This is a genomic window from Micromonospora sp. NPDC002411, assembly GCF_053592955.1.
Genome location: NZ_JBSFBM010000003.1, coordinates 1 through 56,211 on the forward strand (window position 1 = coordinate 1; position 56,211 = coordinate 56,211).

Below are 56,211 nucleotides of genomic sequence, written 5' to 3' on the forward strand. Positions count from 1 at the left end.
GCCGATGACGGCGATCCGTTCGCCGGCCCGGATGGTCAGTGTGACGTCGCGTAGCGCGGTGGTCCGCTCGTACGCCACTGTCACCCCCTCGAACCGGATCTCCCGCCGGGCGTCCGGAACTGCGGCGCCCTCGGCGGCCCGCGGCGCGACGGGCGCGGCCGAGACGGTCAGCGCCTCGTCCAGCGCGGCGAGGCCCTCCATGCTGGCGTGGAAGCGGCTGCCGGCGGCGCGCAGCGGCAGGTACGCCTCCGGGGTGAGCAGGAGCACCAGCAGCGCGGTCTGCAGGGCCAGCCCGCCGCCGAGCAGCCGGATGCCGACCGGCACCGCGACCAGTGCCACCGAGAGGGTGGCGACCAGTTCCAGCACCAACGCGGAGAGGAACGCGATCCGCAGCGTCTTCATGGTGGCGACCCGATGGCCGTCGGCCATCCGGCGTACCACGTCGGTCTGAGCCCGGGCCCGCCCGAACGCCCGCAGCGTGGGCAGCCCGGCGACCATGTCCAGGAAGTGCCCGCCGAGCAACGAGAGCCGCCGCCACTGCCGTTCGGTGGCGGCCTGTGCCTGCCAGCCCAGCAGCGCGCCGAAGACCGGGATCAGCGGCAGGGTCAGCGCGATGATCACCGCCGAGCTCCAGTCGGCGAAGACGACCCGGGCCAGCACGGCCACCGGCACCGTCACGCTGAGCACCAGCTGTGGCAGATATCCCGTGAAGTACGCGTCCAACGCGTCCAGACCGCGCCCGGCCAGGGTGGCGACCTGACCGGCCCGCTGCCCGGCCACCCAGCCGGGCCCGTGTCGGCCGACAGCGCCGAGCAGGTCGGCCCGCAGCGTGGCCTTGACCGTGGCGGCGACCCGCGCCGAGACCGTGCCCTGAGCCCAGACCAGCGCGGAGCGGGCGGCGACAGCGATCACGAAGGCGCTCAACGCCGGCCGGTCGAGTCGACCGTCGAAGGCGGTGGCCAGCACCGCCGCGAGGGCGGTGGCCTGCACCACGATCAACCCGGCGGCGAGCACACCCAGGAGCGCGAGCACGGCAAGGTCGCGCCGGGCCGCAGGGACCCGGCGCAGCAGACGCGGGTCGAACGGACGGCGCTTCACCAGTACACCGGTGCCCTACCGTCGGTCCGTCCTCGGAAAACCCACCAGCACATCGCCTGGAAGCCTAGTAGGGCCGGAAGGAGCGGCAGCGCCACCCAGCCGAGCAGCCGTAGCGTCGGTGCGCTCGCGGCCGCGTCGGCGACGGTCAGTGAGGCGCCAGGGTCGGTCGTGGACACCAGCACGTAGGGCCAGAGAGCAGCGCCGACCAGCACCACCGGCAGCGCCAGGGCCGCGCCGGTGGCGGCAAGAGCCCACCCCGGCCGTCGCCGCGCCAGCGCCGCGCGGGCCGCCAGCAGCGCCGCCACGAGCAGCACCGGCAGGAGTACGGCCACCGCCGGCCGCTGGACCGCGTCGCGTACCCGGGCGGAGAGCAGGCCCACGACGGTGGCCAGGGCGACCGCGGTGAGCGCCACCGGCACCAGTCGGCGGGCTGTGCGGCCGACCACGGCGGCGGCCTCGGCCGGCAGGCGTAGGGCGAGGAACGTCGCGCCGTGCACCGCGACCAGCGCGACGATGGTCAGCCCGACGGCTGCGGCGAACGGGGTGGCCAGGTGCGACACCCCGGCGACGTGCCCGTCGGCCTGCCGGGGGACGCCCTGCAACAGCGCGGCGAGCACCACACCCCAGCCCAGTGCGGCGAGCGCGCTGCCGACCAGCACGACGCGGTCCCAGCGCGCGCGGATCCGTTCGTCGTCGGGTCGGCTGCGCAGCTGCACACCGACGGTGACCAGGATGACGCCGACCAGGGCGCCGACGACGGCCGGATAGCAGCCGGAGAGCAACTCGCCCTCCAGCATCGGGAACGCGCCGAAGAGGATGCCCACGGCGGCCACCAGCCAGACCTCGTTGCCGAGGAAGAACGGGCCGAGAGCGGTGAGCGCCTCCCGCCGCCGCGCCGCGCCGCCGCCGCGGGCGAGCAACAGCCCGACGCCGTAGTCGTAACCGGCGAGCACCAGGTAGCCGGCGAAGAAGAGGCCGAGCAGGGCGTACCAGGCGAGGTCCACGATGTCTCCTCAGTTGCTCAGACGAGGGCGGGTTCGGGGTGGGCCGACTCGTTCGGGGGCGAGGGTGGGCGGCCGAGCGCCGGGTCGGCCGCGCCCCGGGCCGCGTGCCGGGCGAGCAGCACCCAGTTGGTGACGGCGAGGGTGCCGAGCAGCAGGCTGAACCCGATCAGCGAGGTGAGCATCACCGGCGCGCCGACCGGTGAGACTGCCTGCTCGGTGGGGAGCAGCCCGTACGCCACCCAGGGCTGGCGGCCCACCTCCCGGGCGATCCAGCCGAGGATCACCGCGACGAACGGCAGCGGCAGGGCGAGCAGGATCAGCCAGAGCGGGAAGCGCAGCCGGATGATCCAGTCGCGGAAGAGCAGGGGGAGCAGGAACCACACGCAGCCGAGGGTGAAGCCGATCAGGATCATGAAGCCCAGCCCGACGTTGGCCAGCACCGGCGGCGTGTAGTCGCCAGGGCCGAAGCGGGTGGTCCACTCGGCGATCAACGCCTGGCCCTCCGGGCCCTGGCCGAACTTCGTGGGCTGCACCGCACCGACCGGGCCGAACTGGGCGAAGCCGAAGCCCTGCACCATGGTGATCGCGAACGCCGAGGTGACCACGCCGATGCGCAGCGAGGTGCGGAATAGCGCGAAGTCGGGAGTGGGCCGGATCAGGTGCCAGGCGCTGACCGCCGCCATCAGCATCCCGCCCACCAGCAACGCGGCCGAGACCACGTGCCCGAACGCCATGCCGAGGCTGGGGTTGGTGAGCAGCGCGCCGAAGTCGGTGAGGTGGGCGATGCCGTCGCGTACCTCGTAGCCGACCGGGTTCTGCAGCCACGAGTTGGCCACCATGATCCAGAAAGCCGAGGCGTACGCGGTGATCGCCACGCCCCAGAGCAGCGCGAGGTGGACGCCTTTGCCGAGCCGGCGCCAGCCGAAGATCCACATCCCGAGGAACGTGGATTCGAGGAAGAACGCCACAAGTGTCTCGATGGCCAGTGGCGCCCCGAAGACGTTGCCGACGTAGCGCGACAGACCACTCCAGTTCAACCCGAACTGGAACTCCATCACGATGCCGGTGGCGATGCCGAGCACGTAGTTGATCACGTAGAGCTGACCCCAGTAGCGGGTCAGCCGCTCCCACTTCGGGTTGCCGGTGAGCACCCAGGCGGTCTGCATCGCGACCAGCAGGGTGACCAGCCCGAGCGTGACGACCACGAAGAGGAAGTGGATCGAGGTGGTGGTGGCGAACTGCAGGCGGGCGAGGAGCAGGGTGTCCATGGCCGGCTCTCCGTAGTGTTGGCTCCCTTGTCGTAGCCACCCTACACGTAGCTTCGCTACATGTCTGTCTACTACGGCGTGTCGTAGATAAGTCTACGACACGCCGTAGTAGTTGTGGGGCGGGAAGATCGCGCTCGATCCGAGCGAGCGCGATCTTGAGATCAGCAGGCGGGCGCGAGGTCGCGGCGTTGCTGCGCGGGGGGCAGCGCGCCGGGCTGGGGCCAGGCGACCCCGCGTGGGGGCACTCGGGTCAGTTCAGGACAGGAACAGGGTGATCGGGAGGGCGACCAGCGTGCTGGCCACCGCCAGGGCGGTGGCGCCGAGCACCCGGGGCGGGCGGTCGCTGACCAGCAGGCGCTGCACCCGTACGTCGAGATCCCGGTCGCCCACACCCAGCGCCCCGGCCGGGGTGACCCGGTGACCGGCCGCGGCGAACCGGCGTAGCGCTCCCGCCAGCGGCGCATCCGCATGCAGCTCACGGGCCTTGTCGTCGGCGCGCATCTCGACCAGCAGGGCGACCCGCTCGTGGGCGTCGCGGACCCAGCCGAACCAGGGCAACGCCCGGCACAGCGCGGTGAACGGCAACAGCACCAGATCGTGCCGCTCGTGGGCGTGTGCGCGCTCGTGGCTCAGCACAGCAGCCAGCTCGGCGCGGTCCAGCAGACTCAGGGTGCCGGCGCTGACGACGACCTGCGGCCGTACGCCGGGCAGGCAGTACGCGGCAGCGCTCGGATGGTCCAGCACGAGCGCGCCGGGCGCGGCCGGGTCGTCCCGGGCCACCAGCGAGAGCAGGTCCCGATGGCGGCGCTGGGCGCGTACGGTGCCGTGGATGCTGCGCACGGTCGTGGTGACCAGGACCGCGCCGATGCCGAAACCGACCCCGACGCCAGCGAGGTGGAAGGTGCCCAGCCCGACCGGCAGCGTGCCGTGGGCGAGGTCGTCGGCCAGGGCGAGCAGTGCGCTCCCGGTCGGCCGGCCGTACCCGCTCAGCCCGAGCGCCATGGGCAGGCCCATCGCCGAGAGCCCCAGCGCCAACCCGACGGCCTGCCAGCAAATGATCGCCACCCGGGGGCTGCGCCACGTCCAGGTGGAGCGGGCCAGCACCTGGGCCGTCAGATAGCAGGCCAGCATGGTCGCGGCGAAGTGCACGGCGTAGGCCACGGCGTGCGCCCTACCGCTCCGCTGCCTCGCCGGCGGGCCGTCGGCCCGTCGGCCCGTCCACGCGGTCGGTCAACTCGGTGCCGTCGTCGGGGGAACCCGACCCGGTCAGGCCGGCCTCGCTCCCGAGCGCCGCCCGCAGGACCTCGGCCTCGGTGCCGGTCACCGAGCGGGCGAACCGCACCAGCGCGGCGTCCCGGCTGCCCCCCAGGTCGAGGGCGTCGAGCATGAGCTGGGCGATGTGCGCCTCACGGCTGGCCGCCGGCCGGTACCGCCAGGCCCGGCCCTCGCGCTCCCGCTGCACCATGCCCTTGCCGGCGAGTCGGTCGAGCACTGTCATCACCGTCGTGTACGCCAACTCGCGGCCGTCGAGCGCGTCGGCCACCTCGCGCACGGTCACACCATCCGACGTGCCGGGGACCACGTCCCACAACACGTCCATCACCGCACGCTCAAGATCGCCCAGCCGAGTCACGCACCAATCCTACCCTCGGTAGTAGATCCGTGAGCTGACCCCTCCCGACGGGCCCGGCCCACGTCAGGTTTTCCGGGAGGAGCTCGCCCACGCAGGGATCAAGCCTGACCGCCCGGAGTGGGCGGGCTCCCCCCGGAAAACCAAAGAGGCCGAGGACAGACGATCACACCCCCTTGGGGTGCCACACCGTCTTGGTCTCCAGGAGCGCGGTCATCGGAGCCAGGCCTGGGTCGGCGGACCAGTCATGGTCGGCCGGGGCCGGCCGGAGCACCCGCTTGAGGTTCTCCGCCGCCTTGACCTCCAACTCGGTGGCGAGCGAACCGTCGGTCACCCCGGTCAGGTCGAGCGCGTTGACGTCCATGTGCGCGGCCAACGCCGGCGCGGTCTCGGTGATCGCGCCGGTGAGGATGTTGACCACCCCGCCGGGCAGGTCGGAGGTGGCCAGCACCTCGGCCAGCGTCACCGCGGCCAACGGTTCGGTCGGGGAGGCGGCCACGACCACCGTGTTGCCGGTGACGATCGCCGGGGCGATCACGCTGACCAGGCCGAGCAGCGCCGGGCGTTCCGGGGCGACCACCGCTACCACGCCGGTCGGCTCGGGCGCGGAAATGTTGAAGTAGGGGCCGGCGACCGGATTGGCGCCGCCGTACACCTGGGCGAGCTTGTCGGCCCAGCCGGCGTACCAGACCCAGCGGTCGACCGCCGCGTCCACCTCGTCGCCGGGGATGCCCAGGGCGACGAACTGCTCGCGGCGGCCCTCCAGCATCTCGGCGACGCGGTAGAGGATCTGACCCCGGTTGTACGCGGTCGCGCCGGCCCAGCCCTTCACGGCGGCGCGGGCGGCGACCACCGCGTCCCGGGCGTCCTTGCGGGAGGCCAGTGACACATTCGAGGACTGCACGAGATACGACCGTCCCGACTCGCTGCGCGGGAACTTCCCGCCGATGAAGAGCTTGTACGTCTTGCGTACCGCGACCCGCTCAGACATTGAGGTAGCCCTCCAGCCCGTGCCGGCCGCCCTCGCGACCGTAACCCGACTCCTTGTAGCCACCGAACGGCGAGGTGGGGTCGAACTTGTTGAACGTGTTGGCCCAGACGACGCCGGCGCGCAGCCGGTCGGCCATCCACAGGATCCGGGAGCCCTTGTCGGTCCAGATTCCCGCCGACAGCCCGTACGGCGTGTTGTTGGCCTTCTCGACGGCCTCGGCCGGGGTGCGGAACGTGAGCACCGACAACACCGGACCGAAGATCTCCTCGCGGGCGATCCGGTGGGCCTGGGTGACGCCGGTGAAGATGGTGGGCGCGAACCAGAAGCCGCGGTCGGGCAGCTCGCACGGCGGTGACCAGCGCTCGGCGCCCTCGGCGGAGCCGGCGTCGGACAGCTCGCGGATCCGCTCCAACTGGGCAGCGGAGTTGATCGCGCCGACGTCGGTGTTCTTGTCCAGCGGGTCGCCGACGCGCAGTTGGGCCATCCGCCGCTTCAGCGACTCCAGCACCCGGTCGGCCACGTTCTCCTGGACCAGCAGGCGGGAGCCCGCGCAGCAGACGTGCCCCTGGTTGAAGAAGATGCCGTTGACGATGCCCTCGACGGCCTGGTCGATGGGCGCGTCGTCGAAGACGATGTTGGCGGCCTTGCCGCCCAACTCCAGGGTGAGCTTCTTGCGGGTGCCGGCGACGGATCGGGCGATGGCCCGACCGACGTCGGTGGAGCCGGTGAAGGCCACCTTGTCGACACCGGGGTGCTCGACCAGGGCGCGGCCGGTGTCACCGGCGCCGGTGAGGATGTTGACCACGCCGGCCGGCAGGTCGGCCTGCTGGCAGATCTCGGCGAAGAGCAGCGCTGTCAGCGGGGTGGTCTCGGCGGGCTTCAACACCACGGTGTTGCCCGCGGCGAGCGCCGGGGCGATCTTCCACGCGAGCATGAGCAGCGGGAAGTTCCACGGGATGACCTGCGCGGCAACGCCGATCGGCTGCGGGTTCGGGCCGAAACCGGCGTGGCCCAGCTTGTCGGCCCACCCGGCGTAGTAGAAGAAGTGCGCGGCGACCAGCGGCAGGTCGACGTCCCGGGACTCCCGGATCGGCTTGCCGTTGTCCAGGGACTCCAGGACGGCCAGCTCGCGGGAGCGCTCCTGGATGAGGCGGGCGATCCGGTACAGGTACTTCGCCCGGTCCCGGCCCGGCATCGGACCCCACACCTTGTCGTACGCCTTACGGGCGGCACGCACCGCGCGCTCCACGTCCGGCGCGCCGGCCTCGGCTACCTCGGCCAGCACCTCCTCGGAGGCAGGGTTGATCGACTTGAAGCTGCCGCCGTCGGTCGGGTCGACGAACGTGCCGTCGATGAACAGCCCGTACGAGGGTTTGAGGTCCACCACCGAGCGGGACTCGGGGGCGGGGGCGTATTCGAACATCGGCTATCAGTCCAGGGTGAAGTAGTCGGGACCGGAGTAGGTGCCGGTCGTCAGCTTGGTGCGCTGCATCAGCAGGTCGTTGAGCAGGCTGGACGCGCCGAAGCGGAACCAGTCCGGGTCGAGCCAGTCCGGGCCGACGGTCTCGTTGACCATCACCAGGTACTTGATGGCGTCCTTGGTGGTCTTGATGCCACCGGCGGGCTTCACGCCCACCTGCCGCCCGGTCGCCGCCCGGAAGTCGCGGACCGCTTCCAGCATGACCAGGGTCACCGGCAGGGTCGCCGCGACCGGGACCTTGCCGGTGGAGGTCTTGATGAAGTCGCCGCCGGCCAGCATGGCCAACCAGGAGGCCCGCCGGACGTTGTCGTACGTGGCCAGTTCGCCGGTCTCCAGGATGACCTTGAGGTGGGCGTCCCCGCAGGCTTCCTTGGTGGCCACGATCTCGTCGTAGACCTCCTTGTACCGCCCGGCCAGGAAGGCACCCCGGTTGATCACCATGTCGATCTCGTCGGCGCCGGCCGCGACTGCGGCCCGGGTGTCGGCGAGCTTGATCTCCAACGGTGCCTGGCCCGACGGGAAGGCGGTGGCGACGCTGGCCAGGTGCACGTTGCTGCCGCGCAGCACCTCGGCGACGTACGGGACCATCGCCGGGTAGACGCAGACCGCCCCGACGTGCGGGCAGGACGGGTCGGCCGGGTCGGGGCGCAGCGCCTTCGCGGCCAGCGCGCGCACCTTGCCCGGGGTGTCCGCCCCTTCCAGGGTGGTCAGGTCGACCATCCGGATCGCCAGGTCGATCGCCTGGGCCTTGGCGGTGGTCTTGATGGATCGGGTGCCGAGCTGTGCCGCCCGCTGCTCCGCGCCGACCTGGTCCACGCCGGGCAGGCCGTGGAGGAAGGTCCGCAGAGCGGTCTCGGATCGTCCCAGCTCGGAGAGCTCCGACCGGGCCGACGTCGTTGTCGCCGTCATGCCCCGAAGTCTACGCACCGGGACGGCGAGTGATCTTGCTCACGATCGGCCGGCGGGCCCGTCTGACGTGAGCGGCGTCGCTGGTCCTACCGCACCCGCACCACCGCGCGCTGGGGAGCGGTAGGTTGAGCGATCGTGGATGTACACGTCATTGACCACCCGCTGGCCCAGTCCAGGTTGACTGCCATGCGGGACGCGCGCACCGATTCCTCGACGTTCCGGGCCGCGCTGCACGAACTGACCACCATGCTGGTGTACGAGGCGGCGCGCTCCTTCCCCGTCGAGCGGTACCCGGTGCAGACGCCGGTCACCGGCACCGAGGGCACCCGGCTGGCCAACCCGCCGCTGCTGGTCCCGGTGCTGCGGGCCGGCCTCGGCATGGCGGACGCCGCACTCGGCCTGCTCCCCGAGTCGTCGATGGGCTTCGTCGGTCTGGCCCGCGACGAGGAGACCTACGAACCGCGCGCGTACATGGAGTCGTTGCCCCGGGACCTGGCCGGGCTGCCGGTGCTGGTGCTCGATCCGATGCTGGCGACCGGTGGCTCGCTGGAGCACTCCTGCCGGCTGCTGGCCGACCGCGGCTGCACCGACATCACAGTGCTCTGCGTGCTCGCCGCCCCGGTCGGCATCGAGCGGCTGGAACGCTCCGGTCTGCCGATCCGCCTGGTCACGGCCTCGATCGACGAGGGGCTCAACGACAGCATGTTCATCGTCCCCGGGCTCGGGGACGCCGGGGACCGGCAGTTCGGCGGCATGCCCCGGTTCTGAGGGCTCCACCCGGTCGGTGCCGGGTCCGGCGGGTCCGCACGCGGTGGTGCGCGGACCCGCTACCGTCTGCGGCCATGACTGGTGTTGCGCTCGCCGAGGAGTTGCTGCTCCTCGCCTACGACGACTCGACCGGCAAGGCGACCATGCCGCGGATCAGCCTGGACCTCGGCATGGCCGCCGCGGTGCTGGTGGAGCTGGCCATCGCCGGCCGGATCGCGTACGCCGACGGGTCGTTGACCGTGGTCGACCCGACACCCACCGGCGAGCCGGTCGCCGACGAGGTGCTGGGCCGGATCGCGGCCGACACCCCGCACACCCCGGCCTCGTGGGTGCAGCGCCTGCGCCACGGGCTGCGCGACAAGATCCTCGGTGATCTGTGCGCCCAGGGTGTCGTCCGCGACGTCGACGAGACCGAGCTGGGCTTCATCCACGTGCACCGCTATCCGGTGGTGGACGCCTCCGTCGAGGCGGAGACCCGCCAGCGGCTGACCGAGGCCCTGACCGGCGCGGCGGCCCCGGACGAGCGGACCGCCGCGCTGGCCACCCTGGTCGTGGTGCTCCGGATGGAGACCGCGCTGGGCGTGAGTGGCGAGGAGGTCGCCACCGCTCGCCGACGGCTGGAGGAGATCGCCACCGGCGCGGGCTTCTCCGGTCAGGTGAGCAGCGACGACTCGGTGGTCCGCCCGTCGGTCGGCCTGGTCGTCGCCGCCTTGGCCGGAGCTGTCGACGCGGCGCTGGGCAAGCGCGCCTGACCGTCGGACCCGTCGCCGCCCGGGCCGGAACGGTCGGCGCGGCCCGAGCAGACGTGTCTGACCGTCGGCCTGCCCGCACCCCCTGGCCGTCCTTTGCTCTGCACCCGTGGATGCACCACCAGGCGGGCCGCCGCATGGCGCATCCACGGGTGCAGAGCAGGCTTGGCGCATCCGCGGGTGCAGAGCAAAGGGGGCGTGGCGGGTGGGTGGGGGTCCGCGGGGTCAGATGCCGAGAGCGGCACCGACCTCGGCGCGCAGCCGCGTGATCGCCGCGCCGGCTCGGCTCCGGGCGGCGGCGACGTCTCCGTCGGCAACCGGTTCCACCACCTCGAGGTACGCCTTGAGCTTCGGCTCGGTCCCGGACGGGCGGATCACCACCCGGGCCGACGCGGTGCGCAGGATCACCACGTCCGACTCGGGCAGCAGGTCCCGGACGCTGTCCACCGGCTGCCCGAGCAGGGAGGTCGGCGTGGCCGCGCGGATCCGGGCCATCGCGTCGGTGATCACCCGCAGGTCGTCCACCCGGACGGAGAGCTGGTCGGTGTGGTGCACGCCGAACTCGGCGGCCAATTCGTCGAGCCGGTCGGTCAGGGTGCGGCCCTGTGCCTTGAGGCCGGCGGCCAGCTCGGCCACTGTCAGTGCGGCCGTGATGCCGTCCTTGTCCCGCACGTGCCCCGGTGCGACGCAGTAGCCGAGCGCCTCCTCGTAGCCGAAGACCAGAGGCGCGCTCCCGCCGCCGGCCCGCACGATCCACTTGAAGCCGGTAAGCGTCTCGTCGTAGGGCAGACCCCGGGCCGCGCACATCGCCCGCAGCAGCGACGACGACACGATGGTGGTCGCGTAGAGCCCGGTCACCCCCCGGCGCATCAGGTGGTCGGCGAGCAGCACGCCCACCTCGTCGCCGCGCAGCATCCGCCAGCCGTCGCGCTCTTCGCGGACCACCACCGCGCACCTGTCCGCGTCCGGGTCGTTGGCGATGGCGAGGTCGGCGCCGGTGGCGTCGGCCAGCGCGACGAGCCGGTCCACCGCGCCCGGCTCCTCCGGGTTGGGGAACGACACGGTGGGGAACGCCGGATCCGGTTCGGCCTGGTCGGGGACCACGCCGGGCACCGGGAAACCGGCGCGGGCGAAGGCGGCGGTGAGCACCGCCGCACCCACCCCGTGCAGAGGGGTGTACGCCACCGACAGGTCCCGTGGCCCGTCCGGGTCGATCACCGCGGTGGCCCGCTCGACGTACGAGGCGACCAGGTCGTCACCGAGCACCTGCCCGGGTTGACCCAGTGGCACCTGGGTCAGCGGGCCGACCGAACGGATGGCCGCCTCGATGCCGGCGTCGGCGGGCGGCACGATCTGTGCGCCGGCGCCCAGTTCACCGCCCAGCTCCGCGCCGAGGTAGACCTTGTAGCCGTTGTCCTGGGGCGGGTTGTGGCTGGCCGTGACCATGACACCGGCGACTCCGCCGAGCTGGCGCACCGCGTACGCCAGCACCGGGGTGGGCAGCGGGCGGGGAAGCAGCAGCGCCGGCCGGCCAGCACCAGTGGCCACCTGGGCGGTGCGCTCGGCGAACTGCTTGGAGCCGTGCCGAGCGTCGTACCCGATCACCAGGGGCCCGGTGCCGCCCTGGGCGGCGAGCCAACCGACCAGGCCGGCTGCGGCCTGGGTGACCACGGCGAGGTTCATGCCGTTCGGGCCGGCCCGTAGCGGGCCACGGAGGCCCGCGGTGCCGAAGGTCAGCGGGCCAGCGAACCGGTCGGCCAGCTCCGGTGCGCTCGCCGGCAGGCCGTCGAGCACCGCCGTCAGCTCGTCCCGGCTGGCCGGGTCGGGGTCGTCAGCCAGCCAGCGCCGGGCTTGCTCGCGAATGTCGTCGATGTCAGTGGTGTCCGCCGCCATGCCCCTTGATAGCACGGCGGCGGATCACCGCTGCGGGTTCCCTCCGGCTCAGCCGTCCCCGGTGAGCTGGAACGTCCGCACCATCTCGTCGAAGATCGGCTTGCTCTCCGCGAACTTGGCGTCCGTGGCGGTGAGGTAGAAGGAGTACGCCTTACCGCCCTCCGCCACACCACGCCAGACACCGTGCCGCATGGCGTCGCCCTCGCCGCACGTGTACTCGAATTCGGCGGCCGCCTTGCTGGCCAGCTCGGTCTCGGTGGCGCTGATCTGCTGGTACGGCTTGACGCAGGTGGTCGACTTGGACTTGAGGCCGTTCTCGGCCGTCTCCGCCCACCGGGTGGAGCTGCTGGACCACTTCTCGGTGATGATGCGCACCTTGCGGCCGCTGTCCTCCGGGTCGATGTAGTCGGTGTAGGAACCGCCGGTGGCCTTCTTCCAGCCCTTCGGCACCATGACCTGGATGCCCCGGGCGGCGTGTTCCTGCATCTCGACAGTGGGAGCCGCCGGCGCGGACGGGGTGGGCTGCGCCGCCGGGGTGTTCGGCGGGGCGTCGTCGCCACCGGAGAGCGCCACAGCTGTGATCAGCAGCACCACGACCAGGCCGCCGGCAGCGGCGAGCTGCACCTTGCGCGGCCAGCCCTTGACCGTGCTGACGAGCTGACCACCCGCGGCGCGGACCTTGTCCAGAGCGCCGCCGCCCGAAGCGCTGCCGTCCGAGGCGGGTGCGGCGGCCCAGGGCTGGCCGGTGCCCGGCACCGACCACTGGTTGCCGCCGCCGTAGGTGCCCCCGATGCGTTGGGTGGCCTCCGGCGCGCCGCCGTAGCCGACCTGCTGGGTGGCGTCGGCCGGAGTGCCGTAGGTGACCCGCTGGGTGGCGTCCGGGTGCGCGCCGGCGTCCACGCGCTGGGTGGCGTCCGCGTTGCCGCCGTAGGCGCGTCCGGCGGTCGACCGGCCGGGTGGGGGCATCGCCCCGGTGGGTGTGTGCAGCGGACCGGCCAGCGCGTCGGCGCTGGTCTCGTCGAGCCCGGTGGCGTCGGCCGCGCCGGCGGGCGCTGGGCGTTCGCCCCGGTTCAGCGCCGCCAGCCGGTCGGTCAACGACTCACCGGGGGCCAGCATGGCGGGGCCACCGATCTGGTTGTCCGGCTTCGGCTCCGCCGGAGGCGGCGGCAGGACGGGCACGGGGCGCTGCTGGACCGGCACCACGGCGTACGGGTCGGTGACGGAGTGCACGGCGGTCGCGGTGCTGCCCAGTGGGCCGGCGAGCAGCTCGCGCAGCATGGCCCGGGAGGTGTGCACGTCCAGTCGCCGGGCCGGGTCCTTCTCCAGCAGACCCATCAGCACGCGGGTCAGCGCCCCACTGCGCTGCGGCGGCGCGGGCGGGTCCTCGACCACGGCGTGCATGGTCTCGATCGGGTCGCCCTTGTCGAACGGGGGCCGACCCTCGACTGCGGTGTAGAGCGTCACACCCAGCGAGAAGAGATCGCTCGGTGGGCCGAACTCCTGGCCCATGGCGCGCTCGGGCGAGATGAAGTGCGGTGAGCCGAGCACCATGCCGGGGGTGGTGAGCTGCACGTCGGTGGGCATCCGGGCGACGCCGAAGTCGGTCAGCACGCAGCGCCCGTCGGTGCAGATCAGCACGTTGGCGGGCTTCACGTCGCGGTGCAGCACACCGATCGCGTGCGCGACCTCCAACGCGCCGAGCAACGCGATGCCGATCTTGGCGACGGCGCGGGGCGCGACCGGCCCGTCCTCGATCACCATGTCGGCGAGGCTGCGGGCGTCCAGCAGCTCCATCACGATCCACGGCCGGCCAGCCTCGGTGACCACGTCGTACACCTGAACCACGGCGGGGTGCTGGATCGCGGCGGCGGCGCGGGCCTCGCGCAGGGTGCGTTCGTACATGGCGTCGCGGTCGCTGGGGGCCAGCCCTGGAGGTAGGACGACCTCCTTGACCGCCACGTCACGGCGCAGCAGCGTGTCTGTGGCGCGCCACACCGTGCCCATGCCGCCGTTGCCCACCGAGGACCGCAGCGAGTACCGGCCACCAATGGTGGTGCCGGGCGCCGCTCGTCCGTTGGCGGGACTGACTGGTCCGCCGCTCCACGTCGGGATCTGAGTCACAGAAAAGCCACCGGGGGAAATCGAGGGGGGCTGGGACACAACCCCCCTATCTTGCTGGTTCCGACGCCCGATGCGAAAGCCGACGCGGCGGACGTTTATCGAAGTCGACAGAACGTGCCTTGTCGTTCACCTCGTGTCGACCGGTCGGGACGCACTGTGCGGTATCCCTCACCCGACGGCGTGGCCAGGCGTCCTACCATCCGGGGATGAGTGAACGGCGGTCAAGCGAGTCCGGTTTCCCGATCAACGGCCTCTACACGGAGGCCGACCTTCCGGAGGACCTGGACTCCCGGCTGGGCGGCCCCGGCGAGTTCCCGTACACCCGGGGGGTCTACCCCACGATGTACACCTCCCGTCCGTGGACCATGCGCCAGTATGCCGGCTTCGGCACCGCCACCGAGTCCAACGCGCGGTACCACCAACTGTTGCGGGCCGGCACGATGGGCCTCTCGGTCGCCTTCGACCTGCCGACCCAGATGGGCTACGACTCCGACGAGCCGATCGCGCACGGCGAGGTAGGCAAGGTGGGCGTCGCCATCGACTCCATCGAGGACATGCGGCTGCTCTTCGCCGACATCCCGCTGGACAAGGTCTCCACCTCGATGACGATCAACGCACCCGGTTCGGTGCTGCTGCTGCTCTACCAGCTCGTCGCCGAGGAGAACGGGGTGCCCGGCGCGGCGCTCAACGGCACGATCCAGAACGACATCCTCAAGGAGTACATCGCCCGGGGGACGTACATCTTCCCGCCGAAGCCGTCGCTGCGCCTGGTGGCCGACACGTTCGCGTACTGCCGCAAGGAGGTGCCGAAGTGGAACACCATCTCCATCTCCGGCTACCACATGGCCGAGGCCGGCGCGACGCCCGCGCAGGAGATCGCGTTCACCCTGGCCAACGGCGTGGAGTACGTGCGCGCGGCGCTGGCCGCCGGGCTCGCCGTGGACGACTTCGCCCCCCGGCTGTCGTTCTTCTTCGTGGCCCGCACCACGCTGCTCGAGGAGGTGGCGAAGTTCCGCGCAGCCCGGAAGATCTGGGCCCGGCTGATGCGCGACGACTTCGGCGCCAAGGACCCGAAGTCGATGATGCTGCGGTTCCACACCCAGACCGCCGGCGTGCAGCTCACCGCGCAGCAGCCGGAGGTGAACCTGGTCCGGGTGGCGGTACAGGGGCTGGGTGCGGTGCTCGGCGGCACCCAGTCGCTGCACACCAACAGCTTCGACGAGGCCATCGCGCTGCCCACCGAGAAGGCGGCCCGGCTCGCGCTGCGCACCCAGCAGGTGCTGGCGTACGAGACGGACCTCACCGCCACCGTCGACCCGTTCGCCGGCTCGTACGTGGTGGAGGCGATGACCGCCGAGATCGAGGCCGCCGCCGTCGAGTTGATGGAGCGGGTGGCCGACCACGGTTCCGCGGTGGACGCGATCGAGGCCGGGTTCCAGAAGCGGGAGATCGAGCAGTCCGCGTACCGGATCGCCCAGGAGATCGACTCGGGTGAGCGGGTGGTGGTCGGGCTCAACCGGTTCACCGTGGACGAGGAGGAGCCGTACGAGCCGCTGCGGGTCGACCCGGCGATCGAGGCGGCCCAGGCCGAACGGCTGGCGCGGCTGCGCGCCGAGCGGGACGGCGACGCGGTGGCGCGGGCGCTGGCCGATCTGCGGGCCGCCGCCGACGGCACGGACAACGTGCTGTACCCGATGAAGGCGGCGCTGCGGGCGCGGGCCACCGTGGGCGAGGTCTGTGGGACGTTGCGTGAGGCGTGGGGGCTGTACCGGCCGACCGACCGCTTCTGACCCACCCCTGACCGCTGAGCGCGGTGTGTCCATCGCGCTCAGCGGGTACCCCCTCGGTCGAGCGCGAACGCACACCGTGTGCGCCCGTGGTGGGTGCCTGCGTGTGAGCGTCCTTATCCGGCTCGTTGCGGAGTGTGGTCGGCTAATTGTCGGAGTGTCAGTTCACCACCCCGACTAATGCGACAATTTGCAACAGGGGTCCCCTGAGTGGCGCCGGATTCGTGACTGCCGCGACTGGTTACGCGTTGTAGGAGGTGAGGGGCGGATGACGGCGTTCGAGCACGATCTACCTGCTGTCCCGCACATCTCCGAGCGCCCCCAGCAGGGCATACGTGACGCTACGCGGTCTGATCATTACCGTAACGAGGTTGCGCAGCGTCACCGCCGGAGGTCTAGGCTGTCTGCTGTTCCCGATGATCCATCCATCTCTAGTGATCGAGAATTCGACGTGACGAGTGCGTTGACGCTGCCCACTGAGGGCCAGCTGGCGTCGTCCTGGCTGGAGACGCCGCCCGGGTCCCAGCCCCTGCCCCGCGACCTGGACCACCTCCTCGCGCTCCGCGTACCGGGGTTGATCGCTACGCGCCGTCACCTCCACTCGCACCCTGAGCTGTCCGGCAACGAGTTCGAGACGGCCGCGCTGATCGCCAGGGAGCTGTCGCTGGCCGGGCTGAACCCGCGCCTGCTGCCCAAGGGCAACGGTGTGATCTGCGACGTCAACGGCAGGCCGGACGGCCCGGTCGTCGCGCTGCGCGCCGACATCGACGCCCTGCCGCTCGACGACCCCAAGGATGTGTCCTACCGGTCGACCGTGGAGGGCGTGTGCCACGCCTGCGGGCACGACGTGCACACCTCGATCCTGCTCGGCGTCGGCATGTTGCTGGCCCAGCTCGCCGACCTCGGTGAGCTGGACGGGCGGGTCCGGCTCATCTTCCAGCCGGCCGAGGAGATCCTGCCCTGCGGCTCGCTGGAGGTCATCGAGGCCGGCGGCCTGGACGACGTGGTGCAGATCTTCGCGCTGCACTGCGACCCGAACCTGCCGGTGGGCCAGGTCGGCCTGCGGGTCGGCCCGATCACCGCAGCTGCCGACAACGTCACCGTCCGGCTCTCCGGCCCGGGCGGCCACACCGCCCGGCCGCACCTGACCGTCGACCTGGTCGACGCGCTCGGCCGGTTGATCACCGAGGTGCCCGCCCTGGTCAGCCGCCGGGTGCCGGCCAACAGTGGTCTGCTGCTGGTCTTCGGCCACGCCTCGGCCGGCACCCGGTACAACGTCATCCCGTCCGAGGCGAGCGCCTCCGGCACCCTGCGGGTGATGGACCGCGACACCTGGGAGCAGGCTCCCAAGATCGTCGCTCAGGTGGTCCGGGACGTGATCGCCCCGACCGGCGCCACTGTCGACCTGGAATACCTGCGGGGCCGGCCGCCGGTGTGCAACGACTCCCGTGCCATCCAGGTCCTGACCGCCGCCACCGCCGCGGCGCTCGGCCCGGAAGGGATCGCCGAGACGCCGCAGAGCATGGGCGGCGAGGACTTCTCCTGGTATCTGGAGTACGTCCCCGGCGCCCTCGCCCGGCTCGGCGTGGGTCGCTCCGGTCCCAACGTCGACCTGCACCGCGCCAGCTTCGACGTGGACGAGCGGGCCATCCCGGCCGGCGTACGCGTCATGGTGCAGACCGCGCTGCGGGCACTGGCGGCTGCGCGCTGACCGGCGCGGCCGGGGCCGCGGTCTTCTTCCGCCGACGCAGCACCAGCAGCAGCACCGCCATCGGCACGCCGAAGGCCACCAGCCAGGGCAGCAGCGCCCCCAGCACGGTGAGCATCACTGTCAACGAGGCGACGAACGCCTTCCAGCCGCCCCGGAGCCCGACCAGGAAACCGGTCTCGTCCTTGTCGTCGGTGGCCTTCTTCGCCGCCGGCCCGGCCAGCGACACGGTGATCGTGGAGAGAGCCGTCAGGTCGGCCAGCCGACGCTTCTTCGCCTCCAGCGACGCCAGGTCGGCCTCCCGGCGGCCCAACTCGTTCTCCAACGTCACCAGGTCGGTGATCGAGCTGGCCCGGGACAGTAGACGGCGGGCACTGTCCACCCGGGCCCGCTGACTCGTGATCCGGGCATCCAGGTCGACGGTCTCCTCAGTGACGTCCTGGGTGTTGATCTCCCGGCTCTGCTGCCGGCCGAGCTCCGAGATCTCCTCCACCACGCCGGAGAACTTCGGTGCCGGCACCCGCAACTGCAACTCCGCCACCGCGTCCTCGTCGGCACTGCGTCGCTGGTCGCCGCCGACGAAGCCACCGGCCCGGGTGGCCACGGCGACGACCTCACGGGCCGCCGCGTCCACATCGTCCACCTGCACGCGCATCGTTCCCGTGTAGATGATCGCCCGTTGGTCGACCCGCAGATCCGGTGCGCCGGCACCGGCCGCCTCCTGCGTCTTGCCCTTGGCGGCGTCCCTGCCCGCCTCGCCGCCGTTCGCCGCCGCCGGTGGCTCGGCGGCCGAGCCGGCGGTGTCCTTCGCCCCGCTGTCGCCGGCGCTGCAACCCGTGAGCACCAGCGCGGCCGCCAGTGCCGCTACCGCAAGCGCTGTGCCGCGGCGTCGTACCGTCCGTCCATCCATCCCCGCTCCCATCATCGTCATCCGGTGTGGCGATAGCTCGGACGCGGCGCACGCGTCGGCTGGTTCCGGCAGACTGCGCTGAGGACGTCACGATTCGATAATCGAGGAGTCACGATGCGACTCACCAAGTACGCCCACTCCTGCCTTCGCGTGGAGCACGACGGTGGAGTGCTCGTCGTCGACCCCGGGGTGTTCAGCGACCCGACGGTGGCACTGGACGGTGCGGACGCGGTGCTGATCACCCACCAACACCCGGACCACCTCGACCTGGCCGCGCTCCGCCTCCAGCTCGACCGGCAGCCGTTCCCGATCCACGGTCCCGCCTCGCTCGCCGAGACCCTGGGAGACGCGGCCGAGGCCCTGCACCCGGTCACCGCCGGCCAGTCGTTCACCGCCGCCGGGGTCGCCGTGCGCGCGTACGGGGGGCGGCACGCGGTGATCCACCCGGACATCCCGGTGATCGACAACCTCGGCTACCTGATCAACGACGTCGTCTACCACCCGGGGGACTCCCTGGTGGTGCCCGACGAGACTCCCGTCGACACGCTCTTCGCGCCGATCCACGCCCCCTGGTCGAAGTTCTCCGAGGTGCTCGACTTCATCCGGGCGGTCGCGCCGCGCCGCGCGTACGCCTTGCACGACGCCCTGCTCAACGACAACGGGCTGGGTGTGCTCGACCGGCAGTACGCGGCGATGTCCGGCACCGATTACCAGCGGCTGGAGCCTGGCAGCCGGGTGGACGTCTGACCCGATGCCCGGCCCCTCGACGGAGCTGGTGCAGCAGCTCTACCGCACCCCACCGGACCGGTTCGTGGCCGCCCGGGACGCCGCCGTGGCCGAGGCCCGCCGTGCCGGGGACGCGACCACCGCCCGACAGTTGGCCCGGCTACGTCGTCCGACGGTGGCCGCCTGGCTGGTGAACCTGCTCGCCATCAGACGCCCCGAGCTGGTGGCCGACCTGGTGCAGCTCGCGGACGCGCTCCGCACCGCCCAGCGGGAGCTGCGCGGGCCCCGGCTCCGGGAGCTGTCCGCGCAGCGCCGGGCGGTGGTCGGCGCCCTGGTCGTCGAGGTCCGCAAGCTCGCCGCGGCGGAACCGGAAGCGCCGCCGGCGGGTCGGCTGCCACTGGCCGAGGTGGAGGCGACCCTGAACGCGGCGTTCTCCGACGCCGAGGTCGCCGAGCAGGTCCGGGCAGGCCGTCTGCTCCGGGCGGCCAGTTACGCCGGGTTCGGTGAGGTGCCCCGGCCACAACTGCGGCTGGTCACCGGCGACGAGGAGGAGCAGGAGGAGCGCCCGGCCCGCCGCCCCGGTACCCAGCGGGAACGCCCCGAGGTCGCCTCCCGCACGGATCGGACGACCTCCCGCACAGACCGGACGACCTCCCGTACGGACCGGGCAGCGGAGCGCGCCGAGCAGGCCGAGCGGGCTGCGCAGCGGGCGGCCCGCGCCGAGCGGGCTCGGCAGCGCCGCGTCCTGGACCGGGAACTGGGGCGTGCCCAGGCCGACCAGGAACGTGTCGAGGCCGAGCTGACCGAGGCCACCGCGCAGGAGCAGGACGGCGTCGCCGTACTCGACGGGATCGAGGCCGAGTTGGCCGAGTTGGAGCGGCGGCGGGCGGTCGCCGAGCAGGATCTCAGCCGAGCCAAGCTCGCTCGGCGCGCCGCCGAGCGTGCTGTCACCTCGGCTCGCCGGCGCGCGGGTGAGGTGGAGGCGGCGATCGAGGCGTTGGCGGCCGAAGAGGGGGATGCGGACGCGGGCGTCGGCGCGGCAGACTGACCATCGATGGACGACGACGAGTACGCGGACCGTCCACGGCGGGTGACCCCGGTGCGGGGAGTCGTCGTGGGTGACGGGTCGGGTTGTCCGAGGACGCCCCGGACCCGCAGGCGATCCTGGTGGGCGGCGCTCGGATGACACCGGAGCAGGCCGCCGCCGCCAGCAAACCCGTCGTGCTCGACCTGGGTGACGCGTTCAGCCGGGACCCGACCACGCTGCGCCGGGCCCGGCTGCTCGGCATCTCCGGCTGGGCGTTCTACATCGGCGGCCGGGCCGGCGCCCTCGGCGATGTGCGGGCCGAGACCGCCGCCGCCGCTCTCGGCTTCCTCGCCCCGGACGCCGTCGCCGACGGTTGGGACGCCGCCGGCCGGGTCGTGCCGCCGATCGAGGTGGCCGCCGCGAGTCTCGCCGAGTGCTGTCGATGGGGGGCTCAGCAGCTCGGCACCCTGCCCGACACCGAGCGTCTGGCCGCACTCGTCGAGCGGGCGGTGGTCGCCGCGGACGCCAGCGGAATGCCGCTCTTCGCCGCCTGGCGGGCCATGCCGCTGCCGGATCTCAGCCCGGGGGCCCGGACCGCCGCCGGGCTGCGGTTGCTCCGCGAACACTTCACCGGCGCCTACCTGTTGGCGGTGCGCGCCGCCGGGATGACCGCGCTGGAGGCGGTGCTGTCCGGCCCGGAGGGGGAGGCCGGGGCAGTGGCCTGCGGCTGGCCGCCGCCGTACCCCCCGATCGGGCCGTTGGTCCGCCGGCGACTCTGGGCCGAGGCCGTGACCAACAGATTGGCCGCGCCGGCGTTCACCGCCCTCGGCCCCGCCGACTGCACCGAGTTGGTGGAGTTGCTGCACCGCACCCGGGCCACCCTGCTCGCACAGGGCGGGAGGCCCGAGTGAGCGGAAAATAGGCGGCGCCGTCGGCGGTCCGCTGTCAGGATGCTCTGCCGTGACCCTTCCCGCTGGTTGGACAACGCGCAGGCCCACCCTCGCCGACGTGCCCGCGATCCTCGCCGTGGTGCACGCTGCCGACACCTTCGCCATCGGCCATCCCGACTTCGACGCGGAGGACGTCGCGGCGTCGCTGACCGCCCCCCACTTCGACCCGACCCGGGACTCCTGGCTGGCTGTCGACCCGGACGGCGCCGTGGTCGGCTGGGCGACGGTCGACAACCCGACCGGCGTCGGCCGGGAGTTCGTGGAGGTCTACGTCGACCCGGCGCGCGCTGCCACCGTCCGGGCGCCGCTGCTGGCCCGACAACTGGACCGGGTCGCCGAGCGTGCCGCCGAGCGAGGGCTGCCGGCGCTCACCGTCCGCTGCGCGGTCTTCGCGCCGGAACGCGCCTGGGAGCGGGACCTGACCGAGGCCGGGTTCACCCTCGCCAAGCGGTACGTCCGGATGAGCCGCTCGCTGGCCGACCTGCCGGACGAGCCCGCGCCGCCGCCCGGCGTGACAGTGCGACAGGTACGCCCCGACGACGAGGCCGACCTGCGGGAGTTTCACCGGATCTACGACGCCGCCTTCGCCGACACCCCGGACCACGAATCGGTGTCGTACGACCGGTGGCGGGCTCGGATCGGCGACCTGACCGCCTGGGACGAGTGGTTCGTCGCCGAGGTGGACGGGGTGCCGGCCGGCGTGTTGCAGTCCTCGGACCAGGCGCTCGACCAGCAGCAGGGCTGGGTGAAGAGTTTGTCGGTGCGGTCCGCGTACCGCCGGAGGGGTATGGGTGCGGCGCTGCTGCGCCGCGCCTTCGCCCGCTACGCCGAGAAGGGCCGGCAGTCGGCGGGTCTCGGCGTCGACCTCAGCAACCCGACCGCGCCGCTGTCGCTGTACGAGTCGGTGGGCCTGCGGGAGATCCTGTGGACCGACATGTACGAGCGTTCCGTACCGGCCGCCGGTGTGTGATTGACGACCCCGGTCGGGCCCGACCGGCGATCCGGTCGACAGCGGTAGCAGACTGGGGGCGTGCGATACGCGCTGCTACGCCGACGCGGTGCCGGTGGGGCGGGACCGCAACTCGGTGACGTAGTCGTCCGGGGCGCCCGCCTTCTCGGCGGCGTTCGCGATCTCGGACAGGTACCACGACGTCGGCAGGCCGCCCTCGTACCCGTTGAAGACGTAGATCCATGCCGTCACGTCGCCGTCGAGCGTGGAGACCCGGACGTGCAGCTTGCGGTACGTGCCGGCGGTCACCCCCTCGAGCTCGTCGAGCTGGCCGGCGTCGTACGGGTGGATGTCGTAGAGCGCCACGAAGACCCGGTCACCGGGAGACTCGACCAGGGTGCTGACCGCACCCTCCCAGCCGATCACGTCCGCGCCGGCGAAGGTCAGCCGCCAGCCTTCCAGCCAGCCGGTGCCCACCATCGGGGAATGCGGACAGTAGGCGCGCATCCGGGCGGGGTCGAGATTTGAGCCGTAGGCGGCGTGATGACGCACGGCGATGACGATAGCCCGACGGACGGGTGGGGGAGAATACGACTGTGCGTGTCGAATGCGCCCAGGAGAAGAAAGTCACTGTGAGCATGGACGAAGGGCGAACGCTGTGAGCCGGATCGTGATCATCGGCGGGGGGCCGGCCGGGTACGAGGCGGCCCTGGTGGCCGCCCAACTGGATGCCGATGTCACGGTGGTGGAGGCGGACGGTGCCGGCGGGGCCTGCGTGCTCTCCGACTGCGTACCGTCGAAGACCTTCATCGCCAGCTCGGGGGTGGTCACGGGCTACCGGGACACCGAGGAGTTCGGGGTGCACTCGGACGGCCTGGAGGCGGTCACCGTCGACGCGCGGGCGGTGCACGAGCGGGTCAAGCGGTTGGCCCTGGCGCAGTCCGCGGACATCCACGCCAAGCTGCTGAAGGCGGGTGTCACCTTCGTGGCCGGCACCGCCCGGCTCGGTGAGGACTCCCTCGGGCACACCCACCGGGTCGTCGTCACTCCCGCCGACGGCGGCGGGGAATACTCCATCGACGCCTCGACCGTGCTGGTCGCGACCGGTTCGACACCCCGCCAGTTGCCCACCGCCGTACCGGACGGTGAGCGCATCCTGACCTGGCGCCAGGTGTACGACCTGCCCGAGCTGCCCGAGCACCTGATCGTGGTCGGCTCGGGTGTGACCGGCGCGGAGTTCGCCAGCGCGTACCTGGCGATGGGGGTCAGGGTCACCCTGGTCTCCAGCCGGGACCGGGTGATGCCGCACGAGGATGCCGACGCCGCGTCCGCCATCGAGCGGGTGTTCCGCAACCGGGGCATGGAGATCCTCAACAACTCCCGGGCCGACGCGGTCCGGCGTACCGCCGACGGCGTCGAGGTGGAGCTCTCCGACGGCCGGAAGGTGACCGGCTCCCACGCGTTGATCACCGTCGGCTCGATCCCGAACACCGCCGACCTGGGTCTGGTCGAGTACGGGGTGGAGCTGGGCCGGGGCGGCTACGTGACAGTCGACCGGGCGTCCCGGACCAACGTGCCCGGCATCTACGCCGCCGGTGACTGCACGGGGGTGCTGCTGCTGGCCAGTGTCGCCGCCATGCAGGGCCGGATCGCCATGTGGCACGCCCTCGGCGAGGCGGTTCGTCCGCTGCGTCTGCGTACCGTCGCGGCGAACGTCTTCACCGATCCGGAGCTGGCCACCGTGGGTGTCTCGCAGGACGAGGTGGACGCGGGCAAGGTGCCGGCCCGGCAGGTGATGCTGCCGCTGTCCGGCAACGCCCGGGCGAAGATGGACGACCTCGCGGACGGCTTCGTTAAGCTCTTCTGCCGGCCGGCCAGCGGTCAGGTGATCGGCGGTGTGGTGGTCGCCCCGAAGGCCAGCGAGCTGATCCTGCCGATCACCATGGCGGTGGAGAACAACCTGACGGTCAACGAGTTGGCCCAGACCATCACCATCTACCCGAGTCTGTCCGGCTCGATCACCGAGGCGGCCCGCCAGCTCATGCTCCACGAGCTGGAGTAATTGTTGTCGATCATGGACTTGTGGTGGGCGGTTCAAGCCGTTGCACCCCTTTTGCGGGGCACCACAGCTCCATGATCGACGCCGCTGGGCCGGTCGGCGGCCCGGGTCTGGATCAGGGCGACGGTTGCCAGCACCGCCACCTCGGTGAGGATGAGGAGGCGTTCGGCCAAGCCGATCAGCAGACGGTCACCGGGGTAGGCGGACCAGATCATCGCCACCGCCAGGGCCACGCTCAGCACGACGAGGGCGCGTAGCGTCCGGGCGGCGGGGGCCAGGTCGGGTCGACGGGCGAGCAGCCAACCAGCCGCAGGCAGGGCCAGGAAGGCGACCACCGAGGCGTACCGGTGCACGTACGCCGCGGTGGTCATGGCGGTGCCCGGCTCGTTCGTCGGCACCAGCGCGGCCAGCAGCAGCCCGGAAACCCACGCGCCAAGCAGCAGCTCGACCGCGCGACCGGGCTGCGGTGGGCCGGTGCGGCGCAGTCCGTACAGCAGTGCCACCGTGGCGAGCGCGAGCACCACCATGGCGACGTCGATGACCCCGCCCCGGTCGGAGACCGCGAAGTCGCTGATGGTCAGCGCCCACGGGCTGAGGTCGTCGTTGACTTCCAGGTGGCCGATCACAGTGAGCAGCGCCGCCACGGCGATCCCACCGAGGGCCAGCACGCCGGTGTTCCGGGTTCCAGGCATGCCTCAGCCTGTCGCCGGAGGCACCCGAGCCGAATCCGGGACGCCCACCGAATTCGGACCCCGGGAACACCCCTAGTCAGTCGGACGAGCTACGCCTCTGCTCGGTCACGCCACGTTCAGGTGGATGTTGCCGATGCGGGCGACGACGTCGAGGTGGCCCCCCAGTCCGGTGACATAAGCCCGAAGTGTCTCCAGGCTGGTGTGCTCACCGTTCTCGATCTGGCTGATCCTGGCCTGGGTCAACCCTGCGGCCTCGGCGAGTTGGACCTGCGTCATGCCCAACTGCTTACGGATCTCCGCTAGCTGTGCGCCACTCACCGATGCCAGCATCTGCTCACGCTGCTGGGCGCGTCGAGTCACCCGGTCCGGATGTTCCCAGGACGGATCGATCTCCCTGGCCTTCGCCTTGACGTCGCGCCAGTCAACTCCACCGGTCATTTCTCTGTTTCCTTCAGGCTGGAGAGGTGCTCCTGAAACCGGTCATCCGCCAACGGGACGGCCTTCTGGTACCAACTCTGCCACTGACCCGACTTGTCGCCAGCGACCAAGAAGACAGCTTCTCGAAGTGGATCGAAGGCGAAGATCATGCGGATCTCCGTGGCACCAGCGGATCCAGGTCGCAGCTCCTTCATGTGGTGGAAAAGACTGCCCTTGAGCCGGTCGACCAGAGGACGCCCGAGCGCCGGCCCGTGTTCGGCGAGGAGGTCAATGGCCTCGCTGACGAGGTCGGCGCTGGCGGGATCAGTCCTGCTGAGGTTGAGAAACTACTCCTCAACCTCGGGGTGAAGCTTGACGTCCCACATCCCGCCAATATAAGTGCAGCTTATACCCAGAACGCTGGGCGACACTCAGTCGATCGGGATGTTCGCGCCGGCGGCGGCGCGGGCGTGGCGGGCGCTGACCAGGGTCATCGCCCATCCGGCTGCGGCGAAGCCGACCGCCGCGGCGGTGGCGATGACGGCCAGGCGCCACGCCGACTCGGTGAGGGCGGTGCCGCCGAGATGCCCGACCAGCGCGCCGTAGGTGGCCCAACCCAGGGCGGCGACCGCCTCGTACAGCATGAACAGCCGGTACGGGTAGCGGCTGCGGCCGGCCGAGAAGCAGGCCGCCATGCGCCCACCGGGCACGAACCGGCAGAGCAGGATGACCATCGGTCCGGGTTGCCGGAGCCCCTGGGTGACCCGGCTGGCGACCCGCCGGGCCCGGCTCAGCTCGGCGTGCCGGGGTGGCCGCCGATCCGGCGCGCTCCGTCCGAGCAGGTAGCAGGCCAGGTCGCCGACAAAAACGCCGAGCGCGCCGACGGCGATGGTGACCGGCAGGCTGAGCCCGCCGTAGACGGTGAGCGCGCCACTGGTGATCATGACGATCTGAGTGGGGATCACCGGGACGAAGGCGTCCGCGATCAGCAGGGCGACCAGCACCAGGTACGCCCACGTCGGCGAAGCGACGTCAGTCAGTAGTTCGGGCACGCCTGCCACCTCGCCGGATGCGGCCAATTGGGTGTCTTGAGCCTGACGGCGTGTCCGGCGTCACCGTGGACAACCCCGGCCCGTCGTGACGGTCGACACGGCCAGGCCACCCGGGGTTCAACGAGGCGAACCGGTTCCGGGTGACGGGTTCGGTGGCTGTCCCACCCCTGCCGGAGCGGTCGGCGGATCGGCGATCGTCGGCGTACCGTTGTCCGCGCGGCCACGCCCGTCGGGTCCCCCGTTCCTGACGAATTCGGGCCGCCAGGGCCGCCGGCGGGTCCCGCGCCGGCGGCCCGCCCCCGTCCGCGTCCCGACCGCCGTAATCCAGGTGCGTCCTCGATCGTTCGACGGATAGCGTCGTCGTATGCGCAGTGCGGTAGTGGTGACCACGACGCCGGGTGTCCCCGGCGCGCCGCTCTGACGTAACCACCGTCGACCAGGCCCCGGGGCGATCCGCCCCCGAGGGCCGCGCGGCGTTCGGTGTCCAGGTCGCCTCCGGGTCGTACCCGATCCAGGAGCCCGACATGATCGACCACCGCAGGCTCGGCCGTGAGCTGGACCTCTTCGTCTCCGATCCGCTGGCCGGCGCCGGTCTGCCGATCTGGCTGCCCGCCGGCGCCGCCGCCCGGCACGCCGTCGAGGAGTACGTCCGAGAGTTGGAGCGTCGTTCCGGCCACCAGCACGTCTACTCGCCGCCGCTGGGCAAACGCGAACTCTTCGAACTCTCCGGCCATCTCGGCTACTTCGCCGACGACATGTTCCCGCCGATGCGGCTGAGCGCCGACGACGAGTTCGTGCTCCGGCCGGCGCTCTGCCCCCATCACGCGCTGGTGTTCCGGGCCCGTGGACGCTCCTACCGGGAGTTGCCGCTGCGGGTCGCGGAGCTGGGCGGGATGTACCGCTCGGAGCGTTCCGGGGTGCTCGGTGGGCTGTCCCGGGTACGCGCCATCTCCCTGAACGACGCGCACACCTTCTGCGCGCCGGAGCAGGTCGGTGCGGAGGTCGCCGCGATCCTCGGACTGATCCGGGAGGCGCACGCCGCGCTGGGCGTACGCCCGGCCGGGTTCCGGCTGTCGCTGCGCGGGCCGGGCGAGAAGTACGTCGGTGACGACGCGCAGTGGGCCCGTGCGGAGGACCTGCTCCGCGCCGCGCTGGCCGGGATGGAGTACGTCGAGGCGCCCGGTGAGGCAGCGTTCTACGGGCCGAAGATCGACATTCAGATCGTCGACGCGGCCGGTCGGGAGTCGACCATCTCCACCATCCAACTCGACTTCGACAAACCCGAGCGGTTCGACCTGTCGTACACCGATTCCGACGGCAGCCGGCGTCGACCGGTCATGGTGCACCGGAGTCTGGTCGGCAGCATGGAGCGGTTGTTCGCGTACCTGATCGAGGTACACGAGGGTGCCTTCCCGGCCTGGTATGCGCCCGTCCAACTGGTCCTGCTGCCGGTCGACGCCGGGCAGGTCGACGCGGCGGCGGACCTGGCCCGGCAGGCCGTCGACGTCGGCCTGCGGGTCGCTGTCGACGTCGCCGGGTCGCTGGGCGCCCGGATCCGGGACGCGGCCCGCCGCCGCGTCCCGTACCTCGGGGTGTTGGGCGCCCGGGAGGCAGCCGACGGACGCCTCGCGCTGCGCCTGCGTGGTGGCCGGGCCCTGGACCCGATGCCGGCCGCCGACGCGCTCGCCCTGATCGGCGGGCAGGTCGCCGCCCGCGCGACCGACCTGTTGCCGCGAGAGTGAGCTGCCCGCCGAATCAGGACCAGGACGCATGCTCTACACCGACGCCGGTTGGGCGGCGGGTTCCTCGTCGACCACCGCGCCGGTGAACTGGGAACGGTAGAGCCGGTGGTACGCGCCGTGGGCGGCGAGCAGCTGCTCGTGGGTGCCCTGCTCGACGATCCGGCCGTCCTCCATCATCAGGATCAGGTCGGCGTCGCGGATGGTGGAGAGCCGGTGCGCGATGACGAAGCTGGTCCGGTCGGAGCGCAGCGCGGCCATCGCCCGTTGGAGCAGCACCTCGGTGCGGGTGTCCACCGAGCTGGTGGCCTCGTCGAGGATGAGCAGCGACGGTTCGGCGAGGAACGCCCGGGCGATGGTGATGAGCTGCTTCTCGCCGGCGCTGACGTTGCTGCCCTCCTCGTCGATGACCGTGTCGTAGCCGTCGGGCAGGCTGCGCACGAACCGGTCCACGAAGGTGGCCCGCGCCGCCGCGACGATCTCCTCCTCGGTCGCGTCGGGCCGCCCGTAGGCGATGTTGTCGCGGATGGTGCCGCCGAAGAGCCAGGTGTCCTGGAGCACCATGCCGATCCGTCCGCGCAGGTCGTCGCGGCGCATCGTGGTGATGTCCAGCCCGTCGAGGGTGATCCGGCCGGCGTCCAGCTCGTAGAACCGCATGACCAGGTTGACCAGTGTGGTCTTCCCGGCGCCGGTCGGGCCGACGATCGCCACCGTGTGCCCCGGCTCGGCGACCAGCGACAGGTCGTCGATCAACGGCTTGTCCGGCTCGTAGGAGAACGAGACGTGATCGAACTCGACCCGGCCGTGCGGGTCGGTGACCCGGGCCGGCTCGACCGGGTCGGGGGTCTGCTCGTCGGCGTCGAGCACCGCGAAGACCCGCTCGGCGGACGCCACCCCGGACTGGAGCAGGTTGGCCATCGACGCGAGTTGGGTGAGCGGCTGGGTGAACTGGCGGGAGTACTGGATGAACGCCTGCACGTCACCGAGGCTCATCGTGCCGGAGGCGACCCGCAGGCCACCGACCACGGCGATCGCGACGTAGCTCAGGTTTCCGATGAACATCATCGACGGCATGATGATCCCGGAAATGAACTGCGCGCCGAAGCTGGCCCGGAACAACTCCTCGTTCTTCGCGTGGAACGCGGCCTCCACCTCGCGCTGCCGACCGAAGACCTTCACCAGCTCGTGGCCGGTGTACGCCTCCTCGATCTGACCGTTCAACTCGCCGGTGTGCGTCCACTGTGCGACGAACTGCTTCTGCGAGCGCTTCGCGATGCGTTGGGTTACCAGCACCGACAGGGGCACCGCGACCAGCGCCACCAGGGCCAGCAGCGGCGAGATCCAGAACATCACGCCGAGCACGCCGACCACTGTCAGCAGGGAGGTGAGGAGCTGACTGAGGGTCTGCTGGAGGCTGGTGGAGATGTTGTCGATATCGTTGGTGACGCGGCTGAGCAGCTCGCCCCGGGGTTGCCTGTCGAAGTAGGGCAACGGCAGCCGGTTGAGCTTCTCCTCCACCTCGGCGCGCAGCCGCAGCACGGTGCGCTGGACCACCCCGTTGAGCAGCCAACCCTGCCACCACGACAGCAGGCTCGCCGCCAGGTAGAGCCCGAGCGCCAACAGCAGCACCCGGCTCAGGGCGTCGAAGTCGATGCCCATCCCGGGCACCACGTCCATCCGGGCCAGCATGTCGGCGAAGCTCTCGTTGCCGCTGGCCCGGGCTGCGGCGATCGCCTGCTCGGCGGTGGTGCCCGCCTCCAGTCGCCGACCGATCACGCCGCTGAAGATGATGTCGGTGGCGTGGCCGAGGATCTTCGGCCCGGCCACGCTGAACCCGACACTCACCACGGCGAGAGTGATGATCGCCGCCAGGTGCAGCCGGTGCGGGCGCAGCCGGCCGAGCAACCGCCGGGCCGACGGCCCGAAGTTCATCGACTTCTCGGCGGGCATTCCGGCGCTCATCCACCCCGGGCCACCACCCGGGCGACCTGGCGGCAGCCGCTTCGGCGTCGGCGCGTCGCCGCCGGGTTGCTGCGCGGCGTCGCCCGGTGTCCGCCCGTCGCCGGCCGGCTTCTGACTGGGTACGGCCGCGGTGCGCGGCTCGTCGTGCTCGCTCATGCCGCCACCTCCGCCGTCTGCTGCGAGGCGACGATCTCGGCGTACGTCGGGCAGGTCTCCAACAACTCCGCGTGTCGTCCCACTCCGACGACCCCTCCGTTCTCGAGCACGATGATCTGGTCGGCGTCGACGATCGTGGAGACCCGTTGGGCCACGATCACTACAGCGGACTGCGCGGTGATCGGCCGCAACGCCGCCCTCAGCCGTGCGTCGGTGCCGAGGTCGAGCGCAGAGAACGAGTCGTCGAACAGGTAGATCTCCGGTTGCCGGACCAGGGCGCGGGCGATGGCGAGGCGTTGCCGCTGCCCGCCGGAGACGGTGGTGCCGCCCTGCGCGATCGGGGCGTCCAGCCCGCCGGGCATCTGCGCCACGAAGTCCCGTGCCTGGGCCATCTCCAGTGCCGCCCACAGGTCCTCGTCGGTGGCGTCCGGGTTGCCGTAGCGCAGGTTGCTCGCGATCGTCCCGGTGAACAGGTACGGCCGCTGCGGCACCAGGCCGATGCGTCGCCACAGTTCGTCGGGTGCCAGCTCCCGCACGTCCACACCGTCGACGAGCACCGCGCCCGCGGTGACGTCGACCAGGCGGGGGATCAGTGACAGCAGTGTCGTCTTGCCGGCGCCGGTGCTGCCGATGATCGCCGTGGTGGTGCCCGGGGTGGCCCGGAAGGAGATGTCGCGCAGCACTGGCTCGACCGCTCCCGGGTACTGGAAGCGCACCCCGCGCAGCTCCAGCTCCGCCCGGGTGGGCGGGTCGGTGACCGGCGCGGCGGCGGGTACCACCGAGGAGTCGGTGTCCAGCACCTCGACGATGCGTTCGGCGCAGACCGCCGCCCGGGGCACCATCATCAGCATGAAGGTGGCCATCATGACCGCCATCAGGATCTGCATCAGGTACGCCAGGAAGGCCGTCAGCGCGCCGATCTCGATCGCGTTGGCGTCCACCCGCTGCGCGCCGAACCAGAGCACCGCCACGCTGGAGACGTTCAGCACCAGCATGACCACCGGGAAGATCAGCGCCAGCAACCGGCCGGTACGCAGCGCGGTGGCGGTCAGGTCGGCGTTGGCGACGGCGAAGCGGTCCGTCTCGTACGGCTCGCGGACGAAGGCACGGACCACCCGGATGCCGGTGATCTGCTCACGCAGCACCCGGTTGACAGTGTCGATGCGGGTCTGCATCAGCCGGAAGCCCGGCACCATCCGGCGGATGATCGCGCCGAGTGCGATGGCCAGCACGGGCACGCTGACCAGCATCAACCAGGACAGGCCGATGTCCTCGCGCAGCGCCATGAAGACGCCACCGACGCTCATGATGGGTGCGGCGACCAGCATCGTGCAGCTCATCAGCACGAGCATCTGCACCTGCTGGACGTCGTTGGTGTTGCGGGTGATCAGCGACGGCGCGCCGAACCGGGCCACCTCACGGGCGGAGAACCGGTTGACGTGCCCGAACAGCTCGGCGCGGACGTCCCGGCCGAAGCCCATCGCCACGCGTGCGCCGAGATAGACGGCGGCGATCGAACAGACGATCTGGACCAGGCTGACCAGCAACATCCAGCCGCCGGTGCGGACGATGTAGTCGGTGTCGCCCAGGGCGACGCCCTGGTCGATGATGTCCGCGTTGAGGCTTGGCAGGTAGAGCGAGGCCATGGTGCCCACGAACTGGAGCAGCACCACCGCCAGCAGTGGTCGTTGGTAGGTGCGCAGTTGGTTGCGCAGCAGTCGGATCAGCACGCCGGATCCTTCGGTTCGGTGAGGCGTCCGGTCATCCGCGGGTCGTCCCCGCTGCCGATGACCTCCAGCAGGAACTCGCGGATCACAGTGGCCTTCTCCGGGTCGGCGTCGACCGAGGTGAGCGGGCGTCCGGAGTGCATCAACGCGCTGAGCGCAGCGGCCCGCTCCCGGCCTGCGGGCGTGAGGGCGAGTCGGATGCTGCGTCGGTCGCTGTCGTCGCGCTGCCGCTCGACCAGACCGTCGCGCTCGAGTGTGTCCACGATGCCGGTGAGGGTCGCCGGACGGACGAAGCCCTTCTCGGCGACCTGCCGGTGGGGCAGTTCGCCGTGTCGGGCGAGCGTCATCAGGGTGATCATGCCGGCCTGGGTGAGGCCGTGCTCCTCGGCGAGGTAGCGGTTCCACCGCTGCCCGACCAGGTGCCCGGCCACCACCAGCAGTCGTCCGAGAGGCACGTCCTGGAGGGTCACGAGTTCCACGACAGTAGGTTAGCTCCCTGATAGTCAGGGGCCAAACGAAATAGCGACCGCCGCCGCGACGAAGACCAGTTGCAGCGCGGTGCGCTGCGCGAGCGGGGTGACCGGGCGCCCGGCGAGGGTCAGCCTTCGGCGTGCGGCCGAGACGTTGGCCGGGAACATCGCGAGCATCAGCAGGGCGAGTCCGGCCGCCGCGATCCGGGCGGTCGCCGGCACCAGCAGGCCAATCGCGCCGATCAGTTCCAGCACTCCGGTGGCGGTGACCAGCAGGTCCGGTCGGGGCAGTCGGGGCGGGACCATCGCGATCAGGTCGGCGCGGCGCCGGCCGACGAAGTGCGCGACGGTGGTCAGCGTGAACATCAGGGCCAGCCCGACGCGCAGAGCCGGGTGCCATCCGTCCAGCGCGGAGATGCCGGCCAGGCCGGCGAGGCGGGCCAGGGCGCTGCCGACGAGCAGGGCGATCAGGGGTGCCATCGAAATCCTCCTCGGAAAACTTGTCAGTGACAAGACTGCGAGTCGAGGTGGCATCTTGTCAATGACAAGATACGATCCTGGCGTGACCGAATCGCGTGCGTACCATCACGGGGATCTTCGCCGCGCACTGCTCGCCGCCGCGCTGGAGGCCATCGAGGAGGTCGGGCCCACCGCGTTGAGCCTGCGCGACCTCGCTCGTCGTGCCGGCGTCTCGCACGCCGCGCCCGCGCACCACTTCGGAGACAAGGCGGGCCTGCTCACCGCGCTCGCCGCTCAGGGCTTCGACCTGTTGGCTCAGGCGTTGGTTCAGGCCGGCGACGACCTGCTCGAGGCCGGCGTCGCGTACGTGGACTTCGCCGTCCGGCACCGCGCGTACTTCGAGGTGATGTTCCGGCCCGAGCTGCACCGGGCGGACGACGCCGAGCTGACCGCCGCCCGAGAGCGCGCGGGTGCCGCACTCCGCTCGGGGGTGGCCGCCCTACCCCGCGGTGGCGCGCCCGCCGACACCGACCGGGACGCGCTCTCCGCCTGGTCGATCGCCCATGGCTTCGCCACCCTCTGGCTGGCCGGAGCGCTGCCCGACCGGGTCGGCAACAACCCCCGTCAGGCGGCCCGAGAAGTCCTGAGCCGCCTGACAACCTAAGGGCGAACCACACCCCTTCCCCTGTTGACCATGAAGTTATTGCCACGACACGCCGATGCGAGAGGCAATAACTTCATGATCAACGGGGGTGGGTGGTGGGGGCTACCAGCTTGTGGGGAGGGGCATTCCTTCGGTGAAGCCGGCGGCGCTTTGGACGCCTACCAGGGCGCGGTCGTGGAACTGGGTCAGATCCCGTGCGCCGGCGTAGGTGAAGGCGCTGCGCACCCCGGCGATGATCTCGTCGATCAGGTCCTCCACACCGGGGCGGGCCGGGTCCAGGTACATCCGGGCCGAGGAGATGCCCTCCTCGAACACCGCCTTGCGGGCCCGGTCGTACGGGCTGTCGTCGGCGGTACGGGCGCTGACCGCCCGAGCCGACGCCATCCCGAAGCTCTCCTTGTACCGCCGGCCGTCCGCGTCGGTGTAGAGGTCACCGGGGGACTCGTAGGTGCCGGCGAACCAGGAGCCGATCATCACGTTGGACGCTCCGGCGGCGAGCGCGAGCGCCACGTCCCGTGGGTGCCGCACCCCGCCGTCGGCCCAGACATGCCGGCCCAGTTCGCGGGCGGCCGCCGCGCAGTCGAGGACGGCGGAGAACTGCGGTCGGCCCACGCCGGTCATCATCCGGGTGGTGCACATCGCGCCCGGTCCGACGCCGACCTTGATGATGTCGGCCCCGGCCTCGACCAGGTCGCGTACCCCCTCGGCGGTGACCACGTTGCCGGCCGCCACCGGCACTCCCGGGTCCAGCTTGCGGACCGCCTGGAGGGCGGAGATCATCCGCGCCTGGTGGCCGTGCGCGGTGTCCACGACCAGGGTGTCCACCCCCGCCTCCAGCAGTGCCCTGGCCTTGCCGGTCACGTCACCGTTGATCCCGACCGCCGCCGCGATGCGCAGTCGGCCCCGGTCGTCCACCGCCGGTGTGTAGAGGGTTGCCCGCAGCGCGCCCTGGCGGGTCAGCACCCCGACCAGTCGACCGTCGGCGTCCACCACGGGGGCGAGCCGGCGACGCCCCGCCGAGAGCCTCTCGAACCCGGTACGCGGGTCCGCGTCCGCCGGGACGGTGTGCAGCTCGGTCGACATCACGTGACGCAGCTGGGCGAACCGGTCCACGCCAGTGGTGTCCGCCTCGGTGACCACGCCCATCGGCCGGCCGTCGTCGTCGACCACGATCACCGCACCGTGCGAGCGCTTGGGCAGCAGGTGGATGGCATCGCCGACGGTCTCGGTCGGCCCCAGGGTGATCGGCGTGTCGTAAACCAGGTGCCGCTGCTTGACCCAGGCGACGACGTTCGCCACCACCTCGATCGGGATGTCCTGCGGGATCACCGTGATCGCGCCCCGGCGGGCCACCGTCTCCGCCATCCGCCGGCCGGCGACAGCTGTCATGTTCGACACCACCAGCGGGATGGTGGTGCCGGTGCCGTCGCTGGTGGAGAGGTCGACGTCGAGCCGGGAACCCAGGTCGGAGCGGGCCGGCGCCATGAAGACGTCGGTATAGGTCAGGTCGTGCGCGGGAACCGCGCCGTGTAGGAACCGCACCCGGCCATCATTCCCGCCCCCGGCCGCCATCGCCCACGTCGGTGCCGCAAACCACCCTCGCCCTACGGCGCTGCGTCCGACAAAGCGGACGGGAAGGCCCTCCGACCGTCAGGCGATGGTGCAGATCGGGGCGCCGGCGGTGATCACGGCACCGACCTCGGCGGCGAGCCCGCTGACAGTGCCCGCCTTGTGGGCGTGCAACGGCTGTTCCATCTTCATCGCCTCCAGCACCACCACCAGGTCGCCCTCGGCCACCGTGTCGCCGTCGGCGACCGCGATCTTGACGATGGTGCCCTGCATCGGCGAGGTGAGCGCGTCTCCACCGACCGGGGCGCCGGCCTTCGCACCGCCACCGCGCCGAGTCGGCTTACGGGAGGCGGGTGCCGCGGTGGTCGTACTCCCGCCGAAGCCGGCGGGGAGGCTGACCTCGAGGCGCTTGCCGCCGACCTCGACCACGACGGTGTCGCGCTCGGCCTGCGCTTCGGCGGCGCCGGCGGCGGCGGTGAAGGGCGGCACCGTGTTGTGGAACTCGGTCTCGATCCACCGGGTGTGCACGCTGAACGGCTCGGCGGTGAACGCCTCGTCGCGCACCACCAGCCGGTGGAACGGCAGAGCGGTGGCCATGCCGTCGAGGACCATCTCGTCCAGCGCGCGACGGGCGCGTTCCAGGGCCTCGGTCCGCGTCTCACCGGTGATGATCACTTTGGCGAGCAGCGAGTCGAAGTTGCCGCCGATCACGTCGCCGGCCGAGATGCCGGTGTCGACCCGCACGCCCGGGCCGGTGGGCAGCCGCAGTGCGGTGACAGTGCCCGGGGCGGGCAGGAAGTTGCGGCCCGGGTCCTCGCCGTTGATCCGGAACTCGATGGAGTGCCCGCGCGGCGTCGGGTCCTCGGTGATGCGCAGCTTCTCGCCGTCGGCGATCCGGAACTGCTCGCGGACCAGGTCGATGCCGGCGGTCTCCTCGGTGACCGGGTGCTCGACCTGGAGTCGGGTGTTCACCTCCAGGAAGGAGATCGTGCCGTCCACGCCGACCAGGTATTCCACGGTGCCGGCGCCGTGGTAGCCGGCCTCGCGGCAGATCGCCTTGGCGCTGTCGTGGATCTGCGCCCGCTGGGCGTCGGTGAGGAACGGCGCGGGGGCCTCCTCGACGAGCTTCTGGTGCCGACGTTGCAACGAGCAGTCCCGGGTGCCGACCACGATCACGTTGCCGTGCTGGTCGGCGAGGACCTGGGCCTCGACGTGCCGGGGCTGGTCCAGGTAGCGCTCGACGAAGCACTCGCCCCGGCCGAACGCCGCGACCGCCTCCCGGGTGGCCGACTCGAAGAGCTGGGGAATCTCCTCCATGGTGCGGGCGACCTTGAGGCCGCGACCGCCGCCACCGAAGGCCGCTTTGATGGCCACCGGCAGGCCGTAATCGACGGCGAAGGCCATCACCTCGTCCGGGCTGGCCACCGGGTCCGGGGTGCCAGGGACGAGCGGTGCGCCAGCCCGCTGGGCGATGTGCCGGGCGGTGACCTTGTCGCCAAGGTCGCGGATTGCCTGCGGGGTGGGGCCGATCCAGGTCAGCCCGGCGTCGATGACCGCCTGGGCGAAGTCGGCGTTCTCGGAAAGAAAGCCATAACCCGGGTGTACGGCGTCGGCGCCGGCCCGGGCGGCGACGTCGAGCAGCTTGTCGATGCGCAGGTACGTCTCGGTCGCGCTGTCGCCGCCGAGCGCGTACGCCTCGTCCGCGAGGGTGGCGTGCAGGGCGTCGCGGTCGGAATCCGCGTAGACGGCGACGCTGTCGAGGCCGGCGTCGCGGCACGCACGGATCACCCGGACGGCGATCTCGCCGCGATTGGCGATGAGTACCTTGCGCACCTTCGTGGCTCCTCCCGGGCAGGTTACTGACGGGGAGTGTATCGGCCACCCTGGCGGCCCTAACGATCGCTCAGTGTGGGATGCGGCACTGCGCCACCCCCACTTAGTCAAACTTGGCTATTACGCTTGTGGGGTGTCTGCGACTCGAATGATGATCCTCGGTCTGGTGCGGTGGATGCAGCCCGTGCACGGCTACGACGTACGCCGTGAGCTGCTGAGCTGGAGCGCCGACAAGTGGGCCAACGTGCAGCCCGGATCGATCTACCACGCGCTGCGCAAACTCACCGAGGAAGGGCTGCTCAACGCCGTCGCGACCGAGCAGGTCGGCGCTCGTCCGGCGCGGACCACCTACGAGGTGACCGCCAAGGGGGAGGACGAGTTCGAGACGTTGCTGCGCAACCTCTGGTGGAACCTCAGCGAGCCGCCCGACCCGTTTACGGCGGCGTTCTCCTTCCTGCCGGCGATGCCCCGTTCGGAGGCGGCGGCGGCCCTGCGGAACCGCGCCAACCTGCTCCGCGCCAACGTCGCCTCGATGCGTGCCTCGCTCGAGTCGGACTGGGTGCGCAACGCCAAGCCGGTGCATGTCAGTTGGATGGTCGAGCTGTGGTCCGCCCGGGCAGAGGCGGAGGTCGGGTGGTGCGAGCGAATCGCGGAACGTGTCGAGTCAGGTGTGTCGTACCTGCCTGCTGAGCTGGAGAACGCGGATGGTTGGCCGGGGTGGCGGGACGGTGAGGAGCGGCCCGCACCCAACGCGGAATAATCAACGTTGACTAAAAAAGTTATATCGCGTTACCCTGCTGAGGCACAGCGGGGGAGTGCGCCGTCCGGCGTCGTCCCAATCGGCGGTCGGCTCGACCGGCCCGAACGACCAGGAGCAGAGATGATCGAGACCAGGGGGCTGCGGAAGTCGTTCCGCTCCCGCGCGGGTCGAGAGACGAAGACCGTGGACGCCGTGCGGGGCGTCAACCTCGAGGTTGCCGAGGGCGAGATCTTCGGCTTCCTCGGCCCGAATGGCGCCGGCAAGACCACCACGCTGCGGATGCTCGCCACGCTGATCGAGCCGGACGGCGGCGAAGCCACCATCGCCGGCGCCGACCTCCGCAAGGACCCGGCCGAGGTGCGCCGCCGCATCGGCTACGTCCCACAGGGCGGCAGCACCTGGGACGAGTCCACCGCACGCGAGGAACTGGTGCTGCACGCCCGCATGTACGGCATCAGCAAGGCCGACGCGCAGCGCCGCGCCGTCCGCGCGCTGGACGCCTTCCAACTCACCGAGTACGCCGACCGCAAGTGCAAGACCTACTCCGGCGGTCAACGCCGACGGGTCGAGATCGCGCTCGGCATCATCCACGAGCCGAAGATCGTCTTCCTGGACGAGCCGACCACCGGCCTCGACCCGCAGAGCCGCGCCCACATGTGGGACGAGATCCGCCGACTGCGCAGCGACGGCATGACCGTCTTCATCACCACGCACTACCTGGACGAAGCAGACGCGCTCTGCGACCGGATCGCGATCATGGACAACGGCGAGGTCGTGGCCGAGGGCACCCCCGCCGAGCTCAAGCGGGAGATCTCCGGCGACGTGGTGCTGGTCGGCCTCGACCTGACCGCCACCGAGCGGGCCGCCAAGGCCCTCGACGGCGAGCCGTTCGTCAACAAGCTGGAGACCGTCGACGAGGGCGGCCTGCGCCTCTACGTCGACGAGGGCGCCACCGCCATCCCGCAGGTGCTGCGCCGACTCGACCACGCGGGCCTGGAGCTGCGCTCGATCGAGCTGCACCGGCCCAGCCTGGACGACGTCTTCCTCACCAAGACCGGCCGCTCGCTGCGCGAGTCCTGACCACTCGGAGACCACTCATGAAATTCGCCCGTGACACGTGGCTGATCTTCCAGCGGCAGACCCAGCTGCTGCTGCGCAACCCGGTCTGGGTCTTCGTCGGCGTGTTCCAGCCGGTGATGTACCTGCTGCTCTTCGCCCCGCTGCTCAAGCCAGCCCTGAACGCACCCACCCAGGCAGCCGCCTACAAGATCTTCGTCCCCGGTCTGCTGGTGCTGCTGGCCATCTTCGGTGGCCTCTTCCAGGGGTTCGGCCTCATCGCCGAACTGCGAGCCGGGGTCATCGAACGCTCCCGGGTCACCCCGATCAGCCGGCTCGCCCTGCTGCTCGGCCGCTCACTGCGCGACGTGGTGTCGCTCCTCGTGCAGGCCGTCATCATCACCCTGCTGGCGCTCCTGTTCGACCTGCGGGTGTTCCTCGGTGACCTCCTGCTGGCGTACCTGATGCTGGCCCTCATCGCCCTCATGACCTCGGCCGTCTCCTACGGCGTGGCACTCAAGGTCAAGAGCGAGGACGCGCTGGCCCCGCTGATGAACACCGTGGCGCAGCCCGTACTGCTGCTGTCCGGCATCCTGCTGCCGCTGACGTTCGCCCCCGGCTGGTTGCAGGGCATCGCCGACTGGAACCCGTTCTCCTGGGCGGTCGACGGCACCCGCGCGCTGTTCGCCGGCGACCTGGGCAGCGACAAGGTCTGGCAGGGCCTGAGCATCACCGCGGTGCTCGCCGTGCTGGGCGTCGTCTGGGCCGCACGACAGTTCGCCCGCAGCGTCCGCTGACGTCTGGCCGTGGCCGTGGCGCTGGCCCTGGTCTTGGCCGTGGCCGTGGCCATGGCGCTGGCCCTGGTCTTGGCCGTGGCCGTGGCCGTGGCGCTGGCCCTGGCTTGATCGACTCGGTTTTCTGGAAGTCGGGGTGTCCTGCCGCGTGGGATGCCGCGACTTCCAGAAACCCGAGTGGATCAGCCGCTCAGCGCACCCGGGCGAGGGTCAGGCCGTCCGCGATCGGCAACATCACCGGGTCCACCCGCACGTCGGCGAGCACCTCGTCGTTGAACGCGGCGATCGCCCGGTCGCTGACGTCCCTCGGCGCGATGACCCTGCCGCCGCGCAGCACGTTGTCGACCGCGATCACCCCACCCGGACGCATCCGGGGCACCAACTCCGCCCAGTAGATCGGGTAGCCCGTCTTGTCCGCGTCGATGAACGCGAAATCGAGATAGCGCTCCTGCGGCAGCTCCCGGAGCCGGTCCCCGGCCGGGCCGATCCGCAGGTCAATCCGGTCCTGCACGCCGGCCCGATCCCAGTAGCGCCGGGCGATGCCGGTGAACTCCTCGGAGATGTCGAAGCAGGTCAACCGCCCACCCTCGGGCAGACCTCGGGCGATCGCCAGCGACGAGAGCCCGGTGAACGTGCCGACCTCGACGGCCTGCCGCGCGTCGAGAAGGCGGGTGAGGAAGGTCAGGAAGGCCGCCTGCTCCGGCGCCACCTGCATCGTGGCGTGCTCCGGCAACACCGACCGGGTCTCCTCGGCCAGGTCCCGGATGATCTCGTCCGGCGGGGAGCCGTGCGCGACAAGATAGGCGTGCAGCTCGTCGGTGAGCGGGATCGACTTGGTGGTCATGACCGGACGTTACCGAGTGGCTCGACGGTTTGGCCGCCCGGCGCGACCTTCGTCCAGAGGTCGGTGATCCGCAGGTCAAGCTCGGCGAGAAGGCGGCGCAGCAGCGGCATCGACAACCCGACCACCGTGCCAGGGTCACCCTCGATCCGCTCCACGAACGGCCCGCCCAGCCCGTCGATCGTGAACGCGCCCGCCACGGCCAGCGGCTCGCCACTGGCCACGTACGTGGCGACCTCGTCGTCACTGATGTCCGCGAAGTGGACAGTCGTCGAGGCCACCGCCTCCGCGCGCCGCCCGGCGATGACGTCGATCAGGCAGTGCCCACTGTGCAGAACCCCACTACGCCCCCGCATCCGCTGCCAACGCCGGGTCGCGTCCGCCGGGTCAGCCGGCTTGCCGAGGATCTCCCCGTCGAAGGCCAACACCGAGTCGCAACCGACCACCAGCGTCCGCTGATCATCGGCCGGGCTCAACCGGGTCAGCACCGCCTGGGCCTTGAGCCGGGCCAACTCCAGGCACAACTCCTCGGCCCGGTCGGCCATCACCAGAGATTCGTCCACCCCGCTGACCAGCACATCCGGCTCAATGCCGGCGGCCTGCAGGAGCTTACGACGGGCAGGGCTCGCCGATGCGAGCACAAGGCGGAGCGGCAGAGAGTCAGACACGAACCCGACGTTACCGGCAACCCAGTCGCGGCGTCCGGCACGCTCGATCCAGCCCATGCATAATCCACTTCCCCCTTGATCCACTCCACATCGCCGATAACGGCCCATCCAGCCCCGACGGATACCGCCACATCGGGGACATGGAGTCGATCAGCCCGGCCCATCCCTCGGCGACGCTCGCCCTGCCCGGAAAACGCGGTATCCGACGCCGCCAGACACCCCGGTTTCGCGAAACCCGAGACGATCAGGGCTACCTCGCGCCTGTCAGCGGCTGATCCTGGGCGGCGGATCATCACCACGGCGACGACGCCGTGCCACCACCGCCCATCCGACCCCGGCAGCCAGAATCACACCCAGGGTGGCCAGGCCACGTGCCGTAGCGCCGCTGTCGCCATCACCCTGCTGGCCGCCCGCCGCCGTCGAAGGGGCAGCGCCGGCTGGAGCGCTCACCGATTCAAAACCCAGCGGCGGTACGTCTGCCGTCAGCGCTGCCACGAGATCAATCACGCCATAGCCGTACTCGTCGTCACGCCCAGGCGGGCCCTTGTCGATGGCGGTGGCCGTGAGCCGGTGCGCGACCTCGCGCGCGGGCAGGTAGGGGTACTTGGACCGGATCAAAGCCGCCGCCCCCGCCACAATCGCCGTCGCGTCAGAGGTTCCGGTGCCCTTGCGGTACTTGCCGTCGAGACTCGTGCTGTAGATGTCGACCGCGGGTGCGACCACGTCAATTTCCGGTCCGGTGACGGAGATGGCTGCACGATTGCCGTCTCGGTCGATTCCGCCGACAGCGATAACGCCCGGATAGGCTGCAGGAAATCCGACGAACGTCTCACGTGGTTTGTTTCCTACTCCTGCAACTATCAATATGTTGGCCTGTGTTGCCGCCTCTATTGCGCGCTGTAGCCGAATGTTCGGCCCTGCGACCGAAGATATGCTGACGATGGCAGCCCTTTGGGTAATGGCATACTCAATCCCGGCCGCGAGGTTGTCGCTATCGCCATCCTCGTCTGTTCGACTAGTTCGAATTGGCAGGATGCTTGCCTCAGGGGCTATGCCAAGGGCGCCGACGTTACCTCGCTGGCCGTGGGCGGCAATTATTCCGGCCATCCCGGTGCCATGACTACTCTGGTCGTGCTGGCCGTTGCCCTTGCCGTCGGCGATGATGTCGGTGCCGCCTAGGAGATTTTCACTTAAGTCAGGGTGGGGTGCCACGCCGGTGTCGGGCACGGCCACAATTACGCCTTTGCCCTTATTTATCCTCTGGGCCTGGCTGGTATTGAGGTAACTTAGGTGCCACTGGTCCTGACGTACCTGTTTAGTACCCTCCGGAGCCGGTGGGTTGGGCACTGCTGCCGGTAGTGGCAGCAGTGCGGCCGTGAGATTGAGGCAAGCCAGTACCGTTTTGCGGGTCCCTCGACTCAACGGTCAAGACCAATGGCCGGTCCTGGATCGATAGGGCCATCGTCTTTTGGCGGTCGAACAACAGGGGCGACGCCTTTACCTGTCTCCCATGGATGGTCGGGGTCCCAGCTACGTGCTTCCTCGTCCCGCTTCGCCCGGGCGCCAGATCCGATGGGGGCATTGCCCGCTGGACTCGTGCCGGTACCGCCCCCGGATCCCAGGCCGAACGGCGGCATTCCGTGGAGGGTGTTTGCGCCCCGGGCTCCCCCAGGGCGAGAGCCTGCACCGCCAGTGGGTCCCGTTCCGGCGCCGCCGCCGCCGATTAAACCGCCCACTGGATTGATGCGGCGAGGTTGGTTAGCACTCGGCCCAGGTTGGCCGAGTCCCATCCCAGGTGTGCCGCCGATGAGTCCCCCGGGCGGCATTGCACGCGGTGGGGCAGGAGGTAATCCCTTAGCGCTTGATTGGTTGCCTGGAGGGTAGGCGGTGTGGGGCTGCGATCGGGGTGTCGCCGAGAGATTGTCACGCCCAGGGATGGCAGGTGGTAACGATGGCGCGCCGGCGAAACTGGACGTTGCATTTATTGTTGGCGGGGGAACGCTAATTGGCGGAACTGGGCTCGCGGGGCTAGGTGCAATTATTCCGCTCACCCCGCCGAGAACTGGTCCGACGTTGTGGCTCGTTGATGTCCCTGTCAGTCCTGTGGGGGAGCTTGGTCGAGTTGCTACGGATGATGGAAGGGGAACTGGCACGACCGGAGGAATGATAGGTGCCCCGCCGTAGACATCCGAGTCGCTTTGGTCGATGCCAGGATTGACCTTCGGCGCTGCTGGTGGTTTTTGGAGTGTTGCTTGGGCTTGTTGGAGTTCACCGCTGAGGCCGAACATCATGCTTCTGGCCTGCACGTTCAGCTGTTCCAGTTCCCCGTCCGCGACCGGCGGCGTCGTCACCCGGTTGCCCATCACCGCTTTCGGGTCGGCGGCCATCGAGTCGTACGCCTGCTTTTGTTGGAGCTTGGTCGCGTACACCTCGTGGATTTTGCGAAGCGCGGCGCGCGTGGTGCTGATGGCCTGGGTGGCGGCGGACAGCGCGGTGTAGTTCGCGGCGGCGGCGTCGTGGGTGCGCTGGACCTTGTCGATGAGCTCGTCGAGTTCGGCGAGGTACGTGTTGGAGGCGGCGCTGGTTTCTGGTGGCCAGGCGGCGGCGAGCCCGCGCCGGTATTCGTGGAGGCGGCCGAGGTGGGTTTGTGCGAGGTCGCAGACCTTGCGCCAGCCGGCGACCTGTTTCCAGTGGTTGGCGGTGTCGTGGTCATGTAGGCAGGCCCACATGCTGTTGACGTCCATCAGCTGCCAGTCGGTGAGGCCGGAGGTGCGGCCGGTGCCTCGTTCGATCACGGTAGGACCACCGGCCCTTCGGTGTCGGGCCTGGTCGGGTCGGCCAGCATCGGCGTCGGCCCGCCGGGTAGCAGGGCGCTCGGGTCAGCGAGGGCACGTCGGACGTCGACCACCCGGGCGGCGGTGAAGGCGTCGCTGTCGGCGTAGTGGGTGGCGACTCGATCGGCGGCGGCGGCGAGGTGGCCGGTGGCGCCCCGGACGGCGTACACCATGTCGGCGGTGGCCTGCTGCGTCTCGTGGTGCGCGTGCAGGAACGTGACCAGCTCGACGAAGGCGTCGCACGGGTTGGGCAGTTTCGCGGACATGTCCTCGGCGATGTACGGCAGGTGGGGCGCGTAGTTGCTCTCGACTTCCGCGGCGAGCCGGTCGGCGAAGTCGCGGAGCTGGCTGATGTCGGCCTCGATGCCGCCGTATCCGCGCAACCAGGGCGCTGGCCGGCCCTCCTCAGGGATCACGGATCCTCCCTACGTGTGACGGCACCGCTTCCCTGAGTGAGGGTAACGGCTCCGCGTGCCCCTGGCAGCCCCCGCCGGGGTAGGTCGGGTCAGCGGGGCAGGCCGGCGGCGCGCCACCCGCCAGGGCCGGGGGGACGTCCGCTGCGCGCCCAGGCGGACGCGGTCTTCGGGGCGGGGGTAACGGCCGGGCGGGAGCGGACGACGATCGCCCCGACGAGAGCGGCCAACTCCTCGGCGGTGGGGACACCGCGGACGACCCGGATCAGCGGCTCTTCGGCAGACATGCCGCCAGGGTACGCGGCGCGAAGTTGCGGGAAGCGGACAGTGGCGTGCCGGCGGTGTGAGCGTCGGCGGGTCCGGGTACCGTCTCAGCGATGTCGAACGCGCTTCCCCAACTTGTCGCTGACCGATACCGGCTCCTGTCGCCGCTCGGCCAGGGTGGCATGGGCCGGGTGTGGAAGGCGCGCGACGAGGTGCTGCACCGGGACGTCGCCATCAAGGAGTTGGTGCCGCCGCCCGGTCTCACCGACGAGGAACGCCGCGAGATGCGGGAACGCTCGTTGCGGGAGGCCCGGGCCATCGCCCGGCTCAACCACGCCAATGTTGTCCGCATCTTCGACGTGCTGCGCACCGACGGCGATCCGTGGATCGTCATGGAGTACGTGGCGTCGAAGTCGTTGCAGGACACGCTCGCCGAGGACGGCCCGGTGTCGGTGGCCCGCACGGTGGAGATCGGGCTCGGTGTGCTGGGCGCGCTCAGCGCCGCGCACAAGGCCGGCGTGATGCACCGCGACGTCAAGCCGGGCAACGTGTTGCTCGGCGAGGACGGCCGGGTGGTGTTGACCGATTTCGGCCTCGCCACGATTCCGGGCGACCCGAACGTGACCCGCACCGGCATGGTGCTCGGTTCACCCGCGTACATCTCCCCGGAGCGCGCCCGCGACGGCACCGCCGGGCCGGAAGCCGACCTGTGGTCGCTGGGCGCGACGCTCTACGCGGCGGTCGAGGGCAAGTCGCCGTACGCTCGGCCGTCGGCGATCGGCACCCTGGCCGCGTTGGCCACCGAGCCGATCCCGCCGCCGAAGAACGCCGGCCCGCTCAAGGCCGTGCTCAACGGGCTGCTGCGCAAGGACCCGAACGAGCGGATCACCGCCGAGGTGGCGGAGCGCCTGCTGCGCCGCGCCGGGGGCAAGCGGTCGCGCGGAATCTCACTGCTTGACGGCGTACGCCGGCCTGGGCCGAACGGTCCGCGTGAGCCGCGCCTGCCGGTGGTGCCGGCCCCGCGACCGGCCGAGAGTGTCGACCGGCCGGTGTCGCCGCCGCCGTCCGCCGCCGCGACCACCTCTGCAGCCACCTCCGGTGCCGCCGCGGCCCCCGCCGCCGATGCCACGCCGACGGCCGTCGTTTCCGGTGCGGTCGCCGACCCGACCGCGGTCGTGCCGGCCGAGTCGGCGGCAACGGCCCCGGCCGAGCCGACCGCCACGATCGACCGACCGTCCGATGCCGAGCCGACCGCGAAGGTCACGGCCGCGCCCGACACGAGCGGCGACGGTACGACCAACGACGACGACGAGCCGACTGTCGTCGACGGTCCGCCGGTGGCGCCGGTGCAGCGCAAGCCGTCGACGCCGACGGCGCTGATGCCTCCGGTGGGTCCTTCCGGTCGCGCGGCGGTGCCGCTCTCGGATGGCACGAAGCCGAACAACACCCGACGCAACCTGCTGGTCGGGGCCCTGGTCGCCCTGCTGCTGATCGGCCTCGTGGTGATCGTGCCGATGCTCACCAAGGACGACGACAAGACGCCGCAGGCCAACCCGACCGGGGCTGCCGCGACCTCGGGTGCTGCGCCGACCTCCGCTGCCGCGCCACCGCCGCCCACCACCGGTGCGCCCAGCCCGTCGGCCTCGGCCACCCCCTCGGTCGACCCGAACGCGCTGCCGGCGGGCTGGAAGCTGCACCGGGACCCGGCCGGCTTCGCCCTGCCGATCCCCGACGGTTGGGTGCGCAGCCAGGTCAACGGCAACACGGTCATCTTCAACCAGTCCAACGGGCCGGGCATCCTGCTCGTGCAGTGGACCCCCACCCCGAAAAAGGATGCGGTCGCGGACTGGCGGGAGCAGGAGCCAAACCGCAAGAGGCTCGTCAAAAACTACCAAAACCTTGGCATCGTGGGCTGCGACTTTTGGAAGACCTGCGGCGACTGGGAGTGGCTGGAAACCCGCGACGGGCAGCGCATCCACGTCCGTAACCGGGGCTTCGTGACGGCCAGCAACCGGGGGTACGCCCTGCGGTGGGAGATCGCCGAGAAGGACTGGCAGGCCAACCTGCCGAACTTCGACCGGATCGCCAAGGGCTTCGTGCCCGACCGTCAGGACTGAAACTCATTCGCATGACCTTCCGTCGTCCTGGGTAATTGACCTTCGACGACGGAGGGAGGCACGACATGGGTTACCGACGGAGGGACACCCGGCCTCGGATGGCACTGTGGATGCTCGTCGCGCTCGGCGACGCGATCCTGCTGCTGGTCGCCGTGGGGGTTCCGGTGCTCATCGCACTGCTCAGTGTCGTGATCGTTGCCGGCTCGGGGGTGGCCGCCTGGCGGCTGTCGCGCAGGGGTGCTCTGGCCCGCGAGGAAGCTGTGGTGCCGGCCCTGAGCCGGCGTCGAGCGTGAACCTGAACCGACTGTGTTGGCGGCAGCCGGACCGATTGTCGACCGTGATGGTGACCGTCGATCCCGCTGCCGCCAACGGCACGGTCAGGTGTTGTTCGCCAGGGCGATCAGGCGACTCCGGTCGCCGTTCCAGTAGTTGCGGTCCACGTTGCCGCTGATCCCGGAGACAGCGCCGGTGCTGGTGTACTGCCAGAAGCTCCACACCGACGCCCCGGCCGGCAGGGCGCCCGGCGTGCTCGACCAGCGGGCCAGCCAGAGCGGGTGGTTCGCCCACGGGCCGGTCCAGCTGCCGGTGCACTGGTTCCACCAGCTCGTGGTGGTGTAGATGACCGCGTACCGGCCGGTGCGGGAGCGGTAGGTGTTCAGGAAGTCCTGCACCCAGTTGCGCATGCCTGTCGTGCTGAGCCCGTAGCAGTAACCGCCGCTGTAGGGGTTGGCCTCGATGTCCAGCGCCGCCGGCAGGGTGCGGCTGTCCGCCGACCAGGCGCCACCATTGGAAGCCAGGTAGTTGGCCTGGGTGGAGCCGGCGGAGATGTTCGGCCGCGCGAAGTGGTACGCCCCGCGGATCACCCCGGCGTTGTACGCGTTGACGTAGTTCGCGTTGAAGTTCGGGTCCTTGTAGCTGGTGCCCTCGGTCGCCTTGATGAAGGCGAACTGGACGCCGGCGTTGCGCACGCTGGTCCAGTTGATGGTGCCCTGGTAGCGGGAGACGTCGACGCCGGGTGTGGTGGCCGCGGCCGCCGGTCCGGCGGTCGCGACCAGGGCCGCCGCCGCGGTGGCGAGGACGGTGAGGCCGGCCGCGAGCGCGCGGCGCAGCGATGACGAAGTACGGGCCATGAGTGCCTCCAAGAGGATCGCTCTATCGACAACCATCTTTGGAGGTAAGTGCCCTAGATCGCAAGTGTGACTGAAGAAAGCTTCATCGACGTGACGCGAAGGCCCGGTGTTCTGAGTCGGAAGGATTCAGTGCAGCGTGGCCGGGTCGAGCTGCCAGCGGAACGGCTCGACGATTGTCAACGTCTCGCCGGCCTTGGCGATCTGATCCTCGACGTAGTGCTCACCGTCGAGCCGGTACAGCCGCAACGAGTGGCCGTCCCCGTCCTGCTCGACAAGCAGGTACCAGGGGATTCGCGCGATCGCGTAGAGCTGCATCTTGACCAGACGGTCGGCGGCGGCGTTGCCCGGCGAGACGATCTCGCAGACCAGCACCACCTCGGCGGCCTCCACAGCCGTGCCCTCGTCGTCGGTGTCCGCGACCACCACATCGGGGATGACGATCCGGTCCACCCCGAGCCGGACGTTGACCGCCTCGAAAACGAGGAGAGGTTGTGGTCGCACCGCTCGGCGCAGGCTGTAGACGAGTTCCCACGACACCAGCTGGTGCCGCTTGCTCGGGGCAGGGCTCGCGATCAGGCTCCCGTCGAGCAGCTCGATGCGGTCCGGGGTTTCACCCAGGGCGAAGTAGTCGGCCTCGGTCCAGAGCCCAACGTGGTGTCCCAGGGGTTCCGCACTCATCGGCGCTCACCTCCCGCTTCACTCGCCACCCGATCAGTTTCACAGGATACGAGCCGGTGCCTCGGGAGCGACACGGAATGCCGCCGGTAGGCTCGCGCCCCATGATGTCGATGGACGGGCTGAGCGACCTGTGGGACACGCTGTTCGGCGCGCAGCCGGACCCGCCCGCGCTGCTGGTGCTGATCACCGCTGCCGTCGCGCTGGTGGTGGTCTCCACCCGGTTGCCGTGGCGGATCGCCCGTAACGCCATCACCATCGCGCACGAGGGTGGGCACGCTCTGGTCGCCCTGCTCACCGGTCGGAAGCTGCGCGGCATCCGGCTGCACTCGGACACGTCCGGGCTGACGCTCTCCGCCGGTCGTCCCACCGGGCCGGGAATGATCCTCACCCTGCTCGCCGGGTACGTCGCCCCGCCGTTGGTCGGGCTGGCCGGCGCCTGGCTGCTCGGCGGCAACCGAATCACCCTTTTGCTCTGGGTGGCGGTGGCGCTGCTGCTGGCCATGCTCGTCATGATCCGCAACGCCTTCGGCGTGGTGTCGCTGCTGGTCACCGGTGCGCTGGTGTTCGCCGTCTCGTGGTACGCATCGCCGCAGGTCCAGGCCGCGTTCGCGTACACCGGGGTGTGGTTCCTGCTGCTCGGCGGGGTGCGGCCGGTGGTGGAGCTGCAACGGCTGCGCTCGCGCGGCCGGATGCCCGCCTCCGACGCCGATCAGCTCGCCGGGCTGACCCCGTTCCCGGCGATCTTCTGGGTGACGGTCTTCGCCCTGATCAACCTGGCCGCCCTGGTTGCCGGCGCGCTCCTGCTGGCCGGCCCGCTCCTCACCGATGCCGGCCTGACGGTCTGACCCCCTCCTCCCCGTCCTCCCCGCACGGTCGATCATGGAGTTGTGGTGGGTAGCAAAAGCCGCGAAAACTCCCGGCTCGGGCACCACAACTCCATGATCGACCGGGCTGAGGGCTGGGGCGGCAGAATGAGGGCATGCGATACGTGATCATCGGGGCGGGTGCGGTCGGGGGAACGATCGGCGTGCGGTTGGCCGAGGCAGGCCGGGACGTGACCCTGGTGGCCCGTGGGGCGCACCTCGACGTGATCCGGGAGCGGGGTCTGACCCTGCGGCAGCCCGACGGCGAGGTCACCGCCCGGCTCGCCGCGACGGACGGGCCCGGCGACGAGCCCTTGCCGGCGGACACGGTGCTGATCCTCACCGTCAAGTCGCAGGACACCGCCGGCGCGCTGGCCGCCTGGGTGGACGCGCCGGTGGCGGGCGGTGGTACGGCCGGTGAGCGGCTGCCGTTGGTGACCGCCCAGAACGGGGTGGCGAACGAGCGGGCCGCCCTGCGCCTCTTTGCCGACGTGCACCCGGTCTGCGTCTGGCTGCCCGCCACCCACCTGGACCCGGGCGTGGTGGTGGCCAACGGCTACCCACACCCGGGGATGCTCCACATCGGTCGCTACCCCAGCGGCGCCGACGACACCGACCGGGTGATCGCCGCCGACCTGGACGCTGCCGGCTTCGTCGCCCCGGTTCGCGCGGACGTCATGCGCTGGAAGTACGGCAAGCTGCTCAGCAATCTCGGCAACGGTCTGCAGGCGTTGCTCGGCCGGGACATCCCGGACGAGTTGGCCGAGCGGGTACGCGCCGAAGGTGTCGCCGCGTTCGCCGCCGCCGGGATCGCGCACACCACACCGGAGGAGGAGAAGGCCGAGCGCGGTGACCTGGTCGGGCAGCGCCCGGTCGACGGCGAGGCCCGTTCCGGTGGCTCCACCTGGCAGAGTCTGGCCCGGGGCACCGGCACGACCGAGGTCGACCACCTCAACGGGGAGGTCGCGCTGCTCGGCCGGCTGCACGGCGTACCGACTCCGGCCAACGTCGCCGTCCAGCGGGCGGTACGCCGGGCGGTCCGGGAGCGGATCGCGGCCGGCGCGTTCCCGCTCGCCGAGATGGAGAAGATGATCGCCTGATCGGGGCAACCGACGGCCCTGTCCGGTGCGTGTTCCCAGCGACCGACACGGGGAGGTAGCGGGTGCCGGACGTCGACGGGTTCGACGAGTTCTACCGGGGGAGCCGGCAACGGCTGCTCGGGTTCGTCTACGTGCTCACCGGCGACCGGGGCGAGGCGCAGGACGCCGTGCAGGAGGCGTACATCCGGGCGTGGCAGCGCTGGTCCACGGTCAGCGGCTACGACGACCCGGAGGCGTGGGTGCGGGTGGTCGCCAGCCGGATCGCCGTCAGCAGGTGGCGCAGCCTGCGCAGCCGGGCCCGCGCGTACCTGCGGCACGGCGCCACCGAGACCGTCCCCGGCCCGGGCACCGACACCGTCGAAGTGGTCGCCGCCCTGCGTCGGCTGCCCGAGGAGCAACGCGTCGCCATCGCCCTCTACTACCTGATGGGTATGCCGGTCGCCGAGGTGGCACGGGAGACCGAAGCCCCGGTGGGCACCGTCAAGGCCCGACTCTCCCGGGGGCGTGCCGCGCTCGCCGGGCTGCTCGCCGTCTCTGACCTGGAGGAGGCCACCGATGCATGACGACCTGACGTTCGTCGAACAGGTCCAGCGGGACCTTCAGGACGTGCGGTGGCCCGGTCCGGAGGAGATCCGTGCCCAGGCCCGCCGACGCAGCCAGCGCAGAATCGTGGCGGCCACCGCCGTACTGGCCCTCGCCGGGGTTGCCGGCGTGGCGGTCGCTGCTCCGCGGCAATCTCCGTCAACGAGCGCGCCAGCCGCCGCACCGACGCGCGGTGAGATCACCGCCGACGCACTGTTGCAGCCGGCCGACCTGGCCCAACCGGTCGGCGTGCAGCTCGGCGAATCGGGGCTGGGGGAGCCGGTCCGGCTGGAGGACATGCTCGGTTACTGCCGGACCAGTCAGGCGCTACCGGAGGGCTGGCAGATCTCGCGTTGGTCCCGCTCGCAGACCCTGCTGCGGGAGCACCCGCCGGGCGTCCAGGAGGATCGGCGGGTACTGGTCATGCAGGATCTCTTCCGGCTGACGCCGGAGGCGGCCACCCAGGTCTTCGCCAGTCTGGACGACCTTGTCGCGCCCTGTGCCGAATGGCTCAGCGTGGGGCCGATCCTGACGGCAGGAGGCACCCGCACGGCAGAAGCGCTGCACCGGTGGTCGGTGGCGCAGCGGGGCTTCGCCGGGGACGACGCCGCCATCCTGCGGGACTCGCTCACCGCCCCCCGGGACGTGCAGACCGGGCAGCCGCTCGCCGACGATCCGTCGCCGATCCTGCTGGCGGTCGTCCGGGTGGGCGACACCGTCTCGGTGCTCCGCCTCGGCTACGAGAGCACCGAGGCGGAACTCATGCAGCTTGCCGTGGTGGCGGCGGCCCGGATGTGCGCCGCCGCCAACCCGCCCTGCTGAAGAAGACCTGGCCCAGGCGGCGATGATCCGCACAACATCAGGGATGTTGGTGCCTCGTAAGGCCCGGAGGCAGCAACATCCGTGAAGTTGCGCGGATCAAGCCGGCGCGAGCCACGTGCGCGGATCATCGCCGGCGCAGGTCGGGCTCAGAGCGGGATGTTGCCGTGCTTCTTCGGGGGCAGGGTCTCCCGCTTGGTACGCAGGACGCGCAGCGCCCGCACGATCTGGGTACGCGTCTCGTGCGGCGGGATCACCGCGTCGACGTACCCGCGTTCGGCGGCCACGTACGGGTTGGCCAGGGTGTCCTCGTACTCGGCGATCTTCTCGGCCCGGACCGCGGCCGGGTCGTCCGCGCCGGCCAGCTCGGAGCGGTAGAGGATGTTGACCGCACCCTGCGCGCCCATCACGGCGATCTGGGCGGTGGGCCACGCGAAGTTGAGGTCTGCGCCGAGGTGCTTGGAGCCCATCACGTCGTACGCCCCGCCGTACGCCTTGCGGGTGATCACGGTGACCTTGGGGACTGTCGCCTCGGCGTACGCGTAGATGAGCTTGGCGCCCCGGCGGATGATGCCGTCCCACTCCTGGCCGGTGCCGGGCAGGAAGCCGGGCACGTCCACGAAGGTCAGCACCGGGATGTTGAACGCGTCGCAGGTACGGACGAACCGGGCGGCCTTCTCCGAGGCGGCGATGTCCAGGGTGCCGGCGAAGTGCATCGGCTGGTTCGCGACCACGCCCACCGGCCGCCCCTCGACCCGGCCGTAGCCGACCACGATGTTCTGCGCGTAGAGCGGTTGGACCTCGAGGAAGTCCCCGTCGTCGAGGACGTGCTCGATCACCGTGTGGATGTCGTACGGCTGGTTGGCGGAGTCTGGGATCAGCGTGTCCAGCTCGCGGTCCTCGTCGGTGATCTCTAGATCCGCCGGCGCCTCGAACACCACCGGCTCGTCGAGGTTGTTCGACGGCAGGTACGACAGCAGCGCCTTCACGTAGTCGACCGCGTCCTCCTCGTCGCTGGCGAGGTAGTGCGCGTTGCCGCTGCGGGAGTTGTGCGTACGGGCTCCGCCCAGTTCCTCCATGCCGACGTCTTCGCCGGTCACCGTCTTGATGACATCGGGTCCGGTGATGAACATGTGCGAGGTCTGGTCGACCATCACGGTGAAGTCGGTGACCGCGGGGGAGTAGACCGCGCCGCCGGCGCAGGGCCCCATCACCAGCGAGATCTGTGGGATGACACCGGAGGCCCGTACGTTGCGGAAGAAGATCTCCCCGTAGAGGCCGAGCGAGACCACGCCCTCCTGGATGCGTGCGCCGCCGGAGTCGTTGATGCCGACGACCGGGCAGCCGATCTTCATGGCCAGGTCCATCACCTTGACGATCTTCTCGCCGAAGACCTCGCCGAGTGAGCCACCGAAGACCGTGAAGTCCTGTGCGAAGACGCACACCTGCCGGCCGTCCACCGTGCCGTAGCCGGTGACCACACCGTCGCCGTAGGGGCGGTTCTTCTCCAGCCCGAAGGCCGTGGACCGGTGCCGGGCGAGCTCGTCCAGCTCGACGAAGGAGCCCTCGTCGAGCAGCATCTCGATCCGCTCGCGGGCGGTCCTCTTGCCGCGCGCGTGCTGCTTCTCGACCGCGCGGGCCGACCCGGCGTGCACCGCCTCGTCGACCCGGCGCTCCAGGTCCGCCAGCTTGCCCGCGGTGCTGTGGATGTTGGTCCCGGTCTCGGTAGTCACCCAGGGAATATAACGATGGTTCAGGTGGGTGCCGCTGTGCAGTACGCCTCAGTGCCGACGGGACGACCGCCGTAGGCTGACGGGATGTCGGGCTCCCCGTACACCAATCTGGATCGCCCGCCGCTGTCGGCGGCCCGGCTGCGCCGCGCGTTGGTCGCGCCGGACGGACCGTGGGCCCGCCTGGAGCTGCGCACCGAGACCGGCTCCACCAACGCCGACGTGGCCGAGGCCGCCCGGGTCGGCGAGCCCGAGGGCCTGGTCGTGGTCGCCGAGCAGCAGACCGCCGGGCGTGGCCGACGCGGTCGGGTCTGGCAGTCGCCGGCGAGGGCCGGCATCACCACCAGCGTGCTGCTGCGGCCCGGGGAGGCCGTGCCGGACCGCGGTTGGCTACCGGTGCCACCCACGGGGTACGGGTGGCTGCCGTTGCTGGCCGGCGTGGCGCTGGTGGAGGCGGTGGCCCGGTTGGCCGAGCTGGAGGCCTCCCTGAAGTGGCCCAACGACCTGCTGATCGACGACGCGAAGTGCGCGGGCGTGTTGGCCGAGGTGGTGCCTGGCCGTGCACCGGAGGAGCCGGCGGCCATCGTGCTCGGCATCGGGCTCAACGTGACGCTGCGTGCGGACGAGCTGCCGGTGAATCCGACCGGACTGCCGGCCACGTCGCTGCAGTTGGCCGGCGCGGCGGCCACCGACCGGGACCCGCTGCTGCGGGCGCTGCTGCGCTCGGTGGCCGAGTGGTACGACAGGTGGCGCTCGGCGGGCGGTGACGCGGTGGCCAGCGGCCTGCGGGACGCCTACCTGGCAGCCTGCTCGACGGTCGGTCGTGAGGTGCGCGTCCTGCTTCCCGACGGTGAGGTGCTGACCGGCAGCGCGACCGGGGTGGACCGGGACGGCCAACTCCAGGTCGCCACCGCCACGACCACCCGCACCCTGGCCGCGGGTGACGTCCTCCACCTGCGCTGATCGCACGACCGGCGTCGAACGCACGACGGCCGCGACCGGCCGCCCACTTTGCAAGATCGTGAAGAGTGGGGTGGGGCCGCGTGGCGGATGTTGTGGTGGGCTCTGGGGGGTTTACGGTCTGCGCGTCGAGAAGATGGCGTTGGAGGTTCCCCGTGGCGTTTCCCGAAGACGTGCTCACCAAGGACGAGCATGTCGTGCTGCACCTACATCCGCACTGGAAGGCACTGATCCGGCCGATCGTGGTGCTGGTGCTGGCGATCGCCGCGGTGGTGGTCGGTGTGCTCCTGCTGCCCGAGAGCAGCGGCGGTTCGATCGCGCTGGCCGTGATCGGCGTGATCGCCCTGGCAGCGGTGCTGTGGCTGGGTCTGTGGCCGTTCCTGGTCTGGCGTACCACCCATTACCTGTTCACCAACGAGCGTGTGCTGTTGCAGCAGGGTGTCTTCTCCCGGGACCGGCGGGACCTCCCGCTCACCCGGATCAACGACCACTCGATGAACCAGCACTTCTTCGAGCGTCTGCTGGGCTGCGGCACGCTCACCATCGAGTCGGCGGGCGAGCGCGGCCAGTCGGTGCTGGCCGACGTGCCGGGGGTAAGCCGCGTGCAGACCACCCTCTACGAGTTGGTCGAGGCGCAGCACGACAAGCACTCGCTGGGCGACGGGGAGATGCGCGACATCCTGGCCGACATGCGCGAGGGTAAGCCGCTGCGCGACACCACGACCTGATCGTCCGGAACGACCGAGACCCGCCCTGGCCGAAGTCGGGGCGGGTCAGTCGTATGGTTCGACAGGGGCGCTCGGGGGCCCGTCCGCGCTGGTTGCCGACGTCGGGTTGGCGGGCACCTCGGCCGCAGCCGGGCCCTCGTCGGGCACCTCGGCCCCGGGTGCGCCAGATTCGGGCAGGTCGGCGGCGGGAGGTTCGCCCTCGGTCGGTCGCGCGGCGAACCAGCCACGGAACCGGGTGCGCAGCACCTCCTGCTCGGGCCGGTCGTCCGGGCCGAGGCGGAGCATGGTGCCGGTGAGGCTGACGGTGCCGAGCCCCGGCCGGGCGGTGGACGGTCGGGCGCCCATCACGTCGACCCGGACGGCGAGCCGGTCGCCAGCGCGTACGGGAGCGAGCCAGCGCAGCTCCTCCAGGCCGGGAGAGGCGTCCGCAGCCGCCCGGGACAGCAGATGGTCGACGTAGGCGCGCATGAACAGGCTGACCGTGTAGAAGCCGCTGGCGATCAAGCCGCCGTGCCGGCTCTCCCCGGCCAGCTCGGGGTCGACGTGGTACCACTGCGGGTCGAATCGGCGGGCGAACGCGACCATCTCGTCGCCGTCCACGGTGACCACGCCGAGATCGACGGTGAGCCCGGGGACCAGATCCTCGAAGAACAGCTCGGCGGGTTGCCCGGTGCCGGAGCGCGCGGCGGGTGGCGTCACCGGCGGGGCGAGCGGCGGGTGCCGACGTGCAGCTCTGCGGCGAGTTCCGCGCCCAGGTCGGCAGCGGGGCTCACGCTCAGCCGCGTGGGCCGCCCCTGCATGGGAGCGCCGGGAGGTGGGTCGCCGCGGCGGGCGGACTCCGCCTCCTCCAACTCGGTGACGGACTCGGCGAGTTCGGCGACCGGGTCCATCTCCGCCATGGTGTCCCACTCGTCGCGTGGGAGGCCGTGCCAGGTGGAGTCCGACTCCTTGTCGTCGTCCTCGACAGCGCTGACAGGCTGGAAGACGAAGGTCCGGTAGGACCAGAACCGGAACAGCGTGGCGAGCAGGACGCCGACGGTCTTGGCCACGTTCAGTGCCAGCAGGCCGTGTACGCCGAGCCCGTACTTGGCTGCGGCCACCGCACCG

Annotated in this window: 54 protein-coding genes and 1 pseudogene (1 of these 55 only partly in view); 23 read left to right on the forward strand and 32 right to left on the reverse strand. The window is 71.0% G+C overall.

Translation table 11 applies throughout. The features are described 5' to 3' along the window. The 8 genes from ACWCO3_RS00730 to deoC form a co-directional block, all read right to left on the reverse strand. Positions 1–1,098, reverse strand: a 1,098-nt coding sequence (locus ACWCO3_RS00730) for an ABC transporter transmembrane domain-containing protein (protein ID WP_450007764.1), incomplete at its 3' end; no start/stop codon positions are given. Next, positions 1,095–2,102 (reverse strand): cytochrome d ubiquinol oxidase subunit II, encoded by a 1,008-nt coding sequence (locus ACWCO3_RS00735; RefSeq protein ID WP_145786259.1) that lies wholly within the window; start codon positions 2,100–2,102, stop codon positions 1,095–1,097. The genes ACWCO3_RS00735 and ACWCO3_RS00730, both read right to left, overlap by 4 nt. Positions 2,103–2,119: 17 nt before the next feature. Next, positions 2,120–3,370: a cytochrome ubiquinol oxidase subunit I gene (locus ACWCO3_RS00740; RefSeq protein ID WP_450007766.1), complete on the reverse strand. Its 1,251-nt coding sequence runs from the start codon at positions 3,368–3,370 to the stop codon at positions 2,120–2,122. A gap of 255 nt (positions 3,371–3,625) precedes the next feature. Further along, positions 3,626–4,531: a M56 family metallopeptidase gene (locus tag ACWCO3_RS00745; RefSeq protein WP_423436044.1), complete on the reverse strand. Its 906-nt coding sequence runs from the start codon at positions 4,529–4,531 to the stop codon at positions 3,626–3,628. Between the two features lie 10 nt (positions 4,532–4,541). Next, positions 4,542–5,003, reverse strand: a complete 462-nt coding sequence (locus ACWCO3_RS00750; RefSeq protein WP_145786262.1) for a BlaI/MecI/CopY family transcriptional regulator — start codon at positions 5,001–5,003, stop codon at positions 4,542–4,544. A 163-nt stretch (positions 5,004–5,166) separates the two neighbouring features. After that, positions 5,167–5,991, reverse strand: a complete 825-nt coding sequence (locus tag ACWCO3_RS00755; protein WP_145786263.1) for an aldehyde dehydrogenase family protein — start codon at positions 5,989–5,991, stop codon at positions 5,167–5,169. Next, positions 5,984–7,414 (reverse strand): aldehyde dehydrogenase family protein, encoded by a 1,431-nt coding sequence (locus tag ACWCO3_RS00760; protein WP_145786264.1) that lies wholly within the window; start codon positions 7,412–7,414, stop codon positions 5,984–5,986. The genes ACWCO3_RS00755 and ACWCO3_RS00760 overlap by 8 nt, the downstream gene beginning before the upstream one ends. 6 nt (positions 7,415–7,420) lie before the next feature. Continuing rightward, the gene (deoC, locus tag ACWCO3_RS00765) at positions 7,421–8,380 is read right to left on the reverse strand and encodes a deoxyribose-phosphate aldolase (protein ID WP_145786265.1); all 960 of its coding nucleotides are present in this window, start codon (positions 8,378–8,380) and stop codon (positions 7,421–7,423) included. A 135-nt stretch (positions 8,381–8,515) separates the two neighbouring features. Here deoC and upp point away from each other — a divergent pair, with 135 nt between their 5' ends. Both upp and ACWCO3_RS00775 read left to right on the forward strand, forming a co-directional pair. Continuing rightward, on the forward strand, positions 8,516–9,148 hold the full coding sequence (gene upp / locus ACWCO3_RS00770; protein ID WP_145786266.1) for a uracil phosphoribosyltransferase: 633 nt from the start codon (positions 8,516–8,518) through the stop codon (positions 9,146–9,148). A gap of 74 nt (positions 9,149–9,222) precedes the next feature. Beyond that, the gene (locus tag ACWCO3_RS00775; protein WP_145786267.1) at positions 9,223–9,900 is read left to right on the forward strand and encodes a GOLPH3/VPS74 family protein; all 678 of its coding nucleotides are present in this window, start codon (positions 9,223–9,225) and stop codon (positions 9,898–9,900) included. A gap of 222 nt (positions 9,901–10,122) precedes the next feature. Here ACWCO3_RS00775 and ACWCO3_RS00780 read toward each other — a convergent pair whose 3' ends face one another. Both ACWCO3_RS00780 and ACWCO3_RS00785 read right to left on the reverse strand, forming a co-directional pair. Continuing rightward, positions 10,123–11,790: a phospho-sugar mutase gene (locus ACWCO3_RS00780; protein ID WP_450007773.1), complete on the reverse strand. Its 1,668-nt coding sequence runs from the start codon at positions 11,788–11,790 to the stop codon at positions 10,123–10,125. Positions 11,791–11,838: 48 nt separating this feature from the next. Then, entirely contained in the window at positions 11,839–13,911 is a 2,073-nt protein-coding gene (locus tag ACWCO3_RS00785) for a protein kinase domain-containing protein (protein ID WP_450007775.1), read from the reverse strand. A 206-nt stretch (positions 13,912–14,117) separates the two neighbouring features. Here ACWCO3_RS00785 and ACWCO3_RS00790 point away from each other — a divergent pair, with 206 nt between their 5' ends. Beyond that, entirely contained in the window at positions 14,118–15,701 is a 1,584-nt protein-coding gene (locus tag ACWCO3_RS00790) for an acyl-CoA mutase large subunit family protein (protein WP_358161915.1), read from the forward strand. A gap of 448 nt (positions 15,702–16,149) precedes the next feature. Further along, positions 16,150–17,409, forward strand: coding sequence for an amidohydrolase (locus ACWCO3_RS00795; RefSeq protein WP_145786271.1), 1,260 nt, complete (start codon positions 16,150–16,152; stop codon positions 17,407–17,409). Here ACWCO3_RS00795 and ACWCO3_RS00800 read toward each other — a convergent pair. After that, complete coding sequence (locus ACWCO3_RS00800) at positions 17,366–18,337, reverse strand: DUF4349 domain-containing protein (RefSeq protein WP_450007778.1); 972 nt, start codon at positions 18,335–18,337, stop codon at positions 17,366–17,368. The genes ACWCO3_RS00795 and ACWCO3_RS00800 overlap by 44 nt on opposite strands. Positions 18,338–18,430: 93 nt before the next feature. Here ACWCO3_RS00800 and ACWCO3_RS00805 point away from each other — a divergent pair, with 93 nt between their 5' ends. From ACWCO3_RS00805 to ACWCO3_RS00820, 4 genes are all read left to right on the forward strand, one after another. Beyond that, positions 18,431–19,063, forward strand: coding sequence for an MBL fold metallo-hydrolase (locus tag ACWCO3_RS00805; RefSeq protein ID WP_145786273.1), 633 nt, complete (start codon positions 18,431–18,433; stop codon positions 19,061–19,063). Positions 19,064–19,067: 4 nt separating this feature from the next. Then, a complete protein-coding gene (locus ACWCO3_RS00810) occupies positions 19,068–20,090 on the forward strand; it encodes a hypothetical protein (protein ID WP_358161909.1) in 1,023 nt (340 codons plus the stop codon). Between the two features lie 134 nt (positions 20,091–20,224). Continuing rightward, positions 20,225–20,980 carry an SCO6745 family protein gene (locus ACWCO3_RS00815; protein ID WP_450007818.1) on the forward strand — a complete coding sequence of 252 codons (756 nt, stop codon included), beginning with the start codon at positions 20,225–20,227 and terminating at the stop codon, positions 20,978–20,980. Between the two features lie 49 nt (positions 20,981–21,029). Then, positions 21,030–21,989 carry a GNAT family N-acetyltransferase gene (locus tag ACWCO3_RS00820; RefSeq protein WP_145786275.1) on the forward strand — a complete coding sequence of 320 codons (960 nt, stop codon included), beginning with the start codon at positions 21,030–21,032 and terminating at the stop codon, positions 21,987–21,989. Positions 21,990–22,064: 75 nt separating this feature from the next. On the opposite strand, the gene ACWCO3_RS00825 is transcribed toward ACWCO3_RS00820, so the two are convergent. Further along, the gene (locus ACWCO3_RS00825) at positions 22,065–22,520 is read right to left on the reverse strand and encodes a gamma-glutamylcyclotransferase (protein WP_088946172.1); all 456 of its coding nucleotides are present in this window, start codon (positions 22,518–22,520) and stop codon (positions 22,065–22,067) included. Between the two features lie 106 nt (positions 22,521–22,626). Between ACWCO3_RS00825 and ACWCO3_RS00830 the strand changes: the two genes are divergently transcribed. Next, positions 22,627–24,030: an NAD(P)H-quinone dehydrogenase gene (locus ACWCO3_RS00830; protein WP_450007781.1), complete on the forward strand. Its 1,404-nt coding sequence runs from the start codon at positions 22,627–22,629 to the stop codon at positions 24,028–24,030. Between the two features lie 32 nt (positions 24,031–24,062). Here ACWCO3_RS00830 and ACWCO3_RS00835 read toward each other — a convergent pair whose 3' ends face one another. From ACWCO3_RS00835 to ACWCO3_RS00850, 4 genes and pseudogenes are all read right to left on the reverse strand, one after another. Continuing rightward, positions 24,063–24,719 carry a DUF998 domain-containing protein gene (locus ACWCO3_RS00835; RefSeq protein ID WP_450007783.1) on the reverse strand — a complete coding sequence of 219 codons (657 nt, stop codon included), beginning with the start codon at positions 24,717–24,719 and terminating at the stop codon, positions 24,063–24,065. A gap of 105 nt (positions 24,720–24,824) precedes the next feature. Further along, positions 24,825–25,157, reverse strand: a complete 333-nt coding sequence (locus ACWCO3_RS00840) for a helix-turn-helix domain-containing protein (RefSeq protein ID WP_145786278.1) — start codon at positions 25,155–25,157, stop codon at positions 24,825–24,827. After that, positions 25,154–25,459: pseudogene (locus tag ACWCO3_RS00845) on the reverse strand (type II toxin-antitoxin system RelE/ParE family toxin); the annotation flags it as partial. The gene ACWCO3_RS00840 and the pseudogene ACWCO3_RS00845, both read right to left, overlap by 4 nt. A 108-nt stretch (positions 25,460–25,567) precedes the next feature. Continuing rightward, the gene (locus ACWCO3_RS00850; protein WP_450007786.1) at positions 25,568–26,188 is read right to left on the reverse strand and encodes a DedA family protein; all 621 of its coding nucleotides are present in this window, start codon (positions 26,186–26,188) and stop codon (positions 25,568–25,570) included. Between the two features lie 524 nt (positions 26,189–26,712). Here ACWCO3_RS00850 and thrS point away from each other — a divergent pair. Continuing rightward, positions 26,713–27,930 (forward strand): threonine--tRNA ligase, encoded by a 1,218-nt coding sequence (thrS, locus tag ACWCO3_RS00855; protein WP_145786280.1) that lies wholly within the window; start codon positions 26,713–26,715, stop codon positions 27,928–27,930. A 33-nt stretch (positions 27,931–27,963) separates the two neighbouring features. On the opposite strand, the gene ACWCO3_RS00860 is transcribed toward thrS, so the two are convergent. The 4 genes from ACWCO3_RS00860 to ACWCO3_RS00875 all read right to left on the reverse strand — a co-directional run bounded on the left by ACWCO3_RS00860 (position 27,964) and on the right by ACWCO3_RS00875 (position 32,722). Further along, complete coding sequence (locus tag ACWCO3_RS00860) at positions 27,964–29,889, reverse strand: ABC transporter ATP-binding protein (protein WP_244312084.1); 1,926 nt, start codon at positions 29,887–29,889, stop codon at positions 27,964–27,966. A gap of 152 nt (positions 29,890–30,041) precedes the next feature. Further along, the gene (locus tag ACWCO3_RS00865) at positions 30,042–31,775 is read right to left on the reverse strand and encodes an ABC transporter ATP-binding protein (protein ID WP_145786281.1); all 1,734 of its coding nucleotides are present in this window, start codon (positions 31,773–31,775) and stop codon (positions 30,042–30,044) included. Beyond that, positions 31,769–32,251, reverse strand: a complete 483-nt coding sequence (locus ACWCO3_RS00870) for a MarR family winged helix-turn-helix transcriptional regulator (RefSeq protein ID WP_145786282.1) — start codon at positions 32,249–32,251, stop codon at positions 31,769–31,771. The genes ACWCO3_RS00865 and ACWCO3_RS00870 overlap by 7 nt, the downstream gene beginning before the upstream one ends. Positions 32,252–32,275: 24 nt before the next feature. After that, positions 32,276–32,722 (reverse strand): DoxX family protein, encoded by a 447-nt coding sequence (locus ACWCO3_RS00875; RefSeq protein WP_358161900.1) that lies wholly within the window; start codon positions 32,720–32,722, stop codon positions 32,276–32,278. A gap of 82 nt (positions 32,723–32,804) precedes the next feature. Between ACWCO3_RS00875 and ACWCO3_RS00880 the strand changes: the two genes are divergently transcribed. Then, complete coding sequence (locus ACWCO3_RS00880; RefSeq protein WP_450007790.1) at positions 32,805–33,365, forward strand: TetR/AcrR family transcriptional regulator; 561 nt, start codon at positions 32,805–32,807, stop codon at positions 33,363–33,365. A gap of 102 nt (positions 33,366–33,467) precedes the next feature. On the opposite strand, the gene ACWCO3_RS00885 is transcribed toward ACWCO3_RS00880, so the two are convergent. Both ACWCO3_RS00885 and ACWCO3_RS00890 read right to left on the reverse strand, forming a co-directional pair. Continuing rightward, the gene (locus ACWCO3_RS00885) at positions 33,468–34,907 is read right to left on the reverse strand and encodes a GuaB1 family IMP dehydrogenase-related protein (RefSeq protein WP_357930812.1); all 1,440 of its coding nucleotides are present in this window, start codon (positions 34,905–34,907) and stop codon (positions 33,468–33,470) included. 108 nt (positions 34,908–35,015) lie between these two features. Further along, positions 35,016–36,767: an acetyl/propionyl/methylcrotonyl-CoA carboxylase subunit alpha gene (locus tag ACWCO3_RS00890; RefSeq protein ID WP_450007793.1), complete on the reverse strand. Its 1,752-nt coding sequence runs from the start codon at positions 36,765–36,767 to the stop codon at positions 35,016–35,018. Positions 36,768–36,915: 148 nt separating this feature from the next. Here ACWCO3_RS00890 and ACWCO3_RS00895 point away from each other — a divergent pair, with 148 nt between their 5' ends. From ACWCO3_RS00895 to ACWCO3_RS00905, 3 genes are all read left to right on the forward strand, one after another. Further along, positions 36,916–37,527 (forward strand): PadR family transcriptional regulator, encoded by a 612-nt coding sequence (locus tag ACWCO3_RS00895; protein WP_145786494.1) that lies wholly within the window; start codon positions 36,916–36,918, stop codon positions 37,525–37,527. Between the two features lie 120 nt (positions 37,528–37,647). Then, positions 37,648–38,607, forward strand: a complete 960-nt coding sequence (locus tag ACWCO3_RS00900; RefSeq protein ID WP_145786287.1) for an ATP-binding cassette domain-containing protein — start codon at positions 37,648–37,650, stop codon at positions 38,605–38,607. A gap of 17 nt (positions 38,608–38,624) precedes the next feature. Beyond that, a complete protein-coding gene (locus tag ACWCO3_RS00905; RefSeq protein ID WP_088986366.1) occupies positions 38,625–39,380 on the forward strand; it encodes an ABC transporter permease in 756 nt (251 codons plus the stop codon). Positions 39,381–39,567: 187 nt separating this feature from the next. On the opposite strand, the gene ACWCO3_RS00910 is transcribed toward ACWCO3_RS00905, so the two are convergent. The 3 genes from ACWCO3_RS00910 to ACWCO3_RS00920 form a co-directional block, all read right to left on the reverse strand. Then, complete coding sequence (locus ACWCO3_RS00910) at positions 39,568–40,221, reverse strand: O-methyltransferase (RefSeq protein ID WP_269681158.1); 654 nt, start codon at positions 40,219–40,221, stop codon at positions 39,568–39,570. After that, positions 40,218–40,886 carry a Maf family protein gene (locus ACWCO3_RS00915; RefSeq protein WP_145786289.1) on the reverse strand — a complete coding sequence of 223 codons (669 nt, stop codon included), beginning with the start codon at positions 40,884–40,886 and terminating at the stop codon, positions 40,218–40,220. The genes ACWCO3_RS00910 and ACWCO3_RS00915 overlap by 4 nt, the downstream gene beginning before the upstream one ends. Before the next feature lie 264 nt (positions 40,887–41,150). After that, on the reverse strand, positions 41,151–42,281 hold the full coding sequence (locus ACWCO3_RS00920) for a S8 family serine peptidase (protein ID WP_450007820.1): 1,131 nt from the start codon (positions 42,279–42,281) through the stop codon (positions 41,151–41,153). 857 nt (positions 42,282–43,138) lie between these two features. Between ACWCO3_RS00920 and ACWCO3_RS00925 the strand changes: the two genes are divergently transcribed. Beyond that, positions 43,139–43,603 carry a hypothetical protein gene (locus ACWCO3_RS00925; protein ID WP_450007796.1) on the forward strand — a complete coding sequence of 155 codons (465 nt, stop codon included), beginning with the start codon at positions 43,139–43,141 and terminating at the stop codon, positions 43,601–43,603. A gap of 74 nt (positions 43,604–43,677) precedes the next feature. Here ACWCO3_RS00925 and ACWCO3_RS00930 read toward each other — a convergent pair whose 3' ends face one another. Together ACWCO3_RS00930 and ACWCO3_RS00935 are read right to left on the reverse strand one after the other, a co-directional pair. Beyond that, positions 43,678–44,136 carry a hypothetical protein gene (locus ACWCO3_RS00930; RefSeq protein WP_145786291.1) on the reverse strand — a complete coding sequence of 153 codons (459 nt, stop codon included), beginning with the start codon at positions 44,134–44,136 and terminating at the stop codon, positions 43,678–43,680. 89 nt (positions 44,137–44,225) lie between these two features. Further along, on the reverse strand, positions 44,226–44,420 hold the full coding sequence (locus tag ACWCO3_RS00935) for an acyl-CoA carboxylase subunit epsilon (protein WP_357930802.1): 195 nt from the start codon (positions 44,418–44,420) through the stop codon (positions 44,226–44,228). Positions 44,421–44,510: 90 nt separating this feature from the next. Here ACWCO3_RS00935 and ACWCO3_RS00940 point away from each other — a divergent pair, with 90 nt between their 5' ends. Together ACWCO3_RS00940 and ACWCO3_RS00945 are read left to right on the forward strand one after the other, a co-directional pair. Then, positions 44,511–46,514, forward strand: coding sequence for a serine/threonine-protein kinase (locus ACWCO3_RS00940; protein WP_450007799.1), 2,004 nt, complete (start codon positions 44,511–44,513; stop codon positions 46,512–46,514). 65 nt (positions 46,515–46,579) lie between these two features. Beyond that, on the forward strand, positions 46,580–46,807 hold the full coding sequence (locus ACWCO3_RS00945) for a hypothetical protein (RefSeq protein ID WP_145786294.1): 228 nt from the start codon (positions 46,580–46,582) through the stop codon (positions 46,805–46,807). Positions 46,808–46,891: 84 nt separating this feature from the next. Here the strand turns inward: ACWCO3_RS00945 and ACWCO3_RS00950 are convergent, their stop codons facing one another. Beyond that, on the reverse strand, positions 46,892–47,644 hold the full coding sequence (locus tag ACWCO3_RS00950; protein ID WP_145786295.1) for a GH25 family lysozyme: 753 nt from the start codon (positions 47,642–47,644) through the stop codon (positions 46,892–46,894). Between the two features lie 126 nt (positions 47,645–47,770). Then, positions 47,771–48,322, reverse strand: coding sequence for a Uma2 family endonuclease (locus ACWCO3_RS00955; RefSeq protein ID WP_358161888.1), 552 nt, complete (start codon positions 48,320–48,322; stop codon positions 47,771–47,773). A gap of 101 nt (positions 48,323–48,423) precedes the next feature. On the opposite strand from ACWCO3_RS00955, the gene ACWCO3_RS00960 reads away from it, so the two are divergent. The 4 genes from ACWCO3_RS00960 (at position 48,424) to ACWCO3_RS00975 (ending at position 51,689) form a co-directional block, all read left to right on the forward strand. Beyond that, complete coding sequence (locus ACWCO3_RS00960) at positions 48,424–49,167, forward strand: M50 family metallopeptidase (RefSeq protein ID WP_145786297.1); 744 nt, start codon at positions 48,424–48,426, stop codon at positions 49,165–49,167. 134 nt (positions 49,168–49,301) lie between these two features. Beyond that, complete coding sequence (locus ACWCO3_RS00965) at positions 49,302–50,285, forward strand: ketopantoate reductase family protein (protein ID WP_450007803.1); 984 nt, start codon at positions 49,302–49,304, stop codon at positions 50,283–50,285. Between the two features lie 62 nt (positions 50,286–50,347). Further along, positions 50,348–50,848 carry a SigE family RNA polymerase sigma factor gene (locus ACWCO3_RS00970; protein ID WP_145786299.1) on the forward strand — a complete coding sequence of 167 codons (501 nt, stop codon included), beginning with the start codon at positions 50,348–50,350 and terminating at the stop codon, positions 50,846–50,848. After that, a complete protein-coding gene (locus ACWCO3_RS00975; RefSeq protein WP_145786300.1) occupies positions 50,841–51,689 on the forward strand; it encodes a hypothetical protein in 849 nt (282 codons plus the stop codon). Before ACWCO3_RS00970 ends, ACWCO3_RS00975 begins: the two co-directional genes overlap by 8 nt. A 146-nt stretch (positions 51,690–51,835) precedes the next feature. Here ACWCO3_RS00975 and ACWCO3_RS00980 read toward each other — a convergent pair whose 3' ends face one another. Next, positions 51,836–53,419, reverse strand: a complete 1,584-nt coding sequence (locus ACWCO3_RS00980; RefSeq protein ID WP_450007806.1) for an acyl-CoA carboxylase subunit beta — start codon at positions 53,417–53,419, stop codon at positions 51,836–51,838. Positions 53,420–53,503: 84 nt separating this feature from the next. Between ACWCO3_RS00980 and ACWCO3_RS00985 the strand changes: the two genes are divergently transcribed. Both ACWCO3_RS00985 and ACWCO3_RS00990 read left to right on the forward strand, forming a co-directional pair. Then, positions 53,504–54,379, forward strand: coding sequence for a biotin--[acetyl-CoA-carboxylase] ligase (locus tag ACWCO3_RS00985; protein WP_145786302.1), 876 nt, complete (start codon positions 53,504–53,506; stop codon positions 54,377–54,379). Between the two features lie 152 nt (positions 54,380–54,531). Next, entirely contained in the window at positions 54,532–55,104 is a 573-nt protein-coding gene (locus ACWCO3_RS00990; protein ID WP_145786303.1) for a PH domain-containing protein, read from the forward strand. Between the two features lie 45 nt (positions 55,105–55,149). Here ACWCO3_RS00990 and ACWCO3_RS00995 read toward each other — a convergent pair whose 3' ends face one another. After that, positions 55,150–55,803, reverse strand: a complete 654-nt coding sequence (locus ACWCO3_RS00995; protein ID WP_145786304.1) for a MaoC/PaaZ C-terminal domain-containing protein — start codon at positions 55,801–55,803, stop codon at positions 55,150–55,152. Beyond that, a protein-coding gene (locus tag ACWCO3_RS01000) for a GtrA family protein (RefSeq protein ID WP_450007822.1) crosses the window boundary here: on the reverse strand, positions 55,800–56,211 show its 3' portion. It continues 296 nt past the right edge of the window; the window shows 412 of its 708 coding nt (coding positions 297–708); the start codon falls outside the window, past its right edge; the stop codon is at positions 55,800–55,802. The genes ACWCO3_RS00995 and ACWCO3_RS01000 overlap by 4 nt, the downstream gene beginning before the upstream one ends.

Excerpts from the sequence above, each read along its gene's own strand:
- deoC (WP_145786265.1), bottom strand. The coding sequence starts at position 8,380 with ATGACGGCGACAACGACGTCGGCCCGGTCGGAGCTCTCCGAGCTGGGA.
- ACWCO3_RS00790 (WP_358161915.1), top strand. The coding sequence starts at position 14,118 with ATGAGTGAACGGCGGTCAAGCGAGTCCGGTTTCCCGATCAACGGCCTC.
- ACWCO3_RS00835 (WP_450007783.1), bottom strand. The coding sequence starts at position 24,719 with ATGCCTGGAACCCGGAACACCGGCGTGCTGGCCCTCGGTGGGATCGCC.
- ACWCO3_RS00975 (WP_145786300.1), top strand. The coding sequence starts at position 50,841 with ATGCATGACGACCTGACGTTCGTCGAACAGGTCCAGCGGGACCTTCAG.
- ACWCO3_RS00965 (WP_450007803.1), top strand. The coding sequence starts at position 49,302 with ATGCGATACGTGATCATCGGGGCGGGTGCGGTCGGGGGAACGATCGGC.
- ACWCO3_RS00905 (WP_088986366.1), top strand. The coding sequence starts at position 38,625 with ATGAAATTCGCCCGTGACACGTGGCTGATCTTCCAGCGGCAGACCCAG.
- ACWCO3_RS00945 (WP_145786294.1), top strand. The coding sequence starts at position 46,580 with ATGGGTTACCGACGGAGGGACACCCGGCCTCGGATGGCACTGTGGATG.
- ACWCO3_RS00805 (WP_145786273.1), top strand. The coding sequence starts at position 18,431 with ATGCGACTCACCAAGTACGCCCACTCCTGCCTTCGCGTGGAGCACGAC.
- ACWCO3_RS00955 (WP_358161888.1), bottom strand. The coding sequence starts at position 48,322 with ATGAGTGCGGAACCCCTGGGACACCACGTTGGGCTCTGGACCGAGGCC.
- ACWCO3_RS00960 (WP_145786297.1), top strand. The coding sequence starts at position 48,424 with ATGATGTCGATGGACGGGCTGAGCGACCTGTGGGACACGCTGTTCGGC.
- ACWCO3_RS00815 (WP_450007818.1), top strand. The coding sequence starts at position 20,225 with ATGACACCGGAGCAGGCCGCCGCCGCCAGCAAACCCGTCGTGCTCGAC.
- ACWCO3_RS00985 (WP_145786302.1), top strand. The coding sequence starts at position 53,504 with ATGTCGGGCTCCCCGTACACCAATCTGGATCGCCCGCCGCTGTCGGCG.
- ACWCO3_RS00935 (WP_357930802.1), bottom strand. The coding sequence starts at position 44,420 with ATGTCTGCCGAAGAGCCGCTGATCCGGGTCGTCCGCGGTGTCCCCACC.
- ACWCO3_RS00860 (WP_244312084.1), bottom strand. The coding sequence starts at position 29,889 with ATGAGCGCCGGAATGCCCGCCGAGAAGTCGATGAACTTCGGGCCGTCG.
- ACWCO3_RS00910 (WP_269681158.1), bottom strand. The coding sequence starts at position 40,221 with ATGACCACCAAGTCGATCCCGCTCACCGACGAGCTGCACGCCTATCTT.
- ACWCO3_RS00760 (WP_145786264.1), bottom strand. The coding sequence starts at position 7,414 with ATGTTCGAATACGCCCCCGCCCCCGAGTCCCGCTCGGTGGTGGACCTC.
- ACWCO3_RS00800 (WP_450007778.1), bottom strand. The coding sequence starts at position 18,337 with ATGACGATGATGGGAGCGGGGATGGATGGACGGACGGTACGACGCCGC.
- thrS (WP_145786280.1), top strand. The coding sequence starts at position 26,713 with ATGATCGACCACCGCAGGCTCGGCCGTGAGCTGGACCTCTTCGTCTCC.
- ACWCO3_RS00840 (WP_145786278.1), bottom strand. The coding sequence starts at position 25,157 with ATGACCGGTGGAGTTGACTGGCGCGACGTCAAGGCGAAGGCCAGGGAG.
- ACWCO3_RS00895 (WP_145786494.1), top strand. The coding sequence starts at position 36,916 with ATGATGATCCTCGGTCTGGTGCGGTGGATGCAGCCCGTGCACGGCTAC.
- ACWCO3_RS00900 (WP_145786287.1), top strand. The coding sequence starts at position 37,648 with ATGATCGAGACCAGGGGGCTGCGGAAGTCGTTCCGCTCCCGCGCGGGT.
- ACWCO3_RS00755 (WP_145786263.1), bottom strand. The coding sequence starts at position 5,991 with ATGTCTGAGCGGGTCGCGGTACGCAAGACGTACAAGCTCTTCATCGGC.
- ACWCO3_RS00775 (WP_145786267.1), top strand. The coding sequence starts at position 9,223 with ATGACTGGTGTTGCGCTCGCCGAGGAGTTGCTGCTCCTCGCCTACGAC.
- ACWCO3_RS00810 (WP_358161909.1), top strand. The coding sequence starts at position 19,068 with ATGCCCGGCCCCTCGACGGAGCTGGTGCAGCAGCTCTACCGCACCCCA.
- ACWCO3_RS00940 (WP_450007799.1), top strand. The coding sequence starts at position 44,511 with ATGTCGAACGCGCTTCCCCAACTTGTCGCTGACCGATACCGGCTCCTG.
- ACWCO3_RS00875 (WP_358161900.1), bottom strand. The coding sequence starts at position 32,722 with ATGGCACCCCTGATCGCCCTGCTCGTCGGCAGCGCCCTGGCCCGCCTC.
- ACWCO3_RS00780 (WP_450007773.1), bottom strand. The coding sequence starts at position 11,790 with ATGGCGGCGGACACCACTGACATCGACGACATTCGCGAGCAAGCCCGG.
- ACWCO3_RS00950 (WP_145786295.1), bottom strand. The coding sequence starts at position 47,644 with ATGGCCCGTACTTCGTCATCGCTGCGCCGCGCGCTCGCGGCCGGCCTC.
- ACWCO3_RS00740 (WP_450007766.1), bottom strand. The coding sequence starts at position 3,370 with ATGGACACCCTGCTCCTCGCCCGCCTGCAGTTCGCCACCACCACCTCG.